Origin of the sequence: Burkholderia sp. Ax-1724 (assembly GCF_011752995.1) — a bacterium.
Classification (GTDB): Bacteria; Pseudomonadota; Gammaproteobacteria; order Burkholderiales; family Burkholderiaceae; genus Paraburkholderia.
Map to the genome: position 1 here is coordinate 401,411 of NZ_VWWL01000001.1, position 57,671 is coordinate 459,081.

Genomic DNA, 57,671 nt, shown 5'->3' on the forward strand with positions numbered 1-57,671 from the left:
AACGGGTGGGCATAGAGCTGTAGAGGCATCGCGATCACCTTTTGACGGTTGCACGGCACGGTGCGGTGGCAATGGCGGCCACCGCGCGACGGCCACGATGGCCGTTTACCCGACGACGAACGGCGGCAGCGAAAATCGACAGCTTGCGATGAGAGTGTGGAAGTGCGGCCGCGTGACCACAAGCTCACGCGAGACCTTGCGGGTTATAAGCGGGGATGCGTGGGCGGGGCCGCCCAGCGGCTCGGGCTCAGGTCCGGAGCCAGAGCCAGAGCCAGAGCCAGAGCCAGAGCCAGAGCCAGAGCCAGAGCCAGAGCGGCCCAGGTCTTAGCCCAGGCCGAGGCTTAGCCTCGCAGCCTCGCCCCCGGAGAGGCCCGTCAACCCTTCGCCTGCACCCCATGCGCCGGCAACGCGCCCGGTTGCAGCAGCACGACCACCGCGCCGGCACCGCCGTCGTGCGGCCGCGCCTGACAGAACGCGATGACCTCGGACTTCTGCACGAGCCATGCGCGCACCTTGCCCTTCAGCACCGGCTCCTTGCCGATCGACCCCAGGCCCTTGCCGTGGATCACGCGCAAACACCGCAAGCCGCGCCTCACCGATTCGCGGATGAACTCCGCCAGCGCCTCGCGCGCTTCCTCGCGCCGCATGCCGTGCAGGTCGATTTGCGCCTGCACGATCCAGTCGCCGCGCCGCAGTTTGCGCACGACGTCGCGGCTCACGCCGGGGCGGCAATACGAGAGCGTCTCGTCGGTTTCGAGCAGCACCTCGGGATCGAATTCATCGGAGATCGCTTCGTGCAGCACAGCCTCTTCGTCGAGCAGCGTTTGCACCGGCAGCGGCGGCGGGGGATTGCGTGTCAAGGTCGCGCGCGGCGCCGCCACGAGCGGCGCGACTTCGCCGATCTCGTGGCGGAACAGGTTGGCGTCCGCCGCGGCTTCGCGCTGCGCCGCCCGGGCCGCCGCCTGTTCGCGCTCGCGCTGCTCGGCATCGCCCTTCAACGCCTCGCGTAGCGCGCCGAGACCGGCGAGCCCCGTCGTGCGATCGGGTTTCGGCACGGCTGCGGGTGCCGCTGGGGCCGGCGCGGGCCGTGCGGCGGCTTGCGGGCGTTTCGGTTCGTTGGGGTGGGGCAGATTCTTCGGCATATCGGCAATACACGGAAAGAGTAGGTCGGTCGCGCGGGGCTTGGGCGGCGGATGCGTTGGCTTGCAAGGTCGGCTCAAGCGAAGCGCGAAGATCGTGCGCCGGTGCCAGCGAGCGCAAGTCGGACACGCAAGCTCGGCGGGACGCTTGGCGCAAAGCCTGGCACAAAGCGCTCGATGAAGCGCGGCACACAGCACGAGCGCGTCACACGAAGCCTGGCGAGAAGGCGCAACGCGCAAAGTGCATCAAGCAAGTGCATCACGCGGACGCATCGCAAACCCTCGATCCGAGTGCGCCGGACACAAAAAAGGCCGCCGGCTTTTCAGCCGCGGCCTTCTTTCGGTCGGACGGCCGGGCTGCGCCCTGCCGTCATTTTACCGTTGCGCTTTCCCTCACAGTCCCGCATCGCGACGAAGCGCTGTGAATCAACGCTCCGCTTCCTGGCTCATCGCGTGCTCGCCGGCCATCTCGTCGATGGTTTCGAGGTAGCGCTGCGCGTCGAGCGCGGCCATGCAGCCCGTGCCCGCGCTCGTGATCGCCTGACGGTACACGTGGTCCTGCACGTCGCCGGCGGCGAACACGCCCGGCACGCTCGTCGCGGTCGCGAAACCGTTCAGGCCGCCCTTCGTGATGATGTAGCCGTTCTTCATCTCGAGCTGGCCTGCGAAGATGTCCGTGTTCGGCTTGTGGCCGATCGCGACGAACAGGCCCTGCAATTCGAGGTCGGTGGTTGCGCCGGTTTGCGTATGCTTGATGCGCAGTCCGGTGACGCCGGACGCGTCGCCGGTCACTTCGTCGAGCACGTGGTTCCACTTGATTTCGACGACGCCTTCCTTTTCCTTCGCGAGCAGGCGGTCGATCAGGATCGGCTCGGCGCGGAACTTGTCGCGGCGATGGATCACAGTCACCTTCTTGGCGATGCCGGAGAGGTACAGCGCTTCTTCGACCGCGGTGTTGCCGCCGCCGATCACGGCCACGTGCTGCTGCTTGTAGAAGAAGCCGTCGCAGGTCGCGCAGGCCGACACGCCCTTGCCCATGAACGCTTCTTCCGACGGCAGGCCGAGGTATTGTGCCGAGGCGCCGGTCGAGATGATCAGCGAGTCGCAGGTGTATTCGCCCGCGTCGCCGATCAGGCGGATCGGCTTTTCGTCGAGCTTCGCCGTGTGGATGTGGTCGAAGATGATTTCGGTGTTGAAGCGCTCGGCGTGCTCGAGAAAGCGTGCCATCAGTTCCGGGCCTTGCACGCCGTTGGCGTCGGCGGGCCAGTTCTCGACGTCGGTCGTGGTCATCAGCTGGCCGCCTTGCGCGAGGCCCGTGACGAGCACCGGCGAGAGGTTGGCGCGCGCCGCGTAGACCGCCGCCGTGTAGCCGGCGGGACCGGAGCCGAGAATCAGAACCTTGGCGTGTTTCGTTGCAGTTGCGGGCATGATCGAATCCTTGTGCAGCGCGCGGCCCGCTCATGCGAGGCCGTGCGGTTTTGAGCTGAAACGGTAGATGGGTGTCAGTCCGGCATTATAAAGGGCGAGGCGCGCGGCTGCGCCATGAAGCTTTCCGATCGCCGCGATAGGGTGGCGGCATAGGCCGGCGCCATGGCTGCGCGCAGGCGGACAGCCGGACGTCGGGCACGCGGCTCGCGCGCCGAACCGGTCGGGCCGCCTTCCGCGCCCCCGCGTTTCAAGCAGCCGAACGGCCAAAGCGGTCAAGTTACCGTCATTTACAGCCCTGTGCGGGGCACAGCGTTTACAATAGGCCGGATCGAAGTTTCCGGTAGCCGGGATCGGGCCCGAAGCCACGCGCGGCGAGGCCCGGGCCGTGTTCCCGGCGGCAGTCTCGGCCTGAACCGGCTACCCCAGGCAACAGGATCAATGGCAAAAGCTCCTTATTCCGCGAGCGCGCAGGCATTGCCTCACCGCATGTCGCGCCTCTTCACCGAAATTCGCTGGATTCTGCAGGTAGCGCTCGGCGTGTTCCTGCTGATGGCCCTCGTCAGCTATAGCAGGCACGACCCGAGCTGGACCCACGCCGCGCAGGTCGACCACATCTCGAACTGGGCGGGCCGCGTCGGCGCATGGACGTCCGACATTCTGCTGCTGCTGTTCGGCCTGTCCGCCTACTGGTGGATCGTGCTGCTCGGCCGCCATATCTCCGCGAACTACCGGCGTATCACCCGCCACGAAGAGCCGCAGGACGACGCCGCGCCGCACGGCGTGAGCTGGCTCGCGGACGCATTCGCGTTCATGCTCGTGCTGCTGTCGTGCAACGGCCTCGAGGCGCTGCGCATGTGGTCGCTCAAGGTGCAGTTGCCGCGCGCGCCGGGCGGCGTGATCGGCGAGGCCGTCGCGCGCGGCATCTCGCATGCGCTCGGCTTCACCGGCGGCACGCTCGCGCTGCTGCTCGGGCTCGCGATCGGGCTGTCGCTGTACTTCCGTTTCTCGTGGCTATCGGTTGCGGAGAAGGTCGGCGAGTCGATCATTTCCGCGGTCACGTTCGCGAAGCTGCGCCGCGAAGCCGGGCGCGACCGCAAGCTCGGCGAAGCCGCCGCCGTCAAGCGTGAGGGCAAGGTCGAGAAGGGCCGCGTGCGCATCGAGGAACATGAGCCCGTGATGATCGTGCCGCCCGTCGTTACGCCAGTGAAGTCGGAGCGCGTCGAAAAGGAACGGCAGGTGCCGCTCTTCACCGATCTGCCGGGCGACTCCACGCTGCCGCCCATTTCGCTGCTCGACCCCGCGCCCGCCGCCCAGGAAACCATTTCCGCCGATACGCTCGAATTCACTTCGCGCCTGATCGAGAAAAAGCTCAAGGACTTCGGCGTCGAAGTGAGCGTGGTCGCCGCCTATCCGGGGCCGGTCGTCACGCGCTACGAAATCGAGCCGGCCACCGGCGTGAAGGGCAGCCAGATCGTCAATCTCGCGAAGGACCTCGCGCGTTCGCTGTCGCTCGTGTCGATCCGCGTCGTCGAAACGATTCCGGGCAAGAACTACATGGCGCTGGAGCTGCCGAACCAGCGCCGTCAGACCGTGGGCCTCTCCGAGATTCTCGGCTCGGCCGTCTATGCCGATGCGGCTTCGCCGCTCACGATGGGCCTCGGCAAGGACATCGGCGGCAAGCCCGTGTGCGCCGACCTCGCGAAGATGCCGCACCTGCTCGTCGCCGGCACGACCGGTTCGGGCAAGTCGGTCGGCATCAACGCGATGATCCTCTCGCTGCTCTATAAGGCGAGCGCCGAGCAGGTGCGCATGATCCTGATCGATCCGAAGATGCTCGAAATGAGCGTCTACGAAGGCATTCCGCATCTGCTCTGCCCGGTCGTCACCGACATGCGCCAGGCGGGCCACGCGCTGAACTGGGCGGTCGCCGAAATGGAGCGCCGCTACAAGCTCATGAGCAAGCTCGGCGTGCGCAATCTCGCCGGCTACAACAACAAGATCGACGACGCGGCCAAGCGCGAGGAGAAGCTGCCGAATCCGTTCAGCCTCACGCCGGACGATCCGGAACCGCTTACGCGCTTGCCGAACATCGTGATCGTGATCGACGAACTGGCCGACCTGATGATGGTGGTCGGCAAGAAGGTCGAAGAGCTGATCGCGCGCATCGCGCAGAAGGCGCGTGCGGCCGGCATCCACCTGATTCTCGCCACGCAGCGGCCGTCGGTCGACGTCATCACCGGGCTCATCAAGGCCAACGTGCCGACGCGCATGGCCTTCCAGGTGTCGTCGAAAATCGACTCGCGCACGATTCTCGACCAGCAGGGCGCCGAGTCGCTGCTCGGCATGGGCGACATGCTGTATCTGCCGCCGGGCTCCGGTTTGCTGGTGCGCGTGCACGGCGCGTTCGTGTCGGACGACGAAGTGCATCGCGTCGTCGACAAGCTCAAGGAACAGGGCGAGCCGAACTACATCGAGGGCATTCTCGAAGGCGGCGTGACGGGCGAGGGCGACGAAGGCTCGGCGGGAACCGTGTCCACCGAAGGCGAGTCGGACCCGTTATACGATCAGGCGGTCGACGTCGTGCTGAAAAACCGCCGCGCGTCGATCTCGCTCGTGCAGCGGCACTTGCGCATCGGCTACAACCGCGCGGCGCGCTTGCTCGAACAGATGGAGAATTCGGGCGTGGTGTCGGCGATGTCGTCGAACGGCAATCGCGAAATTCTGGCGCCGGCGCGGGAAGCGGAATAAGCCGTTGCCGCTGCGGGTAGGCAGCGCGGCATGCCGTTTCGGTATGCGCGGCACCGCAGCCTCGCTGCCGGATGCGCGCAAAGGCGGCCCGAGTGTTTATCCACATGCGCCTCGCGCGGCCCGTCGGCGAATTCAATCAAGGGAGAAACCATATGCACACCATCGCGCAGCATGACGTTCGAGAGCGTCGATCTGGCCGTCTCGGCGAGCGCATTCGCCAGAGCGCGCGCAAGTTCGCGCGCGGCGCGGGCAGCGTGGCGATCGGCGCGTCGCTGCTGGTCGCTTCGCACGCCTTCGCGAGCGGCACCGAGCAACTGAAGGCGTTCGTCGCACAGGTTCATGCGGCGCGCGGCACCTTCGTGCAGCAGGAAGTGCGCGCGCCGAGCAAGGCGCAGGGCTCGTCCGGCGCGCTGCCCACGGTGGACGCGGGCCAGCCCACCACGTCGAGCGGTACGTTCACGTTCGCGCGGCCCGGCAAGTTCATCTGGCAATACGAGAAGCCTTACGCGCAACTGTTGCAGGCGGACGGCGACAAGCTCTACGTCTACGACAAGGACCTGAACCAGGTCACGGTGCGGGCGCTCGGCAATGCGCTCGGCGCGAGTCCGGCGGCGATCCTGTTCGGCAGCAACGATCTGGACAAGAACTTCACGTTGCATGATGCCGGCGTGAAGGCCGGCATCGACTGGCTCGAATTGACGCCGAAGGCGAAGGACACGCAGTTCCAGCGTGTTGGTATCGGCTTCAAGGACGGCAATCTCGAAGCGATGGAATTGCATGACGTGTTCGGCAACGTGACGCTGCTGACCTTCTCGAATATGCAGAAAAATCCCGCGTTGCCGGCCGATGCGTTCAAGTTCACCGTGCCGAAGGGCGCGGACGTCATCAACGGATAAGCTGCGTGGCCGGCGTCGGTGGTCGACGCCGTGTGAATCGCTTCGCAAAGCCGCGTTCGCCGGGCGCGGCTTTGCTTATTGACGCGGAGTGCGCGGGCCCTTGCCCGTGGTTGGTGCAGATGTGGTTTTTTCGGCGCAAACCGTCGTTGTCGTGCGGAGCCGGATAAGCGGCATCCTCAGAAGATTGACACAGGCGTGTCAGACTCTTTTCAGTTTTCCTCTACATTCTCTGACATTTTTTTGCTGCAACGCAGCAAGATAACGCCTAAACTGGTCGAAGTGGGTAGTGGCTTCGAATGTTCGGAAAGTGAGGCATGTTATGAGAGGATCTTTATCACAAGATTCGCATTTATCCCCGACGCTCCATGTCTTCGAGCAGGAGGGCGGTTGGCATTGGGGCATCACGATTCCGCGGCCGGTCGGCAGCGGCGTCAAGGTCATCGATTACAGCGAAACGACCTTCGGCGATGAAGCCGAGGCTCAACGCGACGGGAAGCGGGCGCTCAAGCGCTTCGCCGACACGCCCGTGCTAGCGCTCGAGCACCATTAACGCGCGGCCGGAACTGGGGTGGGACCCGAGGCCAATGCACGCCAATCGCGGCCATAGCGAGGTTTGCGGGCGCGCCGCGGACGGGGCGGCGACACGTAATGACTTAATATGCAACAATTTGCATATATTTTTTGATTTGTAGGAGATCGAAGCGATAATGTCTCGTCTTTTTTGAGATATCGCTTTTATCTTGACCTTTGCAGAATACGAAACCACGCACGCGCTGAGCGTGGAACTGGACGGCGTCAATTACGCCGGTACCTATCGCGTGATGACGGGAACCGTCATCGTTCACTTCGAAAACGAAACCAAATTCGCGTCCTATGCGCCGAATCGCCCTGAAACCGTGGCGCGTTGGCTGCTCACGGACTTGTGCCGAAAAATCGAATCGCGCAGGCGTAAAGCCGCGAAGAAATAGAAATCGGCCGTATCGCAGCAGGGGCATTGCTTCGGCCGCGTGATTTTCACAGCGATCAAACTGATGGGTGGGGAGACGGCGCGCGGCACGCCGTTTCTCCACGCGGCCGAGGCTGGGTGATTCGACTGCGGGCATATCGCGCAGATCGGTTTGCGCGATATGCCGCGATACGCCGCGCTATGCAGCCCACGACTTCGGCCAATGCCGTCGTGCTGAGAGCTTCGAGCTCGCACGGGCCGCATGCAGCGCCGAAGCATTCACCACTCAGGCATACGCGGTCTTGCGCGTCGACACGAACACGAAATAACACACCGCTCCGATCGCCAGCGAAGGCAGCGTTGCGCCGAGATTCGGCAGCCATTGATTGATCACCTGATACGAGGCGATGCCGATCGCCCACGCGACGAACGCGCTCAGATGCCAGCCGCTCGAGAAGCCGTAGCGGCCGCGCAGGTCGGCGAGCACCGTGGCGTCGATGCGGCGTTTGCGCACGATAAAGTGATCCATCAGCACGACGCCGAACAGCGGCGCGAATACCGAGCCGATCAGCAGCAGGAAGTTCTGATACTTCGCCATCGGCACGAGCAGCGCGATCAGCGTGCAGAGCGCGCCGAACGCGGCCGACAGCAGCGGCACGCTCGCTCGCGTCCAGAACGTGCCGGTCGACACCGCGGCCGAGTGGATATCGGCGAATGCGTTGTCGATTTCGTCGATCAGGATCAGCAGCAGCGCAAAGCCGCCGCCCGCTTGCGCGAGCGCGCTCGTCAGCAGCGCGTCGCCGCCGCCCGCCGCGAGACCGTAGATCGCGCCGAGCGCATAGAACCAGATGTTCGCGATGCCGTAGCCGTACAGCGTGCCGCGAAACGTCTCGCCGGCGCGGCGGCCGAAGCGCGTGTAGTCGGAAATCAGCGGTAGCCACGAGAGCGGCATCGCGACCACGAGGTCGATCGCGCCGCCGAACGACATCTCGCCCGTGCCGGGGCGCTGCATCAGGTCCGCGAGATGGTGGCGCGCGAGCAGGTTCCACGTGAGCCATGCGGCGCCCGCGAGCAGCAGCCAGATGCCCCATTTGCGCAGAAAGCGCCGCACGAACGACAGCGGCCCGCTGACCGCGAGCAGCGTCGCGAGCGCGCCGAAGAGCACAGTCCAGACGAGCGGCATCGACAGGCCGAATGCCTGCTTCGCGAGCGCGTCGGCGGAATCGCGCATCACGATCACCTCGAACGAGCCCCAGCCGACCAGCTGCACCATGTTCAGCACGGCCGGCACCGACGCGCCGCGCACGCCGAGCGTCGGACGCAGCGACGACATCGCCGCGAGCCCGGTGTCGGTGCCGATCACGCCCACGAGCGCGAGCAGCACGACGCCGATCACGCTGCCGAGCGCGATCGCAATGAGCGCGTGCGGCAGCGATAGCCCCGGCACCAGCAGTGCGCCCGCCTGCGCGACGAGCAGGCCGATGCCGAGGGAGAACCAGAGCGCGAATGCGTCGCCGGTACGGAAGGCGCGGCGCGCGTCGGGCACCGGCGTGAGCGGCGCGTAGGTGGAGCCGGTGTCGCCGGCGAGGGGTTCTTGTGCCATCTGATGTCTGTTCCTGTTGGTGTCGCTGCCTGTCGTTCTGCCGAGCTTGGCCGATGCCGCTTGCCGCGCTTCGGGCCCGGCATTCTGCCGTATCGTCTTGCCGTATCGCTGTGCCGTATCGCCTTGCCGGTTATCCACGCCGCGATTTACTCCGGCGCTCCCCTCAGGCATGCCTCGCCCGCGCCCACGCGATACGCCGCTTGCGCGAACCGATGCGCCGGCTCCGCGACACCCGGCCTTCGCCCGGACGCCGTCGCTGTCATAATGCAGGACGTTGCCCGTGGCTTGGCCGGCGGGCGTTGCGCTTGTCCGGCCGGCCGCCGCGTTCTCGCGGACCGCGCCCGGGAAGAACCCGCAAGGGCCGGGGCACCGCCTCGAAAAGCCCGGAAAGCCGAGATTATCCCCAAAACGTCATGTTTGAAGAAACCCGTGCCAATGTTCCGCTCGCCGAACGCCTGCGGCCCCGCAATATCGACGAAGTGATCGGCCAGGCGCATCTGCTCGGGCCGAACAAGCCGCTCAGGGTCGCGTTCGAATCCGGCGAAGCCCATTCGATGATCCTCTGGGGGCCGCCCGGCGTCGGCAAGACTACGCTCGCGCGGCTCATGGCCGATGCGTTTCATGCTCAGTTCATCGCGCTCTCGGCGGTGCTCTCGGGCGTGAAGGATATCCGCGAGGCGGTCGAGACCGCGCAGATTCATCGCGCGAACGGGCATCAGACGCTGGTGTTCGTCGACGAGGTGCATCGCTTCAACAAGAGCCAGCAGGACGCGTTCTTGCCGCACGTCGAATCGGGGCTGTTCGTATTCGTCGGCGCGACGACCGAGAACCCGTCGTTCGAGGTCAACAGCGCGCTACTGTCGCGCGCGGCGGTCTACGTGCTGAAGAGCCTCACCGACGACGAGCAGCGCGAACTGCTCGAACGCGCGCAGAAGGAACTCGGCGGCCTCACGTTCACCGACGAAGCGCGCGCCGCGCTGATCGGTTCCGCCGACGGCGACGGCCGCAAGCTGCTGAACAACCTCGAAATCGTCGCGCGCGCGGCCGCGCAGCAGAAGACCCGCGAGATCGACGGCACCTTGCTCGGCAGTGCGCTCGCCGAAAACCTGCGGCGCTTCGACAAGGGCGGCGACGCATTCTACGACCAGATCAGCGCGCTGCATAAATCGGTGCGCGGCAGCAGTCCGGACGGCGCGCTCTACTGGTTCTGCCGCATGCTCGACGGCGGCGCGGACCCGCGCTATCTCGCTCGGCGCATCGTGCGCATGGCGTGGGAAGACATCGGTCTCGCCGATCCGCGCGCCGCGCGCATCGCGCTCGACGCCGCCGAAACCTACGAGCGGCTCGGCACGCCCGAAGGCGAGCTCGCGCTTGCGCAGGCGATCATCTATCTCGCGGTCGCGCCGAAATCGAACGCCGGATACAACGCGTACAACGAGGCCCGGCGCTTCGTCGGCAAGGACCAGTCGCGCGCGGTGCCGGTGCATCTGCGCAACGCGCCGACGAAGCTGATGAAGGAACTCGGCTACGGCCACGACTACCGTTACGCGCACGACGAGCCCGATGCGTACGCGGCCGGCGAGACCTATCTGCCGGACGGCATGCGCGATCCGCGCTGGTATCAGCCGACGCCGCGCGGGCTCGAAGGCAAGATCGGCGAGAAGCTCGCGCGGCTTGCCGATCTCGATGCGCAGTGGCGCGCGGAGAACAAGGCGAAGAAGGGGTGAGCCACTCGCCACACCTCGCTTTCCGGACGTTCCGGCCGCCCGTGCCGGTGCGTTAAAATCGCGCTTTCATACAACGAACACCCGTCCCATCCCATGCTCGACATCCAGCTGCTGCGCAAAGACCTCGACGGCGTCGCCAAGCGCCTCGCCGACCGCGGCTATACCCTCGACGTGGCGGCTTTCGCCGCGCTCGAAGCGGAACGCCGCGACACCCAGACCCGCACCGAAGAAATGCAGGCGCGCCGCAACAGCCTGTCGAAGCAGATCGGCGCGATGAAAGGACGCGGTGAGGACACCTCGGCGGTGATGGCCGAAGTCGGCGGCATCGGCGACGAGATGAAGGCGTCGGCCGTCAAGCTCGACGAGATCCAGAAGCGTCTGTCGGACCTGTTGCTCGGCGTGCCGAACCTGCCGCACGAGAGCGTGCCGGTGGGCCGCGACGAAGCGGACAACGTCGAAGTGCGCCGCTGGGGCACGCCGCGTCAGTTCGATTTCGAGGTCAAGGATCACGTCGATGTCGGCACGCCGCTCGGCCTCGACTTCGAGACCGGCGCGAAGCTGTCGGGCGCGCGCTTCACGATGCTGCGCGGGCAGATTGCGCGGCTGCATCGCGCGCTCGCGCAGTTCATGATCGACACGCACACGCAGCAGCACGGCTATACCGAGATCTACACGCCGTACATCGTGAATCCGGACATCCTGTACGGCACCGGCCAGTTGCCCAAATTCGCGGACGACATGTTCCGCGTCGAGAAGGGCGGCGGCGAAAACACGGTGACGCAGTATCTGATCTCGACCTCGGAAATTTCGCTGACGAACACGGTGCGCGAGAGCATCGTCGAAGCGGACGCACTGCCGATCAGGTTGACCGCGCATTCGCCGTGCTTCCGCTCGGAAGCGGGCTCGTATGGCCGCGACACACGCGGCATGATCCGCCAGCATCAGTTCGACAAGGTCGAGATGGTGCAGATCGTCGCCCAGGAAGCGTCGTACGATGCGCTCGAACAGATGGTCGGCCACGCCGAGACGATTCTGCAGAAGCTCGAACTGCCATATCGCGTGATCACGCTGTGTACCGGCGACATGGGCTTCTCGGCCACGAAGACCTACGACCTCGAAGTGTGGCTGCCCGCGCAGAACACGTACCGCGAGATTTCGAGCTGCTCGAACACTGAGTCGTTCCAGGCGCGGCGCATGCAGGCACGCTATCGCAATGCGCAAGGCAAGCCCGAACTTGTGCATACGCTGAACGGCTCGGGGCTCGCGGTGGGCCGCACGCTCGTGGCCGTGCTCGAGAACTTCCAGAATGCCGATGGTTCGGTGACGGTGCCGGCGGCGTTGCGTCCGTACCTCGGCGGCGTCGAGCGGCTGGAAGTGCCGGCGGCCTGAGTGCGTGATCGGCTGGTGCAGCTGTTGTGAGTGGCGTGTCGTTCGGCGTCGTCGTGTGGTTCGATTGCGCCGCAACGGCTTGCTGCCTGCCCGCCTGTCGGGCTTTTCTAAAAAAATTTTCGGCGAAGGGCTTGGAAAACAGGCTCGAGCTGTTCTATAATCTTGTTCTCCCAAGCAACGACCCGCTTGGATCTGGCGAAGCAGTAGCAGGAAGTTGAAGTCGCACTGCGAGTTGGAATACCCGGAAAGGTGGCAGAGTGGTCGAATGCGCTGGACTCGAAATCCAGTGTACGGTTATACCGTACCGTGAGTTCGAATCTCACCCTTTCCGCCAAATTAGAAAACCCCGTAAGCCTCAGGCTTACGGGGTTTTTGCTTTTTAGTCTCCAGTTCCTGGCGCATCACCTTGCTCGATTCGAGGTGGTGTTGCGTTTAAAAACTGCTGGAAACCAGAGACCGCCTCATCAAAACGAAGCACAAACACGAACCACGCGTCTAGCTCGCCTCTGCGCGCTTGAGCAGGCTCCGATGCACCTCCAGCGCATTACGCTCGACCCAGTTGTGCTGAAGCAACCCATCTTCGCGGACATGAATCACCGCGGTCCCGGTCATGTAAATCGGCGACCCGCACGGCTCGGCGCCCATCACGCCGTTGTTCTTGCCCGTGACCGCCCAGCGGGTCGCGACACGGTCTCCCGCTTCGTTCTGAAACATCTCGACGATTTCGAAGTTGAAGTCGTCGATCGAGGTGAGGAACGCGCCGACCCACTGCTTGAACGTTTCGCGAGGGCCGATTACCGTGCCGCCCGACGTGATCGCAAAGTCTTCCGCGACGAGCCGATCGGCGGCCTCGGGATTCTTGCCTTGCCATACTTCTCGCCAGAAAGCCTCGACGATCGAAACAGAATTTCGCTTGCTCATTTTTTCTCCAGTAAAACGAGGTGATGAGGTAATATCCGCCTCTATAATGAAGAAATCAAACGAATAAGACTTATAGGATCAAGTAGCGATACTTATAGATAGATGAAACTTCCCGACCTCGAAATGGACCTGCTGAGAGCTTTTGTCGCCGTTGCCGAGGCGGGCAGTTTCACGGCCGCCGCGGAACGGGTCGGCCGCACGCAATCGGCTGTCAGCCAGAAAATTCTTCGTCTCGAAGAGGCGCTGCAGATGCGCGTGAGCGAGCGGACCAGCCGCTCGCTCACGCTGACGCGCGACGGCGAGCGCGTTCTGGTTGCCGTGAGGCGGCTGCTCGATCAATACGAGAGCTTTCTGCGCGAAGTATTCGAGCCGCCCAACGTGTCTGTTCTGCGGCTTGGCGTGGCGGAAAATCTGCTACAGGCGCAGTTGCCGAATTTTCTCGCGCGCCTGAAGAGTCTCTACCGCGACGTGCAGCTCGAACTGACGACCGATTCGAGCCAGCACCTTCTGAAAGCCCTCGAACAGAAAAAGCTCGATGTCGCCATCGTTGGGGTCATCGGCAAAACGTCGGCGCGGCGTAGCCGGGTCGTCTGGAGCGAGCCGCTAGTGTGGGTCGCCGGAGCCGGTTTTCGCGACGAACCCCGCTATCCCGCGAAGCTCGTCATGATGCAGCCGCCCTGCATCTATCGCGAGATCATTGCCGACTCGCTCGCGTCGGCGCGGCGCGAATGGACCCCTACCTGCACGGTCAGCAATCTGGGCGGCATGCAGGCGGCGATCCTTGGCGGCCTGGGGGTGACGGTGCTGAGCCGCTCGCAGGTGCGGGACGGCATGCGGGTCATGCCGGCGTCGAGAAACTGGCCTGCGTTGCCGCCGATCAAAGTCGAAGTAATGGGCGACCGGACCGAAATTCAGCACATGATCCCGCCGCTCGTTTCGCTGCTCCAGGAAAGCCTGGAAATGGGCCTCGCAACGAACCTGGAAACGTCGTCGAACCCGGCGCAGGCCCGCTGATTCCGCCAGCCTCGGTCGAGGCTGGCTGGCCCACACCACGAGGCTCGAATCCGCGTTTCGAGTCCCGCGGCGGCGGCCCTCACGCCACCTTGAACCCTTCCATCAACTCGCTCAAGGCGCGCGCCTGATCCGCCAGCGATGCCGCCGCCGCCGCGCTTTCCTCGACGAGCGCCGCGTTCTGCTGCGTCACTTCGTCCATCTGCGTGATCGCGAGTCCCACCTGCTGAATCCCGTCGCTCTGCTCGCGCGAAGCCTGCGCGATCTCGCCGACGATGCCCGTCACGCGTGCAATCGCCGCCTCGATCTGCTGCATCGTGCCGCCCGCGTCTTCGACGAGGCCCGCGCCGCGTTCGACGCGCGAGGTCGAATCGGCAATCAGCGCGCCGATCTCGCGCGCCGCGGCCGCCGAGCGTTGCGCGAGGCTGCGCACCTCGCCGGCCACCACCGCGAAGCCGCGGCCTTCGTCGCCGGCGCGCGCGGCTTCGACGGCCGCGTTGAGCGCGAGGATATTCGTCTGGAACGCGATGCTCTCGATCGTGCCGATGATGCCCGTCATCTGCGCGGAACCCGTGTGGATCGCGCGCATCGTTTCAATCATGCTGCCGACCGCGTCGCGGCCGTGCGCGGCGAGGTCCGACGCGCCGCGCGCGAGTGTGCTGGCCTGCTCGGCATGGCTCGCGTTGAGCTGCACGGTCGCGGTGATCTGTTCCATCGCGGATGCCGTTTCGCCGAGCGAGGCCGCCTGTTCCTCGGTGCGTTGCGAGAGGTCCTGATTGCCCGCCGCGATCTGCTGCGTGGCCGAGGCGATCGCCGTCGAACCCGAGCGCACCGACGTGACCGTGCCGAGCAGACGCGCCTGCATCGCGGCGAGCGCGCGCAGCAGCGTGCCCATTTCGTCGTTCGCGTGCGCCGCCGCGCGCGTGCGCAGATCGCCCGCCGCGATCGCGTCGAACTGATGCAGCGCGCTCGCGAGCGGCGTCATGATCGCGCGGCGCAGCGAGCGCCAGCTCAGGAACGCGACCGCAAGCGCCAGCACGATGCTTGCCGCGCAGGTCGCGAGCATCGCGCGAAAGAGCGCGTTGGAGCGCGCGCCGGCCTCGGTCGCCTGCGCGTCGAGATAGCTTTCGAGCTTGCCCTGGCTCTCGTTCATCGCGCTGTAGAGCGCGATCAGGTGCTGCGCGCGGCTTTCGTCCATCCAGCCCGTGTCGCCGCCGCGGATCGCCTCGATCAGCTTGTCGATGCCGTCGTGGCGCACGGCACTGCGTTTCGTGTCGAGGTCGGCGGTGAGGGCCGCGAGTTCGGCGCTCTTCGGCAAGGCGCGGAACTCGGCCCAGTGACGGTCGGATTCCACGAGCAGGCTGTTCGCGCGATCGAGCTGCATCGCAAGCTGCGGCGAGTGCGGATTGGCCATCGCCCAGTCGAGCCCGTAGCGAGCGCGCGACATCGCCGTGCCGGACTTGCCGAGCACGACGACCGACGCGTAATGCACCGCATAGGCGTCGCGCTGCGCGCGATTGCTTTGGGCCATGCCGACGATGCCGATCGCGCCGGTCGCGATCAGCAGCAGGGCGAGGAACGCGATCGTGGCGGCGATGCGTGCGTTGAGCGTGAGATTTTTCATCGGAAGGGAGCGTTCGGGTTGCCGTAATCGTCGTCTCGTTCCTTTAATGAAACAAAACGACACCAATGGAATGAATAACGGCATATAACGGCATTTCGACGCGATCTATTTAGGCCTGGTGGCGAAGTTAAGGCACCTCGCCGTGGGTCCGCCTGCGGGTCGCCGAGATGCTCGGCCCGCCCCGGCAAGCCGAACGGACTGCTAAGCGATACTGATTTATTCCGGGCTCCGGCGCGACGACGCGTCTCGAATGGTTCACCGCCGCGCAGGTCGTTTTGCCCGGTTTTGCCAGGGGGGCCGCGCGATCCTCTGTACAATTGACACGATCGACCGCTGGCGCGAGCAGGATCGGCCGCTTCGCTCGCGGCGGCACGACGTCGTCGAACATTCGAAATCCATCCGACCCACATCGACTGAATTCATGGCCATTACCTACAAGACTCCCGACGATATCGCGAGGCTGCGCATTGCCGGCCGCCTCGCGGCCGACGTGCTGGCAATGATCGGCGAGCACGTCAAGGCCGGCGTGTCCACCGACGAACTCGACGCGCTGTGCAACGACTACATCGTCAACACGCAGAAGTCGATTCCGGCCAACGTCGGTTATCTGGGCTTTCCGAAGACCGTCTGCACCTCGGTCAACAGCGTGGTGTGCCACGGCATTCCGAACCGCAACGAGGTTCTCGAGGACGGCGACATCATCAACATCGACGTCGCGATCATCAAGGACGGCTATTTCGGCGACACGAGCCGCATGTACTGCGTCGGCCAGCCGAGCCCGGTCGCGCGTCAGCTGATCGACACGACTTACGAGGCGATGGTCGCCGGCATGCGCGAGGTGAAGCCGGGTGCGACGCTCGGCGACGTCGGCCACGCGATCCAGAAGGTCGCGCAGCGCGATGGTTTTTCGATCGTGCGCGACTACTGCGGACACGGCATCGGCCGCGTCTATCACGAGGACCCGCAGGTGCTGCACTACGGCCAGCCGGGGCAGGGCGTGCGCCTGAAACCGGGCATGGTCTTCACGATCGAGCCGATGGTCAACGCGGGCCGCGCCGGCACGAGCGTGCAGCGCGACGGCTGGACCGTGGTCACGAAGGACCGCTCGCTCTCGGCGCAATGGGAGCACATGGTTGCCGTGACCGAGGACGGCTACGAACTGCTCACACCGTGGCCGGACGGCACCGGCCGCTACGAGGCGCCGTGAGCGCGCCGCATGCCAGATTGCAGCGCATGCGGGCCGTATCGAGAGTGGCCTGCATGGTTCGCATGCGAGGCGAACACGTCGCGCGCGCGGCTGTTCTGGTCAATAATAATTTGACTCGCGTGCCGGTTCGGTTAAAGCTACGCGTTAGGGTTTCAAGGGGTTTTTGTCTGCATGAGTCCGTCACTGACCGTTCGCCGCATCACCGCTGAGCAGGGCGCCGTTTTTCGCGAACTCCGTACTGCGTCGCTGCGGGAGGCGCCCTATGCCTTCGGCGCGACACTCGAGGACGCGTTGTCGGCCGACGCCGCCAGCTTCGATGCCACCGCGGCCGAGCACGCGGTTTCGCCGGCCGTCGGCACCTTCATTCTCTACACCGAGGGTCATCCAGCCGGGCTGATCGAAGCGCATTTCGAGGACACCGCGGCGCGCCGCGCGTTCGTCTGCGAACTATGGGTGGCGCCGGCGGTGCGTCATCTGCGCGGTGGCGAACTGCTCGTCGATACCGCGAGCAACTGGCTTGCGAGCGCGAGCGCCACCGAAATCTACGCATGGGTTGCCGACGCGAACCGCAACGCGATGCGCTTTTACGAAGCGCTCGGCTTCGGTCCCGCCGGCGAGCACCGGCGCGTCGTGCGCGCGCCCGAGCAGGCCGAAAGCCTGCTGGTGCGACACGTGAGCGCCACCTCGCACACGCACGGGTAGCGGCGAGCGGCGTGCCAGCAGGCCGCCTGCCTCTGCGTCGCGCTGCTTCGAGATGTCTCCGGCGCGCATGTCCGGTGCGCCAATTTCTTTTGTCTCGTCCACGATTGCGGCCGCGCCACGGTGTTGCCGTCGTTCGCGCATGTCTTGCGCGATATGTCTTGCGCGAGACGTGTGGCGGCGCCTATCGGGCGCTGCGCCGCGCCACGCGCGCGACAGCAGATTCTCCCGGCAAAAAAACTGGCCGGGCGCGTGTACGCCTGTAAAATACGCAAAATTTTTTGCCGAACGCTATGTCGCCCAAGAAATCGCCTTTTTTCGAACTTCGCAGCGGCTCTGTCGACACGCTCATGTTCGTGGTCAAAACGACCGACCTCGACGCGATGCGCGCCGAACTGACGCGGCGCTTCGAGGCGACCCCCGAATTCTTCGCTAACGACGTCGTCGCGATCGACGTGCGGCGTCTCGCCGAAAACGAACGCGTGCCGCTCGTCGACATCGCGCAACTGCTCGACAGCGTGCGCATGCGGCCGGTCGGCGTGGTCGCCCATGCGGCGCAAGCGTGGGCGACCGAAACCGCCTTGCCGCTGCTCGAAGCGCGCGACCGGCGCGGCGCCGCGGCGAAGCAGGGCGACGAAGAGGGCACGGCGGCAAACGTGAGTGCCGGCGTAGCGGCAAGCGCGACAGCAGGCACGGCGGCAGATACCGCGACGAACACCGCAACCGCCACGGCCACCGCGTCCATTGCCGCTGGCGTAGGCACCACGCTCGACCCGGCGGCCGCCGCTGAATCCGCGCGGCTCGCCGCCTCGCCGCAAACCATGGTGATCGACAAGCCGCTGCGCTCGGGCCAGCGCATCTACGCCAAGGGCGACCTCGTCGTGCTCGGTCTCGTGAGCTACGGCGCCGAGGTGATCGCGGAAGGCAACATCCACATTTACGCGCCGCTGCGCGGCCGGGCATTGGCCGGCGTGCAGGGCAATCACGACGCGCGCATTTTCTGCACGTGTCTCGAACCGGAACTGATCTCGATCGCGGGCATCTATCGAACGACCGAGAACCCGCTGCCGGCCGACGTGCTCGGCAAGCCGGTGCAGATCTGGCTCGAACAAGAAAAACTGATGATCGAACCGTTGCGGCTCACCTGAGAGAGGCGACGCGCGTGCTGCCCCGGGGGTAGTCCGGCACACCGCGTTTCACGGGAAAAAGCCGCACATAATTGACGCATTTGACGAACACAAGGTAAGGGTAATGGCAAAAATCATTGTGGTGACTTCGGGCAAGGGTGGCGTGGGCAAGACGACCACGAGCGCGAGTTTTGCATCGGCCCTCGCATTGCGTGGCAGCAAGACTGCCGTGATCGACTTCGACGTCGGCCTGCGCAACCTCGACCTCATCATGGGCTGCGAGCGCCGGGTCGTGTACGACCTGATCAACGTGATCCAGGGCGAAGCGAATCTGAACCAGGCGCTGATCAAGGACAAGAAGTGCGAGAACCTGTTCATCCTGCCGGCGTCGCAGACGCGCGACAAGGATGCGCTGACAATGGAAGGCGTCGAGAAGGTCATCAACGACCTGATCGCGATGGACTTCGAATACATCGTCTGCGATTCGCCGGCCGGTATCGAATCGGGCGCGCTGCTCGCGATGCACTTCGCCGACGAAGCGCTGATCGTGACGAATCCGGAAGTGTCGTCGGTGCGCGACTCGGACCGCATTCTCGGCATTCTCTCGTCGAAGACCAAGCGCGCGATCGAGGGCAAGGAGCCGATCAAGGAGCATCTGCTGATTACGCGCTACAACCCGAAGCGCGTGAACGAAGGCGAAATGCTTTCGCTGACCGATATCCAGGAAATCTTGCGCATCGACCTGATCGGCGTGATTCCCGAGTCGGAAGCCGTGCTGCACGCGTCGAACCAGGGTCTGCCGGCCGTGCACCTCGACGGCACCGATGTGGCCGAAGCCTATAAGGACGTCGTGTCGCGTTTCCTCGGCGAGCAGAAGTCGCTCCGCTTTGTCGATTACCAGAAGCCCGGGCTGCTGCAGCGCCTCTTCGGCACCAAGTAAGGGGGGACGCACGTAATGTCGATTCTTTCGTTTTTGCTGGGCGAGAAAAAGAAGTCCGCGTCGGTAGCGAAGGAACGCCTGCAGTTGATCATCGCGCACGAGCGCGCCGGCGGCCATGCGCCCGCCGATTATCTGCCTGCGTTGCAACGCGAACTGGTGGCCGTGATCTCGAAGTACGTGAAGATTTCCGACGACGATATTCGTGTGAGTCTCGAGCGTCAGGACGATCTCGAGGTGCTCGAAGTCAAGATCGAAATACCGCAGGTCTGATCGTTCCGCGGGTGGGTTTGCCTGGCCGCCGGTGAGCGGCCAGTTTGTATCGCCGCAAATGCGCTGCATGGTGTCGTGTTGATTCAATGCGATGCTGTGCGGCGCTTTTCGTTTGTTGCTTCCCGTTTGTTGTTTGCGCTCGCATAGGCATGCACATGCGGCGGTCATGTAGACGCATCGTGCTGATGCTCATGTGCAGACCTTCTCTCCGAGTCTTCCCTCACCGTTGTCTCGCTGAAACTCCTTCGGTCATCGGCTTTCCGCTTCTCTCCCGCCTGACCCTGGAGGCGCTCGCCGCGCCCGATTCTCCGATCGAAATAATCCGTTGCATTTCAGCGTGCACCGTTACACGCGGCTCGTCAGCCGCCCGGAGCCCTCGCGCATTAAACCGGTAACGCCGCATCCGGTGTTCAACCCAAGAGGGAGATCATGAACAGAACCTTTCGCCTGCTGCTTGCCAACACCGTTCTGATCGCCGCCGGCGCTGCCGCGATGGCGTCGGCTTCGGCCGAGGAAGTCGTCATCGTCGCGCCGTCCGCGCCGCCGCCGGTCCGCTTCGAGGCCGTGCCCGCGCCGCGGGTCGGCTACGTGTGGGATCACGGTCACTGGCGCTGGGATCATGGCCGCTACGTGTGGGTCGTCGGCCACTGGCAGGCCGAACGCGTCGGCTATCACTGGGTGCCGGGTCACTGGGTCGAGCATGGTCCGAACTACCGCTGGATTGCGGGGCATTGGGCGTAACGACCGCAGTCGCGTGCGTGGCAGCGAACGCATGGGCGAACGCGAAGCCGCACGCAAAAACGCATGCATTGGCGACGCGGCGGCGTTCGATACCGCTCGCGTCGCGTCTTCAGCGCATTTTCCCGTTTGATCGATAACACAGGCGTCGGCGATCGCGCGCCTGGGAGTGTGGAGAACTATCCGATGAAAAAGAATCTGCTCGTGCTCGCAGCGCTCGCGGTGATGCTGGCCGGTTGCGTCGTCGTCCCCGCGCGGCCGGTGTATGTGCATGCGCCGCGCGTCGTGGTTTATTGACGCGGGGTGTCGGAGGCGTCGTTCGCGAGGTCTGTCGAGGTTGGCGCGACGGCGTTCGCGGCGGTGTCCGCCACGGTGCTCGCAGCGCCGTTTGCCGGGACATTCGCAGCGCCATTCGTCGCGGTGTTTCGAGTTGCGCTCTCCGGGGCTTGCACCTGTGCGTCCGTTGCCGGTTGCTCGCCGTGAGTGCCGTCGGCTTTGGCCATGGCAGCATCGACCTCGGGGCTTTCTTCCGCCGTCGGCTCGGGCACTTCAACCTTGGGTACTTCAACCTCGGGCACCTCAGGCGCGGGCGCAGGCTGCGGCAACGGCGCCATATAACGCCGCGCCAACGACTCGTACAACGGCGGCGCAAACAGACGCGATACGCGGCTCGCGATCAACGCGGTGGCCATCAGCGAAATCACAAGCGCATGGCCGTCGATCATCTCCATCACGATCACGAACGACGTAATCGGCGATTGCGTGACGGCGGCCAGATAGCCGACCATCGCGAGCGCAATCAGCATCGGCAATTGCATCGAGTCGAACACCATGTGCAGCAGATTGCCGAAACCCGCGCCGATCGACAGCGACGGCGCGAAGATGCCGCCTGGAATGCCGGGCAGGTATGAGCCGATCAGCGCGATCATCTTCAGGAACGGATAGAACACCGATTGCGCGTGTCCGTCGAGCAATCCGCGCGCTTCCGCATAACCGCTGCCGAACGTCGCGCCGCCCGACAGCAGCCCGACGACCGCGATCGTGAAGCCGCATAGCGCGGCGAACGCGACCGGCCGCTCGCCGTGCAACTGGCGCAGCGGCGCCGGAATCCAGCGCGCGGTATTGAGCAGCAGCCAGCCGAACCCGCCGCCCGCGATACCGGTGACGAGCGCCGTGAGCAGCACCGCGAGCGCGAGCAGATCGGGGAAATGCGAGCCGATCTGGATCGTGCCGAAATACGTGTAGTTGCCGTTCAAGCCCAGCGCGACCACCCCCGCGATGATGATCGCGGTAATCAGCACGCCGCTCGCGCGTGCTTCGAAGCTGCGCGTCAGTTCCTCGATGGCGAACACGATGCCGGCCAGCGGCGTATTGAATGCCGCCGACAAACCCGCGGCCGCGCCCGCCAGCGCGAGTTGCCGTTCGATCTGCGCGTTCGAGCGCGGATAGAGCCGGCGCAGATTGAACATCAGCGCGGCGCCGACCTGCACGGTCGGTCCTTCGCGGCCGATCGTGAAGCCGCCGAGAATCCCGAGAAACGACACGCCGATCTTGCCGAGCAGAAGCCGCACCGAGAGCAGCCGCGCGCCGTAGGCGCTAGGCTTCGTGTGCAGCGTTGCGATGACCTGCGGAATGCCGCTGCCCTCGGCGCCGCGGAAAAACGTGCGCGTGAGCCACACGGCGAGCGCCGCGACCGCCGGCGTGATGATGAGCGGCGCCCACGTATGCTGTTGCTGCACGCCGCGAAACACGTCGTAGCCCCAGTCGATCAGCCGCGCGTACAGCACCGCGACGAGGCCGACCGCGATCGCGCCGAGCCAGAAAATGCCGTATTGCCGCCACAGGCGTTTCGCGCGGCGCAGGAGGACGGATGGACTGGGAGGGAAGGACCGGGGCATGGAATCGGCTGGCGGTGGGCGGGATCGGACAGGCGTAAAGGAAAGAGTATAAGGCGTACCGCATGGCCCAGGATTTGGGAAAGCCTTTTGAAATGCCATGGGCGGACAGTCTGGGGCGACACTTTTCGCGCCCCCGGTGTAATAGACGGTATTAAGAGACAGACTGTGTCCGTTGCGCGTTTGGCAGGGGTGTGACGGAATCGTCAGCTAAAATGGTTTGAATCTCGAACAACGAACAGTTCCTCAATGAAGCGAGTCCTTATCGTCAAGGTCACTTCACTAGGCGACATCGTGCAGGCACTGCCGGTCGTTGCCGATATCAAGCGCGCGTTTCCCGGCGTTCAGGTCGACTGGGCCGCCGACGAGGCGTTCGCGGATCTGGTGCACTGGAGCCAGGGCGTCGACCGCGTGCTGTGCGCGCCGCTGCGCCGGTTCAAGAAAGCGCGCCGCTGGAGCGATTTCAAGGCAATCTGGGCATCGATTTCCGATCTGCGCGCGCATCGCTACGATTACATCATCGACATTCACGGCGTCTACAAGAGCGCGATCATTGCGTTTCTCGCGCGCTCGTCGAAGCGCATCGGTTACCAATCCCAGGATCTGGGCGAGCGCGGTGCCGCATTCGCGTATACGGGCCGTTTCGGTCCGCGTCCCCAGGGTAATGCATGGCATGGCATGCGCATCAGCGCGAGCGAGGCGCTCGGCTACAAGGTAGACGGCCCGGCGATCTACAACCTGCGTCTGCCCGAACCGGTCACGCGGCCGTTCGCGCGCACCAAGGCGCCCGTCGCGGCATTTTTTCATGCCACCTCCAAGGACGACAAGAAGTGGCCGCTCGGTCATTGGGTGGCGGTGGGGCGTAAGCTGGGCGAGCGCGGCTTTCAGGTCGTGCTGCCTTGGGGGTCGCCCGGCGAACGTGCCGAGGCCGAGCAGATCGCGGCGCAAGTGCCGGGCGCGACCGTGCTGCCGCAAATGAGCGTGACCGAAGTCGCGCAGATGATCGACGCGTGCGCGCTCGTCGTCGGCACGGATACGGGTTTCGTCCATCTCGCGCACGCGCTGCAGAAGCGCACGGTCATGATCTTCGTGGCGACCTCGCCGTCGCATTGCGGCGTCGAAGCGCCGTTCCGTTCGACCTCGATCGGCGACGGCCGCTCGGTGCCGCCGATCAGTGCGGCGCTCGACGCGATCGACTATGTGCACTCAGGCGCGGACGCGTTTGCGGTGCAGGACGATTCGGCTGCCGCCTGAATTCCGCCGGTTTTTCCCGGGTCGTTTGGCAAACGTTTGCGCCAAAGAAGTGAGGCGCGACGCACAATCCGCTCCTGCGAGCCGGATGGCCTCGTCGCGCCTCTAAAAAACGCCCGCGTCGGGGAACGACGGGCGTAGAGGAATCGCGGGCGTAGCGGAATCGATTACACGCCTGTTAAATCTGTCGCTTTTCGTTGGGCGCCACGGCGGCGGTCATGCCGTTCTTACACCACGCTCATGCGGTTCCGTCTGCATGCGCGATGCGATCGGGCCTCATCGCAAACTCGCGAGATACCGCGCGCCAAGGTCCCGCTGTCGTGTCTGAAATCGCTGCCGAGGCGCGTGCAGGCGCGCTCGGCGGGGCAGCCGCTATGCCGGCGCGACATCGACGCGCTCAACGCAGTATAGGCGTTGTTTTTCGCCATATCGACGTGCTCGCGCTTCAGTGACAAGTGCTTGTCGAATACGTTTCAGCGGCGTGAATCGGCCCCGCCGGTTCTGTAACACCGCGGTGATTTTCCCTTACAAATGGCAACGTTCACGCGGGGGCGGATCGTGTTCAATCGGGTCATTCGGGGTTTCGATTCGAATCAAACTGACTCGATGGAGAACAACATGAAACGCTTGATTCTGACTCTGGTTGCCGGCACGGTCCTCGCAACGGCACTCGGCGGCTGCGTCATCGCACCGGCGCCGGGCTATTACTACGGCGGCGGAGGCTACTACCATCACGGCTACTACTACCGTTGAGCGCGATGCGCGGCTCGGGTCTGGACTCAGGCCATGAGCATTTCGAATGCGATGACCGCGGCGATGGCCGCGGCGTTCGCCGCGAGCGCCTCGACGACGATGCCTTTCCAGCTCGCCGGGCGAAAGCGCAGCGCGAGCAGCAACGCGCCGAGCAAGGCCAGCGCGATGATCGTCACGATCTCGGCATTGTGAAGATGGAGGTTCATGCGAGTCTCCCTGTTTTTCGTAGGGTTATGACAGGGAGTATAGGCACGTCGAAAAGACGTACAAGGCGGGGGATTTACCGAGCCGCCTGCCGCCAAGGGCGGAGGGGAGAGGGCGCCGCAAAGGCCGGGTGCGTGAGCGCGTCGGCGGTGATGTCGGCGCGCAGAAGCAGCATGAAGCGGCAGCGCCAAAACAGCCGCGCATGAGTCACGATGCGCGAGGCAGTACGAAAGGGCAGTATGAGAAAAACGGCATACGCGCATCGGCGGAAGAACATTTCCGCCGATGCGCGCCGCGACCTCATTGCCTCATTTCATGAGGCTTTCATCGCGCGTTTCGCGCATGCACAGCACGCCGAACAGGCTCACGGCCGCGGCGACCGACACGTACGCGCCGACCCACGGCAGGCCGCCGTGCGCGGCGAGCACCTGGGCGATATACGGCGCGACCGATGCGCCGAGAATCCCGCCGAGGTTATAAGCGACGCCGGCGCCGGTATAGCGCACGTTGGTCGGGAACAGTTCCGGCAGCAGCGCGCCCATCGGCGCGAATGTCACGCCCATCAGGAACAGCTGGATCACGAGGAACAGCAGCACGAGCAGCGTTTCGCCGCTGCCGAGCAGCGGTGCCATCGTGAAGCCCGACAGGATCGCCGCGATGATGCCGACGATCAGCACCGGCTTGCGCCCGAAGCGGTCGCTCGCGCGCGCCGACAGCGGCGTGGCGAGCGCCATGAACACGACCGCGATGCACAGCAGGCCGAGGAACGTCTGCCGCGGAATATGCAGCGACCCGACGCCGTACGACAGCGAGAACGTCGTCGCGTTGTAGAACAGCGTGTAGCAGACCACCATCGCGAGCGCGCCGAGCAGCGTGGGCGCCCAGTGCTGCGAGAGCAGCGTCGCGATCGGCACGCGCACGCGTTCCTTGCGCTCGATGGCGGCCTTGAACGCGGGTGTTTCGGCGATCTTCAGGCGCACATAGAGGCCGAGCGCGACCAGCACCGAGCTGACGATGAACGGCACGCGCCAGCCCCAGCTGCGGAACTGCTCGTCGGAGAGCGACAGCGCGAGCGCGAAGAACAGGCCGTTCGACGCGAGAAAGCCGATCGACGGCCCCAACTGCGGGAACATGCCGAACCAGCCGCGCTTGCCGGCAGGCGCGTTTTCGGTGGCGAGCAGCGCGGCGCCGCCCCATTCGCCGCCGAGGCCGATGCCTTGGCCGAAGCGCAGGATGCACAGCAGGATCGGCGCGAGGCTGCCGATCGCGTCGTAACCCGGCACGAAGCCGATCAGCGTGGTCGAGAGGCCCATGACGAGCAGCGAGGCCACCAGCGTCGACTTGCGGCCGATGCGGTCGCCGAAGTGGCCGAACAGGAACGAGCCGATCGGCCGCGCGACGAATGCGATGCCGAACGTGACGAACGCCGATAGCGCCTGCGCGGTGGCCGAGCCATGCGGGAAGAATACCGGTCCGATGACGAGCGCCGCGGCGGTTGCGTAGACGTAGAAGTCGTAGAACTCGATCGCGGTGCCGATAAAGCTCGCGAAGATGATTCGCGCGCTGCTGTTTTGCCCGCTTGCAGGCTGAGCCGCGGAAATCGGCGAAATGGACATGCAGGTCTCCCTATGTCGTAAAGCCGTGGGGCGCAATGCGACTGCTGGAGCAGGCGGCATGCGCTCGCGCGGTGTCCGTGTTGAAATTCTGAGGGCTTGCCCGCCGCGCCGGCGGGTGTGCGGGCGGCGTGAGCCATGCCGGATGCTGCCGGCGCAGGGGATCGGAAATTATAGCGAGCGCGGCCGGCGCGCAGCAATGGCGGCGTAAGGTTGTGGCGGCGCGCGATGCGGCGCACTACCAGGCGCACTACCCGGCGGGGGCGGCAGATTGTCGTAGTCGTACGCGATGCTGCGCGGCGTCGGGCGAAGTGAAGCGCAATGAGGCAACGCGCGATGACGCAATGACGCAATGCATCGCGGAGCAAGGCACGGTAGCGCAGAGTACGGAGAAGCAAGACGCGGAAAAGCAAAACGCGGAAAAGCAAAACGCAGTGACGCAAAACCGCAGCGCAAACGCCTACTCAAGCGATTCCGCTTGCGGCGCGGCCAGCTCGCGCAACTGGAATTTGCCGTTGTCGTTGAAGAGCCAGTCCTCGAACAGTTCGAGCTGACCGCGGCTGTTCAGCAGCTTGCCCGGCGGTAAGGGCAGCGGGGCCGAGCGGCGCAGCGTGGCGAGGGCCGTGCTTTCGGCTTCGTCGTCGCCGTTGGAGCGATAGACCGACGACTCGACGATGCGTCCGTTACGATCGACTGTAAACGACACCACCACGAGCGAGCGCAGCATCGCCTGCGGCTTGCCTTGCAGCACATACGAGGGATTGCGCTCGACGATGCGCCGCGCGACCGCGTCGCGGTATTGATCGAGCGTCGCGCTGTTGATCGCGGCGAGCGGCGTGTTGACGGTTTCGCGCGGCATCAGCGAGGTGATCGTGCAGCCGGCGAGCACGGCGGCGCTCAGCGCGGCGAGCAGCACGCGCGACGTATGCGACGAGCGTCGGATGCATGGCAGGCATTGCCTCGCGCGGCGACGCGGAAGGGCGGGGAGACGGGAAAGCATCGTCGGGGAACAGCGCGAAGAGGGCCTGATTCGATGGTAGTCAAAAACCACCGGTATTCAATCGGCGTTCACCCGCTGCGCGGTCGTTGCGTGGTCGCTGTGTGATGTATGGCACGTCGATGTAATGGCCGGAAATATCCGCGAATTGGTCGATGGATCAAACGCGCCTACACTTTGATGGCCTCTTCAACGAGGCATCGGTGGAAGTCTTTTCAGCCCGCTTTACGCGGGCTTTCTTTTGTCTTCGCTGGCCGCCTCACTTGCCGCTTCGGTGGCTGGCGTGGAGTCCGCCAGACGCAGGCGAAAAAAAAGCGAACCCGTCTGCGGGGTTCGCCTTCTGCATGTCCGTGCTGCATGGTCGCGCTGCATGTTCGTGTAATACAGGTCCATGCCAAACGCGGATTCCCGCGAGACCGCAAGCTCACGCTCGCGGCCTCGCCGGGCATCGCTTACTTCAGCGCTTCGCGCGCGGCCTTCACTGCGGCCAGCACCTGCTCGGGCGCCGTGCCGCCCGGATGATTGCGGCTCGCCACCGAGCCTTCGAGCGTCAGATACGAGAACACATCCTCGCCGATCAGATGCGCGACGTTCGGCAATTCGCCGCGCATTTCGTCGAGCGTCAGGTCCGCGAGATCGCAGCCGCGATCGGCGCACACGCGCACCGCGAGCGCGACCGCTTCGTGCGCATCGCGGAACGGCAGGCCGCGCTTGACCAGATAGTCGGCGAGATCGGTCGCGGTCGAGAAGCCTTGCAGTGCGGCGGCGCGCATCGCGTCGGGCTTGACCGTGATACCGGCGACCATCTCGGCGAAGATGCGCAGCGTATCGGCAACGGTATCGACCGTGTCGAACAGCGGCTCCTTGTCTTCCTGGTTGTCCTTGTTGTACGCGAGCGGCTGGCCCTTCATCAGCGTGAGCAGCGCCATCAGATGGCCGTTCACGCGGCCGGTCTTGCCGCGCGCGAGTTCGGGCACGTCCGGGTTCTTCTTCTGCGGCATGATCGACGAGCCAGTGCAGAAACGGTCGGCCAGATCGATGAAGCCGACGCGCGGGCTCATCCACAGCACGAGTTCTTCGGAGAAGCGCGACACGTGCGTCATCACGAGCGCGGAAGCCGCCGTGAATTCGATCGCGAAGTCGCGGTCGGAGACGGCGTCGAGCGAGTTCGCGCAGATGCCGTCGAAGCCGAGCGTCTTCGCCACCGCGTGACGGTCGATCGGATAGCTGGTGCCGGCGAGCGCCGCCGCGCCGAGCGGCAGACGGTTCACGCGCTTGCGGCAGTCGATCATGCGCTCGGCGTCGCGCGAGAACATCTCGACGTAGGCGAGCAGGTGATGGCCGAACGTGACCGGCTGGGCGACCTGCAGGTGCGTGAAGCCCGGCATGATGGTCGAGGCATTCTTCTCGGCGATGTCGAGCAGCGCCGTGCGCAGTTCGGTGAGCAGTCCGCCGATGCGGTCGATCTCGCCGCGCAGCCACAGGCGGATGTCGGTCGCGACCTGGTCGTTGCGCGAGCGGCCCGTGTGCAGGCGCTTGCCGGCGTCGCCGATCAGCGCGGTCAGGCGCGCTTCGATGTTCAGGTGCACGTCTTCGAGATCGAGTTGCCATTCGAACTCGCCGCGCTCGATTTCGCCCTTGATCTGCGCCATGCCGCGCTGGATCGCGGCGAGGTCGTCGGCGGAGATGATCTTCTGCGCGGCGAGCATCGAGGCGTGCGCGAGCGATCCTTCGATGTCGACGAGCGCGAGACGCTTGTCGAAGAAAACCGACGACGTATAGCGTTTGACGAGCTCCGACATCGGCTCCGAGAAGCGAGCCGACCAGGCTTCGCCTTTTTTGTGCAATTGGGACGTCATGGTGTTGGGCGGTTAAGCGGCAGTTAAATGGAAACCAGGCCGCAATGAAGCGGCCGTTGATCGAGCGGTAAAGCGGCTGACGGCAAGCCTGGCTGAGTGGCCCGAAGGCCGCGCCGCAGCGAGGAGAAACGACGATTTTAACACCGGGCGTGGGCGCTCAAGACGGGGCAGGAGCACGGCGAACGGCGCAGCGGCGATGGGCGCGCGCTTGAGGCTGCGCCGCGACGGGCAGCCGCCAGCCTACTCCCGCACCAGCACCACCAGCTTCAGATCCTCGCGATGCGCGGGCTTGAACGTGATCTGGTCGTAAACGAGGCGCCCGTCGCGCGGATGATTGAACTCGCGCCGTCCGCCCTCGCGGCCGCCGACGTCCTGCGAGGCCCAGTAACGCGCGAACTCGTCGCTCGCGGCGGACAGCGCATCGATCAGCGCGTGCGTCGGCGCATCGCTCAGATGGCGGATCGAGTCGGCGCGGAATTCGGCCGCCAGCCGCCGCGCGCGCGTTTCCCAATCGACGATCAACGCGCGCGCGGCTGGCTCGGTGAACGTGTAGCGCAGCAGATTGCGGTCGTGCGCGCCGTCGAGCCAGCCGACGAACAGCTCGGCCGCGCGCTCGTTCCAGGCGAGCGCATTCCACTGCCGGTCGAGCACGTAGGCCGGCGAGCTGACGAGCTGCACGGTTTGCAGCAGCGTGGCGGGGGCATCGGCGGCGGCCGGGTCGGGCTCGGCCGGATCGCGCTGCGCGGCCAGTTCGAACAGATAGGCGCGTTCGGCGCGCGAGAGCTGCAACGCGACCGCGATGCGCGCGAGCGCGTCGGCGGAAGCGGACACGGGCCGGCCCTGCTCGATCCACGTGTACCAGGTCGGGCTCACGCCGCACAGTTGCGCGACTTCCTCGCGCCGCAGACCGGGCGTGCGGCGGCGCGGCCCCGGCGGCAGGCCGACCGCCTGCGGCGCGAGCCGCTCGCGGTGGGCGCGGATGAAGTCGCCGAGCGCGCGGGCCGGCGTGGCGTCGAGCGGTGGCGGGTGATCGGCGGTGGGCTGCATGGTCATGCTGGCGGGCTGCGCGTGGAGGGGGTAATAGAGATACCAGAATAATTGCTTAACTTGTACTGGTACATGACCGGCTCTATTGTAGCGGCTGGAAACCCCACGGCGCGTCGCCATCTCACCCTAACGGAGCCACCCATGAAGCATCACGATCAGGTCGCCGACGCGTTCGGCTCGACCGCCGCCGCTTACTTGACGAGTCAGACCCATGCGAGCGGCGCCGATCTGCGTACGCTCGCCGACGCCATCGCCGCGACGCCGGGCGTGACCGTGCTGGACATGGGCTGCGGCGCGGGGCACGCGAGCTTCGCGGTTGCGCCGCATGCGAAAGAGGTCGTCGCCTACGACATCGCGCCGCAGATGCTCGCGACCGTCGAAGGCGCGGCGAAAGAGCGCGGCCTTGCCAACATCCGCACGCAGCAGGGCGCGGCCGAAACGCTGCCGTTCGCCGCTCATGCGTTCGACTGGGTGATTAGCCGCATGAGCGCGCATCACTGGCACGACGTGCCGCTCGCGCTCGCCGAGGTGCGGCGTGTGCTGAAGCCGGGCGGCAAGGTGCTGTTCATCGATATCGCGGGCATCGATCACCCGCTGCTCGATACGCATATCCAGGCGATCGAGTTACTGCGCGACGGCTCGCATATCCGCGATTACCGCGCCGACGAGTGGATTGCGTTGTTCGCCGCGGCCGGTTTCAAGGCGTCGATTCGCGAGCGTTGGCGCATCGACCTCGAATTCAAGTCGTGGGTCGCGCGCATGCGCACGCCCGAGCCGCGCATCGTCGCGATCCGCTCGCTGTGGGATCACGCGCCCGACGAAGTGCGCCAGTATTTCGACGTGCAGGCGGACCACTCGTTCAAGCTCGACGCGTTGATGATCGACGCGCATTGAATGAAAAAAGCCGGGGGTGGCCTTTGCTGGCCACCCCCGGCGTGTGTTGCGTATCGCGGGCTGAATGCACCGCTTGCACCGATGATTCCGCATTGGTGCGTCAAGCCCGCTTGCGCTTCGACGGCAAACAGCGGTTCAAACCCCGGTTCAAACCCCGGTTCAAACCGCCGCTTCAGCCTCAACCCGTATTGCGCAAGCCCGCCGCGATCCCGTTGATGCTCAGACGAATCCCGCGTCGCACGCGCGTGTTCGTATCGCCCGCGCGATAGCGCTTGAGCAATTCGACCTGCAAGTGATTGAGCGGATCGAGATACGGGAAGCGGTTCTTGATCGAGCGCGCGAGCAGCGGATTTTCCGCGAGCCGATCGCCCTTGCCGGTGATCTCGGACAACACCTTCGAGGTGCGCTCCCATTCCGCGACGATGCGCTCGAATACGTGCTTGCGCAGCTTCTTGTCGGTGACGAGCGCGGCGTAGCGCGACGCGACCGCGAGGTCGGTCTTCGCGAGCACCATGTCCATGTTCGACAGCAGGTTCGAAAAGAACGGCCACGTCTTGTGCATTTTCTTCAGCAGCGCGAGCCGGCGCGCGCGTTCGGCATCGGAGGGCGCGCTGTCGAGATGCGCGGCGACCGCGCTGCCGAAGCCGTACCAGCCCGTCAGCAGCAGACGGCATTGGCCCCACGAGAAGCCCCACGGAATCGCGCGCAGGTCCTCGATCTTGCGCTGCTTCGGGTCCTGCAGCTTGCGCGAGGCGGGCCGGCTGCCGATGTTCAGCTCGGCGATCTCGGCGATCGGCGTCGACTCGAAGAAATACTCCTTGAAACCCGGCGTTTCGTAGACGAGCGCGCGATACGCGGCCATTGCCGTATCGGACAGTTGCTGCATCGTTTCCTCGAACACGGGCAGCTCGGCGGGCGCGTTGCCTTGCGGCAGCAGCGACGCTTCGAGCGTCGCGGCCACCACCGTTTCCAGATTGCGCCGGCCGATCTCGGGGTTGGCGAACTTGCTCGCGATCACCTCGCCCTGCTCGGTCAGGCGGATCTGTCCGTCGACGGTGCCGGGCGGCTGCGAGAGGATCGCCTGATAGGTCGGGCCGCCGCCGCGGCCGACGGTGCCGCCGCGGCCATGGAACAGGCGCAGCGTCACGCCGCGTTCGTTGAACAGCGAGACGAGCGCAAGCTCGGCGCGATACAGCTCCCAGTTCGAGGTCAGGAAGCCGCCGTCCTTGTTGCTGTCCGAATAGCCGAGCATGACTTCCTGCTCGTTGCCCTGGTGTTCGATCAGCGCGCCGACGCCCGGCAGCGCGATCAGATCGCGCATGATGTGCGGCGCGTTGCGCAGATCGGGGATCGTCTCGAAGAGCGGAATCACCATCAGGCCCGCGCGCGCCGGATCGTGCTCGTCGCCGAGACGGCCGCGCAACAGGCCGGTTTCCTTTTGCAGTAGCATCACCTCGACCAGATCGCTGACCGTTTCCGTGTGCGAAATGATGTAGTTGCGCACCGCGCGCGCGCCGAATTTTTCGCGCGTGATACGCGCTTCCTCGAGCACGCCGAGTTCGCTCTTCACGAGGTCCGAGTACTCGGCGTACGGCACGCGCAGCGGGCGTGGCTGCGCGAGTTCGGCGAGCAGCACCTCGAGCTTGTCCGCCTCGGAGAGCGCCGCGTAATCGGCCTCGACGCCCGCGCGTCTGAGCAGTTCGGCGATCACCGCTTCGTGGATGTCCGAGCTTTGCCGCAGATCGATGCTCGCGAGATGGAAGCCGAACACCTCGGCGGCGCGCGTGAGCGGCGCGAGACGCGGGGCCGCGAGCGGCGCGCCGTGATGCTCGGCGAGCGAATCGATCAGCACGTGCAGGTCGCGCACGAAGTCGGCGGCGTCGTCGTAGGGAATCGCGCGGATCGGCGCCACGCCGCGCCCGGCGCTGCGCACCGGCACGCTGCCTTCGCCGAGCCGCACGCGCGCGCTGGCCGCGAGCCGCGTGTACATGCCGATCAGCGCGCGGCGATACGGCTCGTCGGTGCGGTGCGGCGACTGGTCCGGCGAGATGGCCGCGAGTTCCTTCAGCGCATCGCTCGCGCCGGCCAGCAGGTTCGACACCGACAGTTCCGCGCCGAGCTTGTGCACCTGCTCCATGTAGTGCTCGAAGATCACCGCGGCCTGGCGCGTGATCGCGTTTTCGAGCGTGTCGGCCGTGACGTTCGGATTGCCGTCGCGGTCGCCGCCGATCCAGCTGCCCATCTGGAAGAACGGCGGCAGGCGCGCTTCGATGCCGTGTTCCTTGAGGGCGTCCTCGATGTCGCCATAGAGCGCGGGGATTTCCTCGAGGAAGGTGGCGCGATAGAACGACAGCGCGTTCTCGATTTCATCGGCGACGCTCAGACGCGCGTCGCGCAGCATGCGCGTCTGCCAGAGCGAGGTGACGCGCGCGCGCAGCATCGCTTCGTTGTGCGAGCGTTCGCGGTGGGTGAGCGGCTGGTCGCGCTCGGCGAGCAGCCGCGCGATGTCGTGCTGCGCGTCGAGAATGCTCTTGCGCTGCACTTCGGTCGGGTGCGCGGTCAGCACCGGCATGATCAGCGCGTCGTTGAAGAACTGCTGCAGCACTGGCGTCGCGGCCGCGCCCGCCGTGACGAGCCGCTCCAGCGCATAGGCGATCGTGCCCGGCTGCGAGGCCGAGCCCGCGAGCGCGTGAATCCGGTGCCGGCGGTTGCGGTGGCGGTCCTCGGCGATATTCGCGAGGTGCGAGAAGTAGCTGAACGCGCGCACCACGCTGACCGTCTGCTCGGGCGTCAGCGTGCGCAGCTTCTTGTCGAGCGTCTGCGCGGCGGCGCTGTCGTCCTCGCGGCGAAAACGCACGGCGGTCTGCCGGATCGTTTCGACGACGTCGAACACCGCGTCGCCTTCCTGCTCGCGCAGCACGTCGCCGAGCAGGCGGCCGAGATAGCGGATGTCCTGGAACAGCGGATGGTCCTTGTCCTCGCGCGTGCGGGCCGTGCTTTTGGCGGCGGGGACGGCGGCGCCTGCGCCCGCGGCTTGCGCGACGGCTTTCAGCTTCGGCTTTTTGGCGGCGCGCGGTTGGGCTGCGTCGCTCGCGGCCGCTTCGGTTTTCGCGGAAGCGGTGGCGTTCGCATCGGTGTTGGCGACCTTGGCCGGCTTGCGTGCATCGGCGGAGCTTGCGGCTTGCCCAGCCTTTTCAGCCTTGCTGGCTTTGGCTGTCTTCACGGGTTTTTCCGCTTTGACGGACACGGCGGTGCGCGCGGCTTTCGGCGCCTTGGCGGCTTGCGCGGCGAGGGCACGTTGGCCCGGGCGTTTTTCCGTGCGCTGTTCCGTGCACTGGTCGGCGCGTTGAGCGAAGGCCGACGTCGTGCCGTGCGCGGTGGAGTCGGCGAGGGCTGCGGCAGAGGCAGCGGAAGCGTCCGGCGTCGCGGCATGGGCCGGGCGAGCGTTGGACGAAGCAGTGTTGCGGCGGTCAGGGCGCGCCGATCCGGAAGACGTCACGATGGGTTTCCTCAGGGAAGCCAGGGTCTGTTGAGTGATGAACTGCAACTGCGGAACTGCGACAGAATGTGCAACGTGGACTGCGAGTAACGTGAACAGCGTGCAACAGGGACTGCGAACGGGACTGCAATTAGAACAGCAAAGAGAACTGCAAGGCGCACGACAACGCGCAACGGCAAGGCGCGGCGGCAGGCGGGCCTGCAAAACGAACCGCCCGCGACGAGCCGCATGAGCCCTGCCGACGCCGGATGGAGAGAGGGGCCACGACACATGAGGCGAGGCCGCACTGAACGCGCGGCGCGTGCCGCCCACGCGGTTACGCCGCATTGCATCATCGCGCATGCCGCCGCGCGATGCGCGAACGACCGTGCGTGACGAGCCGGAATGGGGCAGGCGCTTGCCGCGCGCAGCCCGTCTCCTCCATCGATACCGCGTCTGCCTGGCGCCCGGCCGTGCCTTTGGTGCAAGGGCGCAAGCAGGGGCGCGTGCTAACATTGATTGTTATTCCATCCCGAGATTCGATCAGCAAGCTAATGAACACCGAGACGTTTGCCGCGCCACCCCACACGCTTGTGATTGCTTCGCGAGAGAGCCGCCTTGCCATGTGGCAGGCGGAGCATGTGCGATGTGCGCTGCACAAATTATATCCATCTTGTGACGTAAAAATCCTCGGAATGACGACGCGCGGCGATCAGATTCTCGATCGCACGCTCTCGAAGGTCGGCGGCAAGGGCCTCTTCGTCAAGGAACTCGAAGCCGCACTCGCCGATGGCCGCGCCGACCTCGCGGTGCATTCGCTGAAGGACGTGCCGATGGAGCTGCCCGCGGGCTTCGCGCTGTCCGCGATCATGGAGCGCGAGGACCCGCGCGACGCGCTCGTCTCCAATCAATACGACTCGCTCGCCGCGCTGCCGGCCGGTGCCGTGGTCGGCACCTCGAGCCTGCGCCGCGAGGCGATGCTGCGCATGCGTTATCCGCATCTCGACGTGCGGCCGTTGCGCGGCAATCTCGACACGCGCCTCGCCAAGCTCGATCGCGGCGATTACGCGGCGATCATCCTGGCCGCGGCCGGGCTCAAGCGTCTGGGTCTCGGCGAGCGCATCCGCGCGCTGCTCGATCCTCAGGACAGCTTGCCGGCCGCGGGGCAGGGCGCGCTCGGCATCGAGATTCGCGCCGATCGAGCAGACCTCGCCGCGTGGCTCGCGCCGCTCCATCACTCACATACGGCGGCCGCCGTCGAAGCCGAGCGCATGGTGTCGCGCGCGCTCGGCGGCAGTTGCGAGGTGCCGCTCGCCGCGTATGCGACCTGGCATGACGGCGCGCTGCATCTGCGCGGCATCGTCGCGACGCCCGACGGCCAGCGCGTACTGAGCGCGCAGGCATCGGCGCCCGCGCCGAGCATCGAGCGCGCGCTCGCGCTGGGCCAGCAGGTCGCGAGCGAGCTTGCTGGGCAGGGCGCGCTCGACATCGTCCGGGCGCTCAGCACCGCCAGCGGCCCGACTGTGGCGGATAGTGCCGCGCGTGCTGCCGCAAGTGATGCCACAAGCGACGCGGCAGGTGACATAGCAGGCAGCCCCGCAACCCCCGCCGCGAACGGCGCGGCGGCCGGCGAGTGATGGCCTCGGGCACGCCGGAGCAGGCGTCCTTCACGGTCGTGATCACGCGGCCGGCCGGCCAGTCGAGCGAGCTCGTCGGGCAGCTCGAAGCGGCCGGCCTCGCGACGCTCGACTTTCCGCTAATCGACATCGCCCCCGTCATCGACCCTGCGCCGCTGCGCGCCGCACTCGCGTCGCTCGAACGCTATGCGCTCGTCGTCTTCGTCTCGCCGAACGCGGTCGATCACGCGTTTGCGCACCGCGACGACATCTGGCCGCACGCGTTGCCGATCGGCGTGGTCGGTCCCGGCAGCGTGCGTGCGCTGGCGCGCCACGGCATCGGCGCGCCGGGGCATCGCGTCATCAGCCCGGCCGCGGGCGCCGACGACGAAGCGGCGAGCTTCGACTCCGAGGGCCTCTTCGCCGCGCTCGACGCGCAGCTCGGCACGGCGGCGCTCGACGGCAAGCGCGTGCTGATCGTGCGCGGCGACGGCGGCCGCGAATGGCTCGCCGACCGCCTGCGCGAAGCGGGCGTCGAAGTCGAGACGGTCGCCGCGTACCGGCGCGTCGTGCCGGAGCCGCCCATCGGCGCCTGGGCGCGCGTGCACGAACTGCTCGCGGGCCGGCCGCACGCATGGCTCGTGACCAGTTCCGAAGGCGTGCGCAACCTGCAAGAGCTTGCGCACGACCACCTCAACGCGAGCGAGATCGCACAGCTCAAACACGCGCCGCTCGTCGCGCCTCATCCACGCATCGCGCAGACCGCGCGGGCATTGGGTTTTGATAGGATGACGGTGTCCGGCGCGGGCGACGAGCGCATAGTCCGCGCGCTCGTCACCGCGGCCGCCGTGCCTTCCGTGCCCCCCGTCGTCCAACCGGTATCGACCAACCCGGCTCAATCACGCATGACTGAAACGAACGCCTCCACGAACGCCGCACCCCAGCCGTCCGCAACCGCCGCGTTGCCGCCGAATCAACCCTTCACGCCGTACGAAGCGCACAAGCGCCGCAGCATGAGCGGGCCGCTGCTGTGGTTTGTGGTCGTGATCCTGGCGTGCGCGGTCGGCGTGGGCGGCTTCGCGATGAACCGCAAGCTCGTGCGCACCGAGCAGGCGCTGGCGCAGCGTCAGCAGGCCAACGACACGCAGACCAACGAGCTGCGCATCAAGCTCGACCAGGCGCTCGCCAGCGTGCATCAGGCGGACTCGCAGGTCGCGCAGTTCGAGGGCAAGCTCGCCGATGCGCAGGCCGCGCAGCAGGCGCTGCAACAGCAATACGCCGATCTCGCGCGCAATCGCGACGACTGGACGCTCGCCGAAGTCGGGCAGATGCTGTCGGCGGCGAGCCAGCAGTTGCAGCTGACCGGCAACACGCAGCTCGCGCTGTTCGCGCTGCAAAGCGCCGACACGCGCCTCGCGGCGTCGGACAGCCCGCAGGCGGTGGCGGTGCGCAAGGCGATCGCGCAGGACATCGACAAGCTGAAGGCCGCGCCGTCGACCGATCTCACCGGTCTCGCGATCAAGCTCGACAACGCAATCGACCACGTCGCGAACCTGCCGCTCTCGGGCGAGGCGCCGATTCCGCATGCGACGCCGCACGCGGCCACGTGGGCCGACACCGCGAAGGTGGCCGCGGCCACCGGCAAGCCGCGCTGGGAAGTGTGGTTCGACGAGGTCACGCACGGCATCGGCGATCAACTGACGAGCCTCGTGCAGGTGCGCCGCATCGACCATGCCGACGCGATGCTCGTCTCGCCCGACCAGGGCTATTTCGTGCGCGAGAACCTGAAGCTGCGTTTGCTGTCGGCGCGTCTCGCGCTGCTCTCGCGCAACCAGACCACGCTGAAGTCCGACCTGCAGGCGGCGCAGACGGCGCTCACGCGCTACTTCGACGCTTCGTCGAAAGAGACGCAAACAGTGATCGATCTCGTCAGGCAGGTCGATACGGGCTCGGCCGCGGTCGAACTGCCGAACCTCGACACGAGCCTGCAGGCCGTCAATCAATACCGGAACCGGGGTTAATCATGGCGATCCGGGGACTTCTTTGGCTCGCGCTGCTGTTCGTGATCGCGGTGGTGCTCGCGGTGGTCGGCCGCTTCGACGCGGGGCAGATACTGCTGGTCTATCCGCCGTATCGCGTCGACATGTCGCTCAATCTGTTCATCGTCGCGATCGTCGTGCTGTTCATCGTGCTGTATGCGCTCCTGCGCATCATCCGCAATATCTGGCGCATGCCGCAGCGCGTCGCCGCGTACCGCGCGCGCTCGCGCGTCGCGAAAGCGCATGCGTCGTTGCGCGACGCGATCGGCAACCTCTACGCGGGGCGTTTCTCGCGTGCCGAGAAGGCCGCGAAAGACGCGCTCGCGAACGGCGACAACAAGGGCGCGGCCGGCCTGATCGCGGCCACGGCCGCGCATCGCATGCACGAATATGCGCGGCGCGACGAATGGCTCGCGCAGATCGACGAAGCCGACTGGCAGGATGCGCGCCTGATGGCGACCGCCGACATGCGCGCCGACGGCCGCGACGCGGACGGCGCGCTCACCGCGCTGACCGAAATGCAATCGCAGGGCGCGCGGCGCATTCATGCACAACAGATCATGCTGCGCGCGCAGCAGCAACTGAAGAACTGGGGCGAGGTGCTCAAGCTCGTCAAGACGCTGGAGAAGCGCGAGGCGATCCATCCGGCCGTGGCGGTGCGGCTGCGTCAACTGGCGGCCGAGAATCTGCTGCGCGATCGTCGTCACAACGCCGATGCGCTGCTCGAACTGTGGAACTCGCTGTCGGCGGTCGAGCGTCATTCGCCGCGTCTCGCCGATACCGCCGCCGAACTGCTCGTCTCGCTGAATCGTCCGCAGGACGCGCGCAAGATCGTCGAGGAAGCGCTCGCGCAGAACTGGGACGCGCGCCTGCTGCGCCGCTATCCGGACACGGCCGGCGGCGATGCGCTGCCGCTGATCCAGAAGGCCGAAGCCTGGCAGAAGGATCGTCCCGAAGATGCGGATCTGATGTTCACCCTGGGCCGTCTGTGCCTGCATCAGCAGTTGTGGGGCAAGGCGCAATCGTTCCTCGAACGCGCGCTGAAGCTTGCCGATAACGAGACGCTGAAGATCCGCTCGCATCGCGCGCTTGCGCGTTTGCACGAGCAGCTTGGCGATACCGAGAAAGCGAGCCAGCATTATCGCGAGAGCGCGCTGGCGATGAATGTGACCTGATGAGGCTCGCATCATGGCGTAGCCGCTGAGCCGCACAAGCCTCTCGAACCGCTACCCGATGGCCGCAGCCGATGCTGCGGCCATTTCTTTTTGCACCGCGTGATAGACGCGGGTTTGTCGTTGCCAGTCTTCGCTTGGGCTCTGGTCACCCATGATGGCTGCACTGCCGCAAGCCATCCGGACCGCGAGCGGCGCGCGACGTAGGCCACGTTCGCTGCGAGGTCAGAGCGACGGGCGACTCTCGCCAAATATCTGCAGCGATACATCAGACGTGACCTATTATCAAAAGTCGTGAGTAGTACGACTGAGGTTGCGATGCTGTCCGGACAGGCTTCGCATTTCGGCGGCCCGGACGGCAATCCGCGAATCGTGCAACCGGTTGCAGGTGTCGTGGAGAAAGGGCAATGGTTCGCAAGGACATACTCGATGCGTTGCGGACGTACACCGAGCCGTTTCGCGTCACGAGCGGCAGCGATTTCTCGCTGAAGCATTTCGATCCCGGCGAGACGCTGGGACTCAAAATGGATAAGGCCGAGGCGCTGCAACTGCTCCAGCGCGGCTCGAAATGGCTTGCGATGGAGCAGGAGGTGCTCTACGCGCAGGATTCCTGGTCGGTGCTGCTGGTGTTCCAGGCCATGGACGCGGCGGGCAAGGACGGGACGATCAAGCACGTCATGTCGCGCGTCAATCCGCAGGGCTGCGATGTTTTCTCGTTCAAGCAGCCGTCGGCCGAAGAGCTCTCGCACGACTTTCTGTGGCGCTATGGCAGGAAAGTGCCCCAGCGTGGGCACATCGGCATTTTCAACCGTTCGTACTACGAGGAAGTGCTAGTGGTGCGCGTGCATCGGCATCTGCTCGATGCGCAGAAGATTCCGCCGGCACGGATCGGCAGCAATATATGGGACGAGCGGCTCGCCGATATCGCGCGATTCGAGGACTATCTGACGCGCCAGGGCGTGGTCATTCTCAAGTTCTATCTGAACCTGTCGTATGCGGAGCAGAAGAAGCGCTTCATGGACCGTCTCGACAATCCCGGCAAGCACTGGAAGTTTTCCGCCGCCGACATTCGCGAGCGCCGCTACTGGGACGACTATATGCACGCCTATGAAGAGGCCATTCGCGCGACGGCTTCGGAGGCGGCACCGTGGTTCGTCGTGCCCGCCGACAACAAACCTTTTACGCGGCTCGTCGTTGCGGCTGCGATCGTCGAGGCTGTCGAGAAGCTCGACCTCGCTTACCCGAAAGCCACGCAGGAGCAGATGAAGGACCTCGCCGCGGCGAGAGAGGAACTCGGCGCCGAAGCCGCGGACGCGACGAAACAGACACTGGCAGGGGGCGATTCCGGACATTGAAAGCGGTCCCTGACCAGACATCACCGGCATCACCGAAACCGGGAGAGAGAGGGAGAGACGAGGATGAGTTCAGTCGAGAATGCGGCGCCGTGGCATGCGCTACCGGCCGACGAAATCGAGCGGCAGTTCAACGTGGATTCCGCGCGTGGCCTCGATGCCGCAGAGGCAAGCGGGCGGCTCGCCACCTATGGCCCGAACCGTCTGCCGCAGGGCAAGAAGAAAGGGCCGGTCGCACGATTTCTCGCGCAGCTTCACAACATTCTGATCTACGTGCTGCTCGCGGCCGGCTTCGTCAAGTTCATGCTGGGCCTGTGGCTCGACGGCTCGGTCATTCTGGCCGTCGTGCTTCTCAATTCGCTGCTCGGCTTTCTGCAGGAAGGGCGCGCCGAGAAAGCGCTCGACTCGATTCGCAACATGTTGTCCGCCGAGGCGCGCGTGCTGCGTGGCGCGGCGGTTCGCCTGATCCCCGCCGATGAACTCGTGCCGGGCGATATCGTGCTGCTGGAATCGGGCGACCGGATTCCGGCGGACATGCGTCTCGTCGATGCGAGGAACCTGCGCACGGAAGAAGCGGCGCTGACGGGCGAATCCGTCCCGGCCGAGAAGAGCACCGCGACCGTGCCCGCCAAAGCCACGGTCGGCGACCGCGGGAACATGGCGTTCTGCGGCACGATGGTCCTGTCGGGCCGGGCAACCGGCGTCGTCGTGGCGACGGGGAGCCAAACGGAACTCGGCCGCATCAACCAGATGCTCGCCGAGGTCAGCGTGCTGGAGACGCCGCTGCTGCGTCAGATCAAGAAGTTCGGCTACGTGATTACCGCCGTGATCGCCTGTGTCAGCGTGCTGCTGTTTTCCTGGGGGCACTGGCTCGGACATATGACGTTCGTCGAGCTGTTCCAGGCCATCGTCGGGATTGCGGTGTCGGTCATTCCGGAAGGGCTGCCGGCGCTCATCACGATCACGCTCGCGATCGGCGTGCAGCGCATGGCGCAGCGCAACGCAATTATTCGCCGCCTGCCGGCGGTCGAGACGCTCGGCGCCGTCTTGCGCATCTGCTCGGACAAGACCGGCACGCTGACGCTGATGGAGATGATGGTCGCCTCTGTCGTGACGGCGGACGCCTCCTATACCGTGACCGGCGACGGCTACGCCAGCGAGGGCGAGGTCAGGGCCGACGGCGAGCCGCTCGGCACCGTGCCGGACGTGCTCGGGCTGATGGGCCGCGTATCGCTGCTGTGCAACGATGCCGAACTGTTCGAGGAAGACGGCAAATGGAAAGTGGAAGGCGACCCGACCGAGGGCGCGCTTTACCCGTTCGCCGTCAAGCTCGGCATGGACCGTGCGGCCGAGACTGCCGCCGCGCCGAGAATCGACGCGATTCCCTTCGAGTCGGAGCACAAGTTCATGGCGACGCTGAACCGTTCGGCAGACGGCGAGATGCTGCTGGTCAAGGGCGCCCCCGAAGTGATCCTCGAGCACTGCGATCGGCAGCAGAGCGCGCAAGGCGCGGCGCCGCTCGATCGCGAGCGTTTCGCCCGCGAGGGGGACCGGCTCGCCGCGCAAGGCGAGCGCGTGCTCGGGCTGGCGTGGCTGCCGGATCCGGGCCTGCGAACCGGGAGCCTGGGTCCGCGGGACCTGCCGCGCACGCTTGTCCTGCTCGGCCTCGTGGGCCTGATGGACCCGCCGCGCAAAGAGGCCATCGACGCCGTGCGCGAATGCCACGGCGGCGGCATCCGTGTCACGATGATTACGGGCGGCCACAAGATCACGGCGGCGGCCATCGCGAGAATGCTCGGTATCGGCGACGGCAGGACGGCCGTCGCCGGCACCGAGATCGAGGCGATGAACGATGCGGCGCTGCAGGAGTGCGTGCGCGACGTCGACGTCTTCGCCCGCGCGAGCCCCGAGCACAAGCTGCGGCTCGTCAAGGCGATCCAGGCGAACCGGCAGATCGTCGCGATGACGGGCGACGGCGTCAACGACGCGCCCGCGCTCAAGAAGGCGGACATCGGTGTCGCGATGGGCATCAAAGGCACCGAGGTGACGAAGGAGGCGGCAGGGATGATCCTCGCCGACGACAATTTCGCGTCGATCTCCGCGGCGGTGAAGGAGGGGCGCACGGTCTACAACAACATCGAGAAGGCGATGCTGTTCATGCTGCCGACCAATGTCGCGCAGGGCGCGGTGATCGCGGTGGCGATCCTGTTCGCCTTCACGCTGCCGATCACGGCGCCGCAGATACTGTGGGTCAACATGATTACGTCGGTCGCGCTCGGCCTGACCATTTCGTTCGAGCCGCACGAGGCGGACGTGATGCGCCGCTCGCCGCGTGCGATCGACCGGCCGATCGTCACGCGCTTCGGCATCTGGCGCATCCTCTTCGTGGGCGCGGCGCTCGTGCTCTATACGCTGTCGACGTTCTTCTGGATGAAGGGGCAGGGGGCGTCGGACCAGATGGCGCGCACGGCGGCCGTCAACGCGATTACGTTGGGCCAGGTGTTTTATCTGCTCAACATCCGGCATCTGCTCGATGCGTCGCTGTCGGTGAGCGCGCATCGGGGCAATCGCTATCTCTGGTACGGGATTGCCGGTGTCGTGGTGTTGCAGCTTCTGTTCACATATACGCTGCCGTTTCAGGCGATCTTCCATACCGAAGGTTTGCCCTTGTCGGCCTGGATGTGGCTCGTTTGCGGCGGCGTGCTGTTTTTCCTCGTGGTGGAACTGGAGAAGTTCGTGATTCGGCTGATACCTGCATTGAGATCGTTGGCGACTTCGCAGCAGGAAGGGGCGGTGTTGCGGGATGATCCGGTGAAGTAGGGCGCGGGCTCGCGCGGCGATACGGTTGCGCGAGATGTCCTTCGCATCGCGCGCAATGCGCTGGAATCGTGCACGGCCGCGGCGGCCCGCTCGCGATCTTCAGCCGTCCGTCGAGACCGTCACGGCTTCCCATGCACGGATTTCATCCGCGAATGCGGACAGTTTGTCTCGCACGAGCCCGAGTGCATCGCTGCCGAGCAGAAGATGCGCGGGCGGATGATCTGCGGCAATCGCCGCGAGCATCGCACGGGCCGCGCGCCTCGGGTCGCCCAATTGCTTGCCGCTTTTTTCCTCGCGGGCTTTGCGGATGGGGTCGAAGACGGTGTCGTAATCCGCAATGGAGCGGGGCGTTCGCGTCATCGAGCGGCCTGCCCAGTCGGTGCGGAATGAACCCGGCGCCACGGCTGTCACGGCAATGCCGAAAGATTCGACCTCCTTGCCAAGGGCTTCGGAAATACCCTCCAGAGCAAATTTGCTGCCGCAATAGTAAGCGATGCCTGGCATCGTGATGTGGCCGCCCATCGACGTCATATTCAGAATGTGGCCGCGTCGCCGCTCACGCATGAAAGGCAGGACGGCCTTCATCATCGCGACGGCGCCGAACACATTCACGTCGAACTGCCGCCGCATCTCCGACAGCGGCGATTCTTCCATGACGCCCTCGTGGCCGTAACCGGCATTGTTGACGAGGACGTCAACGGGCCCCACGTTTGCCTCGATTTCCGCCACGACGCCATCGATGGCGTCGAAGTCGGTTACGTCGAGCACGCGGCCAAAAGCGGCGCTCGCGGACAGCGCTTCGAAATCATGCTTCGCCTGTGCGTTTCTCACGGTTCCGACCACCTTGTGACCTGCTGCCAGCGCTTCTTGTGCGAGTGCACGGCCAAAGCCGCTGCTGACGCCGGTGATGAGCAGGATTTTGCTGGATGCCATCGAAGCTTCTCCCAAATGTCGATTGAGCATGCATGGTAATCTGACGGGCGAGGCTGAATAAGCCGAATTTCACTGTTTTTCTTGCATAAAACTATGAGCGCGAAGCTCGCTTCTACTCGCCACACGGATCGACTCCCCCACAGCCAGAAACGCATGGTTGCGCTGCTGCGCGCGTTGGCTCCCGCAGAGGGCTACAACCTGACGGCACTGCCGAGCGTCCGTATTCTGCGTTCGAATCGTGCGTTGTCGCGCACGCCGGTTTTGTACGATCCCGGCATCGTGATCGTTTGCCAGGGCCGTAAGCGCGGTTATTTCGGAGACCGGCTCTATCTGTACGACGAGCATCACTACCTGGCGGTGTCCGCGCCGGTTCCGTTCAGCATGGAAACCGACGCAACGCAGGAGCGCCCGCTGCTCGCCCTGTATTTGCACCTCGATTTCGCCATGGCCGCCGAATTGGCGGCGCAAATCGACCGCGAAGGCGTAGCGGAGCCGGTGCAAACGCCTCAGAGCATGATGTCGACACCGATGGACGATGCGATGCGGGCGTCCGTATTGCGCTTTCTCGAGGCGATGCACCGGCCGCTCGAAGCCGCCGTGCTGGGGCCGCAACTGCTGCGCGAGCTGTATTTCCGTGTGCTCACCGGGCCTCAGGGGAGTTCGATGCGAGAGGCGCTGGCGATGCGGGGGCAGTTCGGCAGGATCGGCCGATCACTCCGCCTGATCCACGCCGAGTACGCGCAACCTCTCGACGTCTCGCAACTGGCCGGGGAAGCGGGTATGAGCGTCCCGAGCTTTCACAGCCACTTCAAGGCAATCACGCAGGTGTCGCCGATGCAGTACCTGAAGTCGACGCGTCTGCATCAGGCTCGCCTGCTGATGGTGCGCCAGGACCTGACGGCGGAGGCGGCGGGCCATGCCGTGGGTTATACGAGCCCATCGCAATTCAGCAGGGAGTTCAAGCGCCTGTTCGGCTTGACGCCGGCGGCGGAGGCGAAGCGTATGCTCGAAGGCTTCGCCATTCCGGCAGCTTTCGCGGATGCGACTTACGTTTCGTCCCACTGAGGTTGGGCGTGTTTCGCTTCGACTATGACCGCTCACTCGCCTATCGATCGGACCCGCGACTCGGTGTGCAGCGCCTCGCGATACTGCTGCGGCGACTGGCCCGTGTGTTGCCGAAAGCAGCGAGTGAAATGCGCCTGGTCGAAAAAGCCCAGACGTGCGCCGATCTGCACGAGCGGTGTTTCATGCTCCACTGCGAGGCATTGCAACGCGTCGTGAATTCTCGCGCGTTGAATGAGCCACTTTGGCGTTACGCCGAGGTAATTCGAAAAGACTCGCTGCATGGCGCGTTCGCTCAGGTTGAGGCGCTGCAGCAACGCGCGTGTCGTCGTGATGTCGCGGTCTTCTTGGATTGCGTGAACCGCCGTGTCGAGGCGCTCCACCCACGGGTCGAATGGTGGCCGTCGCTCGGACAATACCGCCTCGACCCGTGCGATCGCTTCGTCGTGATGGGCGGCATTCAGTACTTGCGCCTCGATTCGTGCGATGTCCGAACCGTGCGGCATGCAATGTATTGCCGGTACGACGGTATCGCGCAGTGCGGACATCGGACACTCGATCCATGGACGTAATCCGCCGCATTTGAAGCGCAGGCCGTGCACTCTTCCACGGCCGCGCAATTCCCGCGTGAAGAGGCCGCGCGACGGTCCATGAATCGCGGTTTGCCCGGCCTCGAATGCCAGATTGGCGTTCGGATAGGGCAGGACCTGTTGAAGATGACAGTCGGCTTCAGGCAGGTCCCACTCTACGATCCAGTGGAATTCGGCCCATGGGGCCAGCGATTCGCCGACCGGATAACGGCTGAGCTGGAATGTCTGGCCGATATGTTGCGGCAGCAGCACGGCGCGCTGCGACAGGGCGGCTCCGAATCCGGATGTCGGGTTTGTACAAGACAGCGCGGGCGTTTGGGTCGATGATGAGGCCATGCGTGCATTCCTGATTCGCGACGTGAGCGCTGCCTCGGCTATTGCCGCAGATTCCTTGTGAGAGGTTCCATGAGCGTGACTCCATCAGACCAAGAACCGCTGGTCGCCACGGGCGCATTCGACGTGAAAATCGCCCCGCCCGATAGCGTTGCCGTTCCCGCCCATGCTGCGCCTATCGGACGCCACGTTATCGAAAAAGCGTACCACGGCGGGCTGAAGGGCCAGGCGCTCGGGGAAATGCTAACCGCCGGCAAGCCGCGCGAGGGCGAAGCGACGTACGTCGCGCTTGAATCATTCGAAGGCTCGTTGGACGGCCGATGTGGTAGCTTCGCGCTGGCCCACTTCGGCGAAATGGACGCCGGGCGCGAGGCGTTGCGTATCGACATCGTGCCCGGTTCCGGAACCGGCGAGTTATCGGGAATCAGAGGCCAATTGCTGATACGGCGAGAGAGCGGCAAACACTACTACACGCTGACCTATTGGATCGCTTAGGGAGTTTCGGTTTGCGGCCGGTTATTGGCGTTTGGGGCTTTGTAATGTTCGCGGCGATGTACCCGGGTATGACCGTGCCGTCACTCACGACCTCTTGATGTCTCAAGCTTACCTTGGGCACGATTGCGGCAGCGCGTTGTCATGCATTTGGCATAGCCCTGTTCGTTTGCACAATCGCGGAAACTCGATCGGAAGCCGTGCGCCGTTGCCACACGTCCGGCGCATTACTCTTTGCTTTGACCCGACGTAACGGCACGGTCAAGGTCGAATTCACTTCACGCCGCACCGCGTATTTCGCCGCTGTCGGAATCGGGAAAACATGTTCTACCCGGCGGTACTCGTATCCGTCAGGTACTTGCGAAAAAACGTCAGCACGTCAGCGTTAAATTCTTTGTGGAAAGAGATACGGTCGAAGTCCAGTCCGTCGACGCAGATTTCTCGTGCCGCCTGCATGAATTCAGCCGAACAGGGTGCCATGAAGGAAAAATGCTGGGCGTGGGGAACGAGATGAACGTCCGGTTTCGTCGGTATTTCGCCTACGACGTTCGCGACGCTTTCTGGCGTCACTCCGCCGCCACCCAATTCGGATCTCCAAAGTTGCACGGGTATCTTCACATTGGAAAAGCTGTCTTTCGTGAAGAAGACGCTGACTGGATCGGCAATCACTGCCGCCTTGATACGCGGATCATGGACGAGTTCAGGGAGTTCTCCTTGATGTACCTGATTGCAGAGCGGCGTATTCACCCCGTCGCATAGACGCAGGTTCTTCCCAAAGCGAGGGTTGGCACCCACGGCGACGAGCCCGGTATATCCACCGCGCGAAAAACCGAAGATGCCGATGTCGTTTGCGTCGATCCTGGCTGCGGCGGTCCATGAGCCAAGCATGAAGTCGACCAGACGCTTGATATCCGCCGGCCGCTCGACGAATACCGGGAAATCGTTGATGCGGGTCTTGTCCATCGCATTGTCACCAGGATGGTTTATCGCCGCGACCACAAAGCCTGCATCTGCCAGTGCTGCGGCCGTGTCGCTATGGTCAAGGAAAGTACCGCCCCTGCCATGCGATATAACGATAAGTGGCAGCTTCTCGCCGGCGACCGGACAATCCCTGGTAACAGACAGCACGAACGGGCCCAATTTCTCGTTGCGAGGCGGTTGACTACACGGATACCAGACGGCTCCTTTGAGAGGCTGAAGCGATCCGTTGCCCGGAATTTCGATGAATTGAAAACCGGCCGCGTGCGCCAGCGAGGTCACAAGACATAAGGTGGCGAAGAGAAGGTTGGCACGGATCATTTTTCTTCCCGGTTTAACAATGCTAAACGCCTGGATTGTCGTGTCGATGTTACACGAGTGAGCGCGGACGCAAACTTGCCCTTTCGGAACCGGGCATGCGAGTTGGGGGGAGGTTATTGCCGTTTCCGGTCGTGAGACGTGGTGCGACCATCAGTGGTCAATCGACAGTCTGGGCTAGATCGCAGACAATCGTCAGCGTGTCAGTTGAACTTGGGCTGACGGCATCGACAGACGAAACCATACAAAAAGATCGCGACGATGAAAATACTGGGGATTTTCTTGTACTTGTACGGGTTATTGGGAGGGGTGGCCGCACTTTCGCTCACGATCGGTTTATGGTACGAAAAACCGGTTGGCCTGCCATGCGATGTGGTGAGCTGGGATGGGACGCTGTATGTCCGTGAGGGATTCGGAGGTGTGAGAGCATTCCTTGTCAATGAAGGCGGTTCGTTTCTGTTGGCGGCGCAAGGCGTGCATACTCACGCTCCATTCCCAGTGGAGATGCTGCAAGGTCTGACATCCGGCTCCGCTTTGCATATGGAGTTTTGTGACTCTCACCCTGTCCGTTTAACTGCGAATGGCGACGAAGTCTACAAACTGACACAGGAACGCGCGGAAGAGAACATTGCACGCGGGTTGAGATCGACGGTACGCTTCACTGCGTTTTGTTTCGTGGCAGCGATATTGGGTTTTTTGATGGGACGATGGGCATCGATGTACCGTAGTGGATAGGAACGCAAAAAAATGAATTCATGTAGTTCCCGGAAGTCCGGACCTACTACCCATTCGACAACAGCGAACTCACCACCGCCAGATGCAACCAGAACCGTCACGACAGAACGTCACCGCGGAGCGCGTACTGGCCGGATACCTCGCGAGCGTAACCATAGGAACGCTCGTATTCGTGCTGCTAGCCATGCTGAGCAGAGTAGCCAGTTTCGAAAGCGCAACAAATAACTCGCTCGCAACGAAAGCGATTCATTTTGTCGTGATGCTAGTGCTGATGTTTGCCGTATCGTGGATGTTCGCTATCGGGATCACCGCACTTCCCTGTGCCGCGCTCTCCTTGCTGGCGCGGGCGTTCAGGATTCGCAACTGGATCTTTTATCTGCTCGCGGGAATTGCCCTTGGAATGCTGGCCGTTCGAGCTCACATTGAATTCTTCAATTCGGTTCACTGGTACACCGATCCACCAGACGAGAAGGATGTGACCTGGCTCCAGGGTTTATTCAGCGTGGGGCGATTCCTCGTTCCCTCCGGTGCGGTTGGCGGCATGCTGTTTTGGTGGATCGCGGGCAAACACTATCGGTCGACTGATGCGAAGTCCCGCTAGCCATCCATTCCGGACACAGGCCCAAAGCACTACCTGTTAACCAGCCTGGCCGGCACACTCACCGCGAGCAATCCACCCAGCACCATAAAAGCCGCCAGCATATACATCCCCGAATCGTTAGCCGCGGTCGCCTGCTTCAACCACCCGACCGCATAGGGACTCAGAAAGCCCGCCAGGTTCCCGATCGAATTGATCAACGCAATCCCCGCAGCCGCTCCCGTCCCTGCCAGAATCGCAGTCGGCAAACTCCAGAATAGCGGCAGCGTGGTCAGAATTCCCATGGTGGCCAGTGTCAACCCGGCCATCGCAAGCACGGTGTTATGCGCCCAGACAACCGACAACACCAGCCCCACGGCACCTGCGAACGCCGGCAACGCAATATGCCAACGCCGCTCGCGCGACCGATCCGCGCTGCGCGCCACCAGCACCATCGCAATGACCGCCGCCGCAAACGGAATCGCCGAGAGCAGGCCGATCATGAAAGCATCGGTCACGCCGGTCGCCTTGATGATCGTCGGCAACCAGAAGCTCACGCCATACAGTCCCATCACGAACGAAAAGTAGGTGAGGCTCAACATCAGCACACGCCCGCTCGTGAGCACCTGGCGGATCGGCATGTCATGCTTGGCCGCTTCTTCGGCGGATACCTGGCTTTCGAGCAATTGCTGTTCTTCGCGCGTCAGCCACTTCGCCTTCGCGATCCGGTCATCGAGCATGACGAACACGAGCACGCCGACGATGACCGACGGTAGCCCTTCGAGCAAAAACAGCCACTGCCATCCGTGCCAGCCGTTCACGCCGCTGAAGTTCTTGAGGATATAGCCCGACACCGGTCCGCCGATTACGCCGGATAACGCAATGGCCGTCATGAACCACGTCGTGATCCGTCCGCGCCGATGCGCCGGATACCAGTAGGTGAGGTACAGAATAATGCCGGGAAAGAACCCCGCTTCGGCGAGGCCGAGCAGGAAGCGCATGACGTAGAACATCGTCGGCGTGGTGACGAACATCGTCAGCATCGAGATGATGCCCCACGAGATCATGATCCGCGCGATCCACACGCGCGCGCCGACCTTGTGCAGGATCACGTTGCTCGGCACTTCGAAGATGAAATAGCCGATGAAGAAAATTCCCGCGCCGAAGCCGTACACGGCGTCGCTCAGGCCGAGGTCGGTGCTCATCTGCAGCTTCGCGAAGCCGACGTTCACGCGGTCCAGATACGCGACGATATAGCAGAGCATCAGCAGCGGCGCGAGCCGCCATGTGACCTTGCGGTAGGTCGCTTCTTCGAACGCGGAAGGCGGCACGCCGGCGCCGGGCTGGCGGAGCGGTTCTGCGGGACTCGCCATGGTATCTCCTCTTTTCTTGTGGAATGGAAGTACGGCTGTCGATCGATTCTAGTCGCGCACGGCGATTTGCATGACGAATCGATATGAGGGAAAACACTGACTGCGCGCAGAATCTGATGAGGGCGGCGCAAATTTTCGGGCGCCCGCCGCACCATGCCTGTGAGACCGCCGGCTTCGAGCAGGCGGCAATCCGGCTCGCTTGCCGAGGGCATGGCATGGTTGAGCGGCTAGTACCGCTTGTCCGATTCCCCTATGGACAGCGAAGATTGTCGGGTGCTCGGAATGCTAAGACTGCCCCTCGGAGTCCAGGTCTGCTTGAGGTTGACGCCGTTCTTTTTATATTCGTTCGCGAGTTCGGTGTGATCCCTGACGATCTTCCACCCTGTGTTTGCAACATACATGGCTACCGGAAAGCTCGGGGCGGCAACATGCTGATTCAGGACACTCGTCGGTTCCTCGTTCAGCATGAAAGCGACATAGTTGACCTGAGGGCCGTGCTGCACGAGTCTCCTGTTCCTGTCGCCGGCAGGACGCCGATCCGGGTCGACCGTGCTGATCGCGGCGTTTATCGCGTCAATTATTGCGGTCTCCTCCGTGCTGCCCGAAGGAACCGTGCTGCGTCTCCCCGTCAGTGAAAACATATCGTGGAGATCGTAGTCTCCAGTCAGCGGCAGCGTCTTCCAATCTCTCACATCCTTGAGCGGCTGAAGGGACGCTTTCAACGATTCCAGATCTTTCAGGTCAATGGGAAGGGCCCGATTGGTGCCCGCGTAACCGAGTCTATCGATAAGTTCTTCCTCTGCCGGAACGTCCGACACATCCAGTCGTGCCACGCCCTGTCCCATATGCAACATGCCGGACCTGTCCGGGTACAGGGTAGTCACGTAACCGGTAATGTCGGCCGCTTCGGCAGTTTTCCAAACGCTTTTGGCCGTTGTCGGCGAATAGAGCGCGTCTACCGTAGCTGGCTTGAGCGTCTTCTCCAGCGTATCGTGTCCTTTTGCTTCGGCACCTTCGCCGATTCGTTTAAGCGTGTGTTCTCCGGCAACACGGAAACTACATCCCGCATTCATCGTCTCCAGCGCTATTGAGATGGCGCGCACATGTTTTGCCGCGAGGAATCCTTCTCTGACGACCGCCTGTTCGGTACTCTCCAGGTCCTTGAAGGTTAACCCGACCGCCTCGTTTTTAATTCGCTGCACCAGGGCTCTTATCCGGTCTCTATTGGCCGGAGCCACGGGTCCGCTCAAGGACGATCGACGCGAATCGGTACTGTTCGTGGCGACGGAAAGCGACGGGCGTGGCTTGAGAGCCGAACGTAGCGGGTGCTGCTCCGGGGCGGGCGGAGCAGGCTCAGGCGCCTCCTTCGTGGCCACCCCGAACGTGTACGAATTCAGTTGTGCGTAGAGGTTGTCAGTCGACGAAACTCCTGACGATGACATATCGGGTGTCCTTTCGAATGGAACATGTCAGCAATCTGTTTTGATGACATCTTCAGTGTTGTCCCGAATCGTGTTTGCCTTCGGCCTTCAGTCGGCTGTGCTGGAAACATGGACTCGGCTCGCATAGGTCTCGTCTTCGAGTTACACACAACTCGTGTCGCCACCGATGATCCACATTCCCAGCCAGCACAACCGTGCATTGCCGTGTCGCTTCGATTGTGGTTCTTTTCACGCAAGTGGACCGATGCATAGCGCAACTTATGCTCAGTTAACGAAGGTGTCCCGGGAATGGCGCGACGGAGTGGCTTTGCAGCGGACATGATCGAATTCGGGCCGCATCCCGTTCATAAGCACACCGCGCGCAATGATGCTCAGGCCTTCGAGCGCCGCCGCTTCACTTTTCTAAACGCACCTTCCACCATCCACTTCGAGACACACGCCGGTGACGAACTCCGCGTCATCCGAAGCGAGATAGAGCGCCGCGTTGGCGATATCCTGCGGCGTCGAGAAGCGGCCGAGCGGAATGCCGGCGAGAAAGCGCTGGCGATTCTGCGGCGTATCTTCGACACCCATGAATTCGGAGAGCAGCGCCGTTTCGCCGATCACCGGATTCACGCAGTTCACGCGAATGCGCTCGGGTCCGAGTTCGACCGCGAGCGACTTGCTCGCGATAATCACCGCGCCCTTGCTGCCGTTGTACCAGACGAGCCCCGGGCGCGGCCGCACGCCCGCCGTCGATGCGATATTGACGAAGCTGCCGCCGCCTTGCTCGCGGAAATACGGCACGAACTCCTGCACGCTCCAGTAGATGCTCTTCACGTTCACCGCGTAGACGCGGTCGAATTCGGCCTCGGTTACTTCGAGCACCGGCTTGTTGCGATGCGTGGTGCCCGCGTTGTTGACGACGATCTGCACGCTGCCGAAGTCTTCGATTGCCGCCTCGCGCAGCGTGCGCCAGTCGTCGCGCAGCGCGACGTTGCCGGGCACCGCGATCGCCTTGCCGCCCGCAAGCGCGATCTCGCTCGCGACGCGCTCCGCGGCTGGCCCGTTCAGATCGTTGACCACGACGTTCGCGCCTTCGCGCGCGAAGGTCTTCGCGATGCCTTCGCCGAAACCCGAACCGCCGCCCGTGACGATGGCCGTTTTACCTGTCAAACGCATGATGTCTCCGTTGCTGGTTGTGAGGGATAGCAATGCGTCGTCGCGCCGAAGCCGCTGGCCGCGTCAATCACGAGCCGCCAAACGAGAGCTACGAGCCACGGGCCACGAGCGGCGAGCCGCGGCCTAACCATGCCGGATCGCAATCGTCTTCAACACCGTGAACCCATACAGCGCCTCGAAGCCTTTCTCGCGGCCGTGCCCCGAATGCTTGACGCCGCCGAACGGCAATTCGACGCCGCCGCCCGCGCCATAGTTGTTGATGAACACCTGCCCCGAGCGCACGCGTCGCGCGAGCCGCATCTGGCGCGCGCCGTCGCGTGTCCAGATACCGGCGACGAGCCCGTATTGCGTGCCGTTCGCGAGCGCGAGCGCTTCGTCTTCGTCGCGGAACGACATGGCGGCGAGCACCGGGCCGAACACTTCGTCGCGTGCGAGGCGGTGGCTCGCGGGCACGTCGCGCAGCAAGGTCGGCGCCTGGTAGAAGCCGCTCTCGGGCGCTTCGGGAATCACTTCGCCGTGCGCGGCCATCGCAATGCCGTCGTGCTGCGCATCGGAGAGAAAGTCCCACACGCGCTGCTGCTGTTTCGCGCTGATGAGCGGCCCGCAGTCGAGGTCCGCTTGCGAAGGGCCGACGCGCAGCGCCTGGAATGCGCTGCCGAGCCGTTCGAGCAAGGGCTCGTAAATGGCCTCGTCGATCAGCACGCGGCTGCCCGCCGAGCAGGTTTGCCCGGCGTTCTGCACGATCGCCGAGACGAGCACGGGCAGCGCGGCCTCGAGATCGGCGTCGGCGAAGACGATTTGCGGCGACTTGCCGCCGAGTTCGAGCGTGACGGGCACGTGGTTTTCGGCGGCCATCTGCGTGACGAGCTTGCCGGTTTCGGGCGAGCCCGTGAACGACACGTGATCGATGCCCGGATGGCGCGCGAGCGCGGCGCCGGCCTCGTGCCCGTAGCCGGTCACGATATTGAGCGCGCCTGACGGCAGGCCGGCTTCGGCGGCCAGTTCGGCGACGCGGAGCACGGAAAGGCACGCGTCCTCGGCCGGCTTGACGACGCAGGCGTTGCCGGTCGCAAGCGCCGCGCCGACGCTGCGCCCGAAAATCTGCATTGGATAATTCCACGGCACGATATGGCCCGTCACGCCGTGCGGCTCGCGGATCGTCAGCACCGTGTAGCCGGCCTGGTAGGGCAGCGTTTCGCCGTGCAGCTTGTCGGCGGCGCCGGCGTAGAACTCGAAATAGCGCACGAGCGCGGCGGCATCGGCGCGCGCCTGCCTGAGCGGCTTGCCGGTGTCGCGCGCTTCGAGCTGCGCGAGGTCTTCCTGGCGCGCGGCCGTGAGCAGCGACAGCCGGTACAGCACGCGGCCGCGCTCGGCGGCGCTTGCGGCGCCCCATGCGCCCTCGAAGGCGCGCCGCGCCGCGTGCACGGCGCTGTCGATGTCGGCCGCGGTGCCGCGCGCGAGGCGCGTGAACGGCTGGCCGTCCGAGGGATCGAGCACGGCGATCGTGTCGCCGCCGGACGCGGCGCACCACTCGCCGCCGATGAAATGCCGGGCTTCTTCCATGCAGGCTCCTTGACGGTGACGCGCAGCCGTCGTGCGGCGGCGCGAGGTTCGAAGGGGAGACACCAAACCGGAAACACGAGCGAGAGTCGCGAGACGATTATCGCGCCGATCGAACGGGAGAGGCCATTGGCCGATTGGCTATAATGGCGCATTCCGCATTGTCCGGTGCACGGTGCCGCTATCGGGGCGAGAGGGCGGGCAATCCGCACGCCTACCCTCGATCCCGGGCACACCGTACGCCGCATTCCGACTTCCATCCCCTTCAGAGAGCGCTCATGAGCTTCAATCACGTTCCCGCAGGCAAAGACCTTCCGCACGATTTCAACGTCATCATCGAAATCCCGGCGCAAAGCGACCCGGTGAAGTACGAAGCCGACAAGGATCTGGGCCTGCTCGTCGTCGACCGTTTCATCGGCACCGGCATGCGCTATCCGGCCAACTACGGCTTCATTCCGCAAACGCTGTCGGGCGACGGCGACCCGGTCGACGTGCTGGTCATCACGCCGTTCCCGCTGCTGGCCGGTTCCGTCGTGCGCGCCCGCGCGCTCGGCATGCTGCAGATGACTGACGAATCGGGCGTGGACGCGAAGCTGATCGCCGTGCCGCACGACAAGATCTGCCCGATGACGGCGAGCCTCAAGACCGTCGACGACGTGCCGGCTTACCTGAAAGACCAGATCAAGCACTTCTTCGAACAGTACAAGGCGCTCGAAAAGGGCAAGTGGGTCAAGGTCGAAGGCTGGGCGGGCGTCGACGCCGCGCACAAGGAAATCAGCGAAGGCATCGCGAACTACACGAAGTAAGCGCGCGGCGGGGCATCCCGCTCGCCGCAGGCAGGACGCAAACCGCGCGAGTCCGTGAGGGCCGCGCGGTTTTTTCATGGCGTTTGCGCTGCATTCGGCTACCGTGCAAATACGACGGTGCTCGATACGCATAACCTCGATGCATCGCCGGAATGAAGCAAACGCATTGTTATAGTTAGGTGTAAACCCTTATCATTCGACACACCTTTCATGCGCGCGCCGCCTCGTATCGCGCGCCTTCTCGGGAACCGCCATCCGGATGACGAACCGCAGCAAATCCCACTCGAACTCGCCGCGCTGGTCGACCCGGCTGCACGCGGTCGTCACCGCGATCTACCGCAAGCGGCCGGTCTGGATGGTGTCGTTCGCGGCGAGCGAGGCGAGTCTGTCCGAGGGTTTGCGGGCCGCGTGCGCTTCGACGGCGATGCTCGCGCTCGGCAACGTGCTGCACGATCCGATCTTCGCGTGGGCCGCGATCGGCGCCTTCTGGACCTGCCTCGCCGATGCGGGCGGCTCGAACCGCGCGCGCTTCGCCTCGATGATGGGCTTCGCGTTGCTGTCGACGCTGTGCGGCGGCATGACCGCGTTCGCGTCTGGCATGGGGACCGCGTTCGCCGCGCTCGCGATGCTCGCGTTCACGACGCTCGGCGCGTTCGGCCGCATCTGGGGCGCGGCCACCTCGCAGGTGACGATCCTCGCGGCGACCGCCTGCGTCGTGATGGTCGACCGGCCGATGCACGACGCGCGCGCCGGGCTCGCGTTTCTCGGCGTCTACGTGGTCGGCTGTCTGTTCGCGGTCGTGCTGAGTCTGACGGTGTGGCGCATTCATCCGTTCGGCGCGAGCCGCGCGTCGCTGCGCGCGGTGTATCTGCGGCTCGCCGACGTCGCCTTCGACAGCGCGCGTCTCGTCGGCCAGCGTGCCGCGCCAGGCGAATGGGCCATGCACGCCGCGCGCTTTCGCGCCGACGCGCGCGCGGCGCTCGAACGTTCGCGCGATGCGCTCGCGAATTTGCCCGCCTCGCGCACGGGCGGCGCCGTCACCTACGACACGCTGCTCGGTCTGCTGACCGACGGCGAGGCGCTGTTCGCGTATCTGATCGCGGTGTCGGGCGCGAGCGAGAAAGTGCCCGACGACCTGCGCCGCACGCAGCGCGCGGCGCGGCTGCTGAATACGATCGGCGAGGTGCTGCGAGATATCGGCGTGGCGGCCGGCGACGCGCGCTGGGAGCGTCTCGCCGATCAGCAACGGCGCTTGCGGCGTCTCGCGAGCCGGCTCGAAGGCGCGTTGCTCGAACCGGTCAAGCTGCAATCGGGCTTCGAGCTCGTCGATTTCGCGCCGCGCGAGCCGCATACCGAACGCTGGAGCGAATGCGCGATGCGGCTCGCCGCGCGCGCCGGGGCGACGCTGAAGGCGAACCTGTCGTGGCAGTCGGTCGGCCTGCGCCATGCGGCGCGCGTCGGCGTGACGACCACCGCGGGCTTTCTCGTGATCCGCGCGCTCGGCTTGCCGTTCGGCTACTGGGCGACGATGGCGACGCTCCTGATCCTGCAGCCGTCGATTGCCGCGACGTGGCCGCGCAGCATCGAGCGCGCGGCGGGCAGCATCGTCGGCGGCGTGCTAGCGGCGGCGATCGGCTATGCGATTCATTCGCCGCTCGGCATTTCGCTCGCGGTGTTTCCGCTCGTGATGGCGACGATGGCGCTGCGGCCCGTCAGCTACAGCCTGTTCGTGCTGTTCCTGACGCCGGCCTTCGTGCTCGTCGCCGACTTCGCGACGCCGGGCGCCAACGAGTTCGTGTTCGCGCTGACGCGGCTCGGCAACAACGTGCTCGGCTGCGTGCTCGCATTGCTCGCGACGTTCCTGTTATGGCCGACGCGCGAGAAGCTCGACCTGCGCGTCTATCTCGG

The 57,671-nt window shown here is 64.8% G+C and carries 47 protein-coding genes and 1 tRNA gene (2 of these 48 running past the window's edge); 28 read left to right on the forward strand and 20 right to left on the reverse strand.

Features of this window, described 5'->3' with window-relative positions; translation table 11 throughout:
* From F3J19_RS01690 to trxB, 3 genes are all read right to left on the reverse strand, one after another.
* A protein-coding gene (locus F3J19_RS01690; protein WP_167036654.1) for a glutathione S-transferase family protein crosses the window boundary here: on the reverse strand, positions 1-29 show its beginning. It extends 631 nt beyond the left edge of the window; the window shows 29 of its 660 coding nt (coding positions 1-29); the start codon lies at positions 27-29; the stop codon falls past the left edge of the window.
* Positions 30-374: 345 nt separating this feature from the next.
* Positions 375-1,142, reverse strand: coding sequence for a Smr/MutS family protein (locus F3J19_RS01695; RefSeq protein WP_167036657.1), 768 nt, complete (start codon positions 1,140-1,142; stop codon positions 375-377).
* Between the two features lie 423 nt (positions 1,143-1,565).
* Entirely contained in the window at positions 1,566-2,567 is a 1,002-nt protein-coding gene (trxB, locus tag F3J19_RS01700) for a thioredoxin-disulfide reductase (protein ID WP_167036660.1), read from the reverse strand.
* Between the two features lie 438 nt (positions 2,568-3,005).
* On the opposite strand from trxB, the gene F3J19_RS01705 reads away from it, so the two are divergent.
* The 4 genes from F3J19_RS01705 to F3J19_RS01720 all read left to right on the forward strand — a co-directional run bounded on the left by F3J19_RS01705 (position 3,006) and on the right by F3J19_RS01720 (position 7,179).
* The gene (locus tag F3J19_RS01705; protein ID WP_167036664.1) at positions 3,006-5,315 is read left to right on the forward strand and encodes a DNA translocase FtsK; all 2,310 of its coding nucleotides are present in this window, start codon (positions 3,006-3,008) and stop codon (positions 5,313-5,315) included.
* 152 nt (positions 5,316-5,467) lie between these two features.
* Positions 5,468-6,211 (forward strand): outer membrane lipoprotein chaperone LolA, encoded by a 744-nt coding sequence (gene lolA, locus F3J19_RS01710; RefSeq protein ID WP_167036667.1) that lies wholly within the window; start codon positions 5,468-5,470, stop codon positions 6,209-6,211.
* Positions 6,212-6,530: 319 nt separating this feature from the next.
* The gene (locus F3J19_RS01715; protein WP_167036670.1) at positions 6,531-6,761 is read left to right on the forward strand and encodes a hypothetical protein; all 231 of its coding nucleotides are present in this window, start codon (positions 6,531-6,533) and stop codon (positions 6,759-6,761) included.
* 190 nt (positions 6,762-6,951) lie between these two features.
* A complete protein-coding gene (locus F3J19_RS01720; RefSeq protein ID WP_167036673.1) occupies positions 6,952-7,179 on the forward strand; it encodes a hypothetical protein in 228 nt (75 codons plus the stop codon).
* Positions 7,180-7,443: 264 nt separating this feature from the next.
* On the opposite strand, the gene cytX is transcribed toward F3J19_RS01720, so the two are convergent.
* The gene (gene cytX / locus F3J19_RS01725; protein ID WP_167036676.1) at positions 7,444-8,760 is read right to left on the reverse strand and encodes a putative hydroxymethylpyrimidine transporter CytX; all 1,317 of its coding nucleotides are present in this window, start codon (positions 8,758-8,760) and stop codon (positions 7,444-7,446) included.
* Between the two features lie 413 nt (positions 8,761-9,173).
* Here cytX and F3J19_RS01730 point away from each other — a divergent pair, with 413 nt between their 5' ends.
* The 3 genes from F3J19_RS01730 to F3J19_RS01740 all read left to right on the forward strand — a co-directional run bounded on the left by F3J19_RS01730 (position 9,174) and on the right by F3J19_RS01740 (position 12,210).
* Positions 9,174-10,487 (forward strand): replication-associated recombination protein A, encoded by a 1,314-nt coding sequence (locus F3J19_RS01730; protein ID WP_167036679.1) that lies wholly within the window; start codon positions 9,174-9,176, stop codon positions 10,485-10,487.
* 93 nt (positions 10,488-10,580) lie between these two features.
* Positions 10,581-11,876 (forward strand): serine--tRNA ligase, encoded by a 1,296-nt coding sequence (gene serS / locus F3J19_RS01735; RefSeq protein WP_167036682.1) that lies wholly within the window; start codon positions 10,581-10,583, stop codon positions 11,874-11,876.
* A gap of 243 nt (positions 11,877-12,119) precedes the next feature.
* Positions 12,120-12,210, forward strand: a tRNA-Ser gene (locus tag F3J19_RS01740).
* Positions 12,211-12,371: 161 nt separating this feature from the next.
* Here the strand turns inward: F3J19_RS01740 and F3J19_RS01745 are convergent.
* A complete protein-coding gene (locus F3J19_RS01745; RefSeq protein WP_167036685.1) occupies positions 12,372-12,797 on the reverse strand; it encodes an ester cyclase in 426 nt (141 codons plus the stop codon).
* Between the two features lie 102 nt (positions 12,798-12,899).
* On the opposite strand from F3J19_RS01745, the gene F3J19_RS01750 reads away from it, so the two are divergent.
* Positions 12,900-13,811: a LysR family transcriptional regulator gene (locus tag F3J19_RS01750; protein WP_167036688.1), complete on the forward strand. Its 912-nt coding sequence runs from the start codon at positions 12,900-12,902 to the stop codon at positions 13,809-13,811.
* Between the two features lie 79 nt (positions 13,812-13,890).
* On the opposite strand, the gene F3J19_RS01755 is transcribed toward F3J19_RS01750, so the two are convergent.
* Positions 13,891-15,432 (reverse strand): methyl-accepting chemotaxis protein, encoded by a 1,542-nt coding sequence (locus F3J19_RS01755; RefSeq protein ID WP_167036691.1) that lies wholly within the window; start codon positions 15,430-15,432, stop codon positions 13,891-13,893.
* A gap of 421 nt (positions 15,433-15,853) precedes the next feature.
* On the opposite strand from F3J19_RS01755, the gene map reads away from it, so the two are divergent.
* The 6 genes from map to F3J19_RS01785 all read left to right on the forward strand — a co-directional run bounded on the left by map (position 15,854) and on the right by F3J19_RS01785 (position 20,416).
* A complete protein-coding gene (map, locus tag F3J19_RS01760; RefSeq protein WP_167036694.1) occupies positions 15,854-16,639 on the forward strand; it encodes a type I methionyl aminopeptidase in 786 nt (261 codons plus the stop codon).
* Positions 16,640-16,810: 171 nt separating this feature from the next.
* Positions 16,811-17,341, forward strand: coding sequence for a GNAT family N-acetyltransferase (locus F3J19_RS01765; RefSeq protein ID WP_167036729.1), 531 nt, complete (start codon positions 16,811-16,813; stop codon positions 17,339-17,341).
* A gap of 290 nt (positions 17,342-17,631) precedes the next feature.
* Positions 17,632-18,486 (forward strand): septum site-determining protein MinC, encoded by an 855-nt coding sequence (gene minC / locus F3J19_RS01770; protein WP_167036732.1) that lies wholly within the window; start codon positions 17,632-17,634, stop codon positions 18,484-18,486.
* Between the two features lie 103 nt (positions 18,487-18,589).
* Positions 18,590-19,405 carry a septum site-determining protein MinD gene (minD, locus tag F3J19_RS01775; RefSeq protein ID WP_167036735.1) on the forward strand — a complete coding sequence of 272 codons (816 nt, stop codon included), beginning with the start codon at positions 18,590-18,592 and terminating at the stop codon, positions 19,403-19,405.
* Positions 19,406-19,420: 15 nt separating this feature from the next.
* Positions 19,421-19,675, forward strand: a complete 255-nt coding sequence (minE, locus tag F3J19_RS01780; RefSeq protein ID WP_094783024.1) for a cell division topological specificity factor MinE — start codon at positions 19,421-19,423, stop codon at positions 19,673-19,675.
* Between the two features lie 429 nt (positions 19,676-20,104).
* The gene (locus tag F3J19_RS01785) at positions 20,105-20,416 is read left to right on the forward strand and encodes a YXWGXW repeat-containing protein (RefSeq protein ID WP_167036737.1); all 312 of its coding nucleotides are present in this window, start codon (positions 20,105-20,107) and stop codon (positions 20,414-20,416) included.
* A 287-nt stretch (positions 20,417-20,703) separates the two neighbouring features.
* Here F3J19_RS01785 and F3J19_RS01790 read toward each other — a convergent pair whose 3' ends face one another.
* Positions 20,704-22,311 carry a chloride channel protein gene (locus F3J19_RS01790; RefSeq protein WP_240158627.1) on the reverse strand — a complete coding sequence of 536 codons (1,608 nt, stop codon included), beginning with the start codon at positions 22,309-22,311 and terminating at the stop codon, positions 20,704-20,706.
* 246 nt (positions 22,312-22,557) lie between these two features.
* Here F3J19_RS01790 and waaC point away from each other — a divergent pair, with 246 nt between their 5' ends.
* Both waaC and F3J19_RS32935 read left to right on the forward strand, forming a co-directional pair.
* A complete protein-coding gene (gene waaC, locus F3J19_RS01795) occupies positions 22,558-23,562 on the forward strand; it encodes a lipopolysaccharide heptosyltransferase I (protein ID WP_167036741.1) in 1,005 nt (334 codons plus the stop codon).
* 615 nt (positions 23,563-24,177) lie between these two features.
* A complete protein-coding gene (locus tag F3J19_RS32935; protein WP_275691474.1) occupies positions 24,178-24,312 on the forward strand; it encodes a hypothetical protein in 135 nt (44 codons plus the stop codon).
* 26 nt (positions 24,313-24,338) lie between these two features.
* Here F3J19_RS32935 and F3J19_RS01800 read toward each other — a convergent pair whose 3' ends face one another.
* The 5 genes from F3J19_RS01800 to F3J19_RS01820 all read right to left on the reverse strand — a co-directional run bounded on the left by F3J19_RS01800 (position 24,339) and on the right by F3J19_RS01820 (position 30,038).
* Complete coding sequence (locus tag F3J19_RS01800; protein ID WP_167036744.1) at positions 24,339-24,518, reverse strand: hypothetical protein; 180 nt, start codon at positions 24,516-24,518, stop codon at positions 24,339-24,341.
* 306 nt (positions 24,519-24,824) lie between these two features.
* Positions 24,825-26,132 (reverse strand): MFS transporter, encoded by a 1,308-nt coding sequence (locus F3J19_RS01805; protein WP_167036747.1) that lies wholly within the window; start codon positions 26,130-26,132, stop codon positions 24,825-24,827.
* 457 nt (positions 26,133-26,589) lie between these two features.
* Positions 26,590-26,988 carry an energy transducer TonB gene (locus tag F3J19_RS01810; protein WP_240158656.1) on the reverse strand — a complete coding sequence of 133 codons (399 nt, stop codon included), beginning with the start codon at positions 26,986-26,988 and terminating at the stop codon, positions 26,590-26,592.
* 590 nt (positions 26,989-27,578) lie between these two features.
* A complete protein-coding gene (gene argH / locus F3J19_RS01815; RefSeq protein WP_167036751.1) occupies positions 27,579-28,985 on the reverse strand; it encodes an argininosuccinate lyase in 1,407 nt (468 codons plus the stop codon).
* 240 nt (positions 28,986-29,225) lie between these two features.
* Entirely contained in the window at positions 29,226-30,038 is an 813-nt protein-coding gene (locus tag F3J19_RS01820; RefSeq protein ID WP_167036754.1) for a helix-turn-helix transcriptional regulator, read from the reverse strand.
* Between the two features lie 135 nt (positions 30,039-30,173).
* On the opposite strand from F3J19_RS01820, the gene F3J19_RS01825 reads away from it, so the two are divergent.
* Positions 30,174-30,926, forward strand: a complete 753-nt coding sequence (locus F3J19_RS01825) for a class I SAM-dependent methyltransferase (protein WP_167036755.1) — start codon at positions 30,174-30,176, stop codon at positions 30,924-30,926.
* 178 nt (positions 30,927-31,104) lie between these two features.
* Here the strand turns inward: F3J19_RS01825 and ppc are convergent, their stop codons facing one another.
* Positions 31,105-34,425, reverse strand: coding sequence for a phosphoenolpyruvate carboxylase (ppc, locus tag F3J19_RS01830; protein ID WP_167036758.1), 3,321 nt, complete (start codon positions 34,423-34,425; stop codon positions 31,105-31,107).
* 533 nt (positions 34,426-34,958) lie between these two features.
* Here ppc and hemC point away from each other — a divergent pair.
* The 5 genes from hemC (at position 34,959) to F3J19_RS01855 (ending at position 43,403) form a co-directional block, all read left to right on the forward strand.
* Complete coding sequence (hemC, locus tag F3J19_RS01835) at positions 34,959-36,041, forward strand: hydroxymethylbilane synthase (RefSeq protein ID WP_167036760.1); 1,083 nt, start codon at positions 34,959-34,961, stop codon at positions 36,039-36,041.
* Entirely contained in the window at positions 36,041-38,041 is a 2,001-nt protein-coding gene (gene hemDX / locus F3J19_RS01840) for a fused uroporphyrinogen-III synthase HemD/membrane protein HemX (protein WP_167036762.1), read from the forward strand. Before hemC ends, hemDX begins: the two co-directional genes overlap by 1 nt.
* Before the next feature lie 2 nt (positions 38,042-38,043).
* Positions 38,044-39,234, forward strand: coding sequence for a heme biosynthesis protein HemY (locus F3J19_RS01845; protein WP_167036764.1), 1,191 nt, complete (start codon positions 38,044-38,046; stop codon positions 39,232-39,234).
* A 404-nt stretch (positions 39,235-39,638) separates the two neighbouring features.
* Entirely contained in the window at positions 39,639-40,586 is a 948-nt protein-coding gene (locus tag F3J19_RS01850) for a polyphosphate kinase 2 family protein (protein ID WP_167036766.1), read from the forward strand.
* Positions 40,587-40,649: 63 nt separating this feature from the next.
* Positions 40,650-43,403 carry an HAD-IC family P-type ATPase gene (locus tag F3J19_RS01855; RefSeq protein ID WP_167036768.1) on the forward strand — a complete coding sequence of 918 codons (2,754 nt, stop codon included), beginning with the start codon at positions 40,650-40,652 and terminating at the stop codon, positions 43,401-43,403.
* Positions 43,404-43,502: 99 nt separating this feature from the next.
* Here the strand turns inward: F3J19_RS01855 and F3J19_RS01860 are convergent, their stop codons facing one another.
* A complete protein-coding gene (locus F3J19_RS01860) occupies positions 43,503-44,336 on the reverse strand; it encodes an oxidoreductase (RefSeq protein ID WP_167036770.1) in 834 nt (277 codons plus the stop codon).
* Between the two features lie 93 nt (positions 44,337-44,429).
* Here F3J19_RS01860 and F3J19_RS01865 point away from each other — a divergent pair, with 93 nt between their 5' ends.
* Positions 44,430-45,401, forward strand: a complete 972-nt coding sequence (locus tag F3J19_RS01865; RefSeq protein WP_167036773.1) for an AraC family transcriptional regulator — start codon at positions 44,430-44,432, stop codon at positions 45,399-45,401.
* A 32-nt stretch (positions 45,402-45,433) separates the two neighbouring features.
* On the opposite strand, the gene F3J19_RS01870 is transcribed toward F3J19_RS01865, so the two are convergent.
* Positions 45,434-46,324: a helix-turn-helix domain-containing protein gene (locus tag F3J19_RS01870; RefSeq protein ID WP_167036774.1), complete on the reverse strand. Its 891-nt coding sequence runs from the start codon at positions 46,322-46,324 to the stop codon at positions 45,434-45,436.
* Positions 46,325-46,393: 69 nt separating this feature from the next.
* Between F3J19_RS01870 and F3J19_RS01875 the strand changes: the two genes are divergently transcribed.
* Entirely contained in the window at positions 46,394-46,816 is a 423-nt protein-coding gene (locus F3J19_RS01875) for a DUF3224 domain-containing protein (RefSeq protein ID WP_167036777.1), read from the forward strand.
* A 324-nt stretch (positions 46,817-47,140) separates the two neighbouring features.
* Here F3J19_RS01875 and F3J19_RS01880 read toward each other — a convergent pair whose 3' ends face one another.
* Positions 47,141-48,112 carry a dienelactone hydrolase gene (locus tag F3J19_RS01880; protein WP_167036780.1) on the reverse strand — a complete coding sequence of 324 codons (972 nt, stop codon included), beginning with the start codon at positions 48,110-48,112 and terminating at the stop codon, positions 47,141-47,143.
* 258 nt (positions 48,113-48,370) lie between these two features.
* Between F3J19_RS01880 and F3J19_RS01885 the strand changes: the two genes are divergently transcribed.
* Positions 48,371-48,844, forward strand: a complete 474-nt coding sequence (locus F3J19_RS01885; RefSeq protein WP_167036783.1) for a hypothetical protein — start codon at positions 48,371-48,373, stop codon at positions 48,842-48,844.
* An 82-nt stretch (positions 48,845-48,926) separates the two neighbouring features.
* Positions 48,927-49,445 carry a hypothetical protein gene (locus tag F3J19_RS01890; protein ID WP_167036785.1) on the forward strand — a complete coding sequence of 173 codons (519 nt, stop codon included), beginning with the start codon at positions 48,927-48,929 and terminating at the stop codon, positions 49,443-49,445.
* 29 nt (positions 49,446-49,474) lie between these two features.
* On the opposite strand, the gene F3J19_RS01895 is transcribed toward F3J19_RS01890, so the two are convergent.
* The 4 genes from F3J19_RS01895 to F3J19_RS01910 all read right to left on the reverse strand — a co-directional run bounded on the left by F3J19_RS01895 (position 49,475) and on the right by F3J19_RS01910 (position 54,960).
* Positions 49,475-50,794 (reverse strand): MFS transporter, encoded by a 1,320-nt coding sequence (locus F3J19_RS01895; protein WP_167036788.1) that lies wholly within the window; start codon positions 50,792-50,794, stop codon positions 49,475-49,477.
* A gap of 227 nt (positions 50,795-51,021) precedes the next feature.
* Positions 51,022-52,032: a hypothetical protein gene (locus F3J19_RS01900; RefSeq protein ID WP_167036791.1), complete on the reverse strand. Its 1,011-nt coding sequence runs from the start codon at positions 52,030-52,032 to the stop codon at positions 51,022-51,024.
* 606 nt (positions 52,033-52,638) lie between these two features.
* Positions 52,639-53,397: an SDR family oxidoreductase gene (locus tag F3J19_RS01905; RefSeq protein ID WP_167036793.1), complete on the reverse strand. Its 759-nt coding sequence runs from the start codon at positions 53,395-53,397 to the stop codon at positions 52,639-52,641.
* Between the two features lie 123 nt (positions 53,398-53,520).
* Entirely contained in the window at positions 53,521-54,960 is a 1,440-nt protein-coding gene (locus F3J19_RS01910; protein WP_167036796.1) for an aldehyde dehydrogenase family protein, read from the reverse strand.
* Positions 54,961-55,235: 275 nt separating this feature from the next.
* Between F3J19_RS01910 and ppa the strand changes: the two genes are divergently transcribed.
* Together ppa and F3J19_RS01920 are read left to right on the forward strand one after the other, a co-directional pair.
* Positions 55,236-55,763, forward strand: coding sequence for an inorganic diphosphatase (gene ppa, locus F3J19_RS01915; protein ID WP_167036799.1), 528 nt, complete (start codon positions 55,236-55,238; stop codon positions 55,761-55,763).
* Between the two features lie 259 nt (positions 55,764-56,022).
* Positions 56,023-57,671: the 5' portion of an FUSC family protein gene (locus tag F3J19_RS01920; protein WP_167036802.1), read on the forward strand. The gene runs 448 nt beyond the window's last position; only the first 1,649 of its 2,097 coding nucleotides appear in the window; it begins with the start codon at positions 56,023-56,025; its stop codon lies beyond the right edge, outside the window.

Coding starts and splice junctions, on each gene's coding strand:
- minE (WP_094783024.1), top strand. CDS start 19,421: ATGTCGATTCTTTCGTTTTTGCTGGGCGAGAAAAAGAAGTCCGCGTCG.
- waaC (WP_167036741.1), top strand. CDS start 22,558: ATGAAGCGAGTCCTTATCGTCAAGGTCACTTCACTAGGCGACATCGTG.
- F3J19_RS32935 (WP_275691474.1), top strand. CDS start 24,178: ATGAAACGCTTGATTCTGACTCTGGTTGCCGGCACGGTCCTCGCAACG.
- F3J19_RS01715 (WP_167036670.1), top strand. CDS start 6,531: ATGAGAGGATCTTTATCACAAGATTCGCATTTATCCCCGACGCTCCAT.
- F3J19_RS01790 (WP_240158627.1), bottom strand. CDS start 22,311: ATGCCCCGGTCCTTCCCTCCCAGTCCATCCGTCCTCCTGCGCCGCGCG.
- F3J19_RS01765 (WP_167036729.1), top strand. CDS start 16,811: ATGAGTCCGTCACTGACCGTTCGCCGCATCACCGCTGAGCAGGGCGCC.
- F3J19_RS01860 (WP_167036770.1), bottom strand. CDS start 44,336: ATGGCATCCAGCAAAATCCTGCTCATCACCGGCGTCAGCAGCGGCTTT.
- F3J19_RS01730 (WP_167036679.1), top strand. CDS start 9,174: ATGTTTGAAGAAACCCGTGCCAATGTTCCGCTCGCCGAACGCCTGCGG.
- lolA (WP_167036667.1), top strand. CDS start 5,468: ATGCACACCATCGCGCAGCATGACGTTCGAGAGCGTCGATCTGGCCGT.
- F3J19_RS01805 (WP_167036747.1), bottom strand. CDS start 26,132: ATGTCCATTTCGCCGATTTCCGCGGCTCAGCCTGCAAGCGGGCAAAAC.
- F3J19_RS01810 (WP_240158656.1), bottom strand. CDS start 26,988: ATGCCGCGCGAAACCGTCAACACGCCGCTCGCCGCGATCAACAGCGCG.
- F3J19_RS01910 (WP_167036796.1), bottom strand. CDS start 54,960: ATGGAAGAAGCCCGGCATTTCATCGGCGGCGAGTGGTGCGCCGCGTCC.
- F3J19_RS01785 (WP_167036737.1), top strand. CDS start 20,105: ATGAACAGAACCTTTCGCCTGCTGCTTGCCAACACCGTTCTGATCGCC.
- minC (WP_167036732.1), top strand. CDS start 17,632: ATGTCGCCCAAGAAATCGCCTTTTTTCGAACTTCGCAGCGGCTCTGTC.
- serS (WP_167036682.1), top strand. CDS start 10,581: ATGCTCGACATCCAGCTGCTGCGCAAAGACCTCGACGGCGTCGCCAAG.
- F3J19_RS01905 (WP_167036793.1), bottom strand. CDS start 53,397: ATGCGTTTGACAGGTAAAACGGCCATCGTCACGGGCGGCGGTTCGGGT.
- F3J19_RS01870 (WP_167036774.1), bottom strand. CDS start 46,324: ATGGCCTCATCATCGACCCAAACGCCCGCGCTGTCTTGTACAAACCCG.
- map (WP_167036694.1), top strand. CDS start 15,854: ATGGCCATTACCTACAAGACTCCCGACGATATCGCGAGGCTGCGCATT.
- ppa (WP_167036799.1), top strand. CDS start 55,236: ATGAGCTTCAATCACGTTCCCGCAGGCAAAGACCTTCCGCACGATTTC.
- F3J19_RS01820 (WP_167036754.1), bottom strand. CDS start 30,038: ATGACCATGCAGCCCACCGCCGATCACCCGCCACCGCTCGACGCCACG.
- F3J19_RS01750 (WP_167036688.1), top strand. CDS start 12,900: ATGAAACTTCCCGACCTCGAAATGGACCTGCTGAGAGCTTTTGTCGCC.
- F3J19_RS01745 (WP_167036685.1), bottom strand. CDS start 12,797: ATGAGCAAGCGAAATTCTGTTTCGATCGTCGAGGCTTTCTGGCGAGAA.
- F3J19_RS01875 (WP_167036777.1), top strand. CDS start 46,394: ATGAGCGTGACTCCATCAGACCAAGAACCGCTGGTCGCCACGGGCGCA.
- trxB (WP_167036660.1), bottom strand. CDS start 2,567: ATGCCCGCAACTGCAACGAAACACGCCAAGGTTCTGATTCTCGGCTCC.
- cytX (WP_167036676.1), bottom strand. CDS start 8,760: ATGGCACAAGAACCCCTCGCCGGCGACACCGGCTCCACCTACGCGCCG.
- hemC (WP_167036760.1), top strand. CDS start 34,959: ATGAACACCGAGACGTTTGCCGCGCCACCCCACACGCTTGTGATTGCT.
- F3J19_RS01850 (WP_167036766.1), top strand. CDS start 39,639: ATGGTTCGCAAGGACATACTCGATGCGTTGCGGACGTACACCGAGCCG.
- F3J19_RS01880 (WP_167036780.1), bottom strand. CDS start 48,112: ATGATCCGTGCCAACCTTCTCTTCGCCACCTTATGTCTTGTGACCTCG.
- F3J19_RS01885 (WP_167036783.1), top strand. CDS start 48,371: ATGAAAATACTGGGGATTTTCTTGTACTTGTACGGGTTATTGGGAGGG.
- argH (WP_167036751.1), bottom strand. CDS start 28,985: ATGACGTCCCAATTGCACAAAAAAGGCGAAGCCTGGTCGGCTCGCTTC.
- hemDX (WP_167036762.1), top strand. CDS start 36,041: ATGGCCTCGGGCACGCCGGAGCAGGCGTCCTTCACGGTCGTGATCACG.
- F3J19_RS01705 (WP_167036664.1), top strand. CDS start 3,006: ATGGCAAAAGCTCCTTATTCCGCGAGCGCGCAGGCATTGCCTCACCGC.
- F3J19_RS01755 (WP_167036691.1), bottom strand. CDS start 15,432: ATGAAAAATCTCACGCTCAACGCACGCATCGCCGCCACGATCGCGTTC.
- F3J19_RS01800 (WP_167036744.1), bottom strand. CDS start 24,518: ATGAACCTCCATCTTCACAATGCCGAGATCGTGACGATCATCGCGCTG.
- F3J19_RS01865 (WP_167036773.1), top strand. CDS start 44,430: ATGAGCGCGAAGCTCGCTTCTACTCGCCACACGGATCGACTCCCCCAC.
- F3J19_RS01890 (WP_167036785.1), top strand. CDS start 48,927: ATGCAACCAGAACCGTCACGACAGAACGTCACCGCGGAGCGCGTACTG.
- F3J19_RS01695 (WP_167036657.1), bottom strand. CDS start 1,142: ATGCCGAAGAATCTGCCCCACCCCAACGAACCGAAACGCCCGCAAGCC.
- F3J19_RS01855 (WP_167036768.1), top strand. CDS start 40,650: ATGAGTTCAGTCGAGAATGCGGCGCCGTGGCATGCGCTACCGGCCGAC.
- F3J19_RS01895 (WP_167036788.1), bottom strand. CDS start 50,794: ATGGCGAGTCCCGCAGAACCGCTCCGCCAGCCCGGCGCCGGCGTGCCG.
- F3J19_RS01825 (WP_167036755.1), top strand. CDS start 30,174: ATGAAGCATCACGATCAGGTCGCCGACGCGTTCGGCTCGACCGCCGCC.
- F3J19_RS01845 (WP_167036764.1), top strand. CDS start 38,044: ATGGCGATCCGGGGACTTCTTTGGCTCGCGCTGCTGTTCGTGATCGCG.
- minD (WP_167036735.1), top strand. CDS start 18,590: ATGGCAAAAATCATTGTGGTGACTTCGGGCAAGGGTGGCGTGGGCAAG.